General features: G+C 71.5%; 51 protein-coding genes (2 of these 51 only partly in view). 16 read left to right on the top strand and 35 right to left on the bottom strand.

The genetic code is table 11. The annotated features are described in order from the left end of the window. A protein-coding gene (locus AB4Z14_RS17085) for a hydroxymethylglutaryl-CoA lyase (RefSeq protein ID WP_442276242.1) crosses the window boundary here: on the bottom strand, window positions 1–195 show its beginning. It extends 738 nt beyond the left edge of the window; the window shows 195 of its 933 coding nt (coding positions 1–195); its start codon is at window positions 193–195; the stop codon falls past the left edge of the window. A gap of 103 nt (window positions 196–298) precedes the next feature. Between AB4Z14_RS17085 and AB4Z14_RS17080 the strand changes: the two genes are divergently transcribed. From AB4Z14_RS17080 to AB4Z14_RS17050, 7 genes are all read left to right on the top strand, one after another. Further along, the gene (locus AB4Z14_RS17080; protein WP_442276241.1) at window positions 299–1,951 is read left to right on the top strand and encodes a DNA repair helicase XPB; all 1,653 of its coding nucleotides are present in this window, start codon (window positions 299–301) and stop codon (window positions 1,949–1,951) included. Between the two features lie 69 nt (window positions 1,952–2,020). Then, entirely contained in the window at window positions 2,021–2,197 is a 177-nt protein-coding gene (locus AB4Z14_RS17075; RefSeq protein WP_442276240.1) for a hypothetical protein, read from the top strand. 98 nt (window positions 2,198–2,295) lie between these two features. Beyond that, a complete protein-coding gene (locus tag AB4Z14_RS17070; RefSeq protein ID WP_442276239.1) occupies window positions 2,296–3,018 on the top strand; it encodes a response regulator transcription factor in 723 nt (240 codons plus the stop codon). A gap of 4 nt (window positions 3,019–3,022) precedes the next feature. After that, window positions 3,023–4,555 carry an ATP-binding protein gene (locus AB4Z14_RS17065; protein ID WP_442276238.1) on the top strand — a complete coding sequence of 511 codons (1,533 nt, stop codon included), beginning with the start codon at window positions 3,023–3,025 and terminating at the stop codon, window positions 4,553–4,555. A 68-nt stretch (window positions 4,556–4,623) separates the two neighbouring features. Continuing rightward, window positions 4,624–5,910, top strand: coding sequence for a S1C family serine protease (locus AB4Z14_RS17060; RefSeq protein WP_442276237.1), 1,287 nt, complete (start codon window positions 4,624–4,626; stop codon window positions 5,908–5,910). A 220-nt stretch (window positions 5,911–6,130) separates the two neighbouring features. Further along, window positions 6,131–7,651, top strand: a complete 1,521-nt coding sequence (locus AB4Z14_RS17055; RefSeq protein ID WP_442276236.1) for an SDR family NAD(P)-dependent oxidoreductase — start codon at window positions 6,131–6,133, stop codon at window positions 7,649–7,651. Between the two features lie 174 nt (window positions 7,652–7,825). After that, window positions 7,826–8,224: a VOC family protein gene (locus tag AB4Z14_RS17050; RefSeq protein WP_442276235.1), complete on the top strand. Its 399-nt coding sequence runs from the start codon at window positions 7,826–7,828 to the stop codon at window positions 8,222–8,224. Window positions 8,225–8,302: 78 nt separating this feature from the next. Here the strand turns inward: AB4Z14_RS17050 and AB4Z14_RS17045 are convergent, their stop codons facing one another. The 4 genes from AB4Z14_RS17045 to htpX form a co-directional block, all read right to left on the bottom strand. Beyond that, window positions 8,303–8,818, bottom strand: a complete 516-nt coding sequence (locus AB4Z14_RS17045; protein WP_442276234.1) for a GNAT family N-acetyltransferase — start codon at window positions 8,816–8,818, stop codon at window positions 8,303–8,305. Beyond that, a complete protein-coding gene (locus AB4Z14_RS17040) occupies window positions 8,815–9,639 on the bottom strand; it encodes a hypothetical protein (RefSeq protein ID WP_442276233.1) in 825 nt (274 codons plus the stop codon). The genes AB4Z14_RS17045 and AB4Z14_RS17040 overlap by 4 nt, the downstream gene beginning before the upstream one ends. A gap of 5 nt (window positions 9,640–9,644) precedes the next feature. Further along, on the bottom strand, window positions 9,645–12,143 hold the full coding sequence (gene pepN, locus AB4Z14_RS17035; protein ID WP_442276232.1) for an aminopeptidase N: 2,499 nt from the start codon (window positions 12,141–12,143) through the stop codon (window positions 9,645–9,647). Between the two features lie 73 nt (window positions 12,144–12,216). Continuing rightward, window positions 12,217–13,092: a zinc metalloprotease HtpX gene (htpX, locus tag AB4Z14_RS17030; protein WP_442276231.1), complete on the bottom strand. Its 876-nt coding sequence runs from the start codon at window positions 13,090–13,092 to the stop codon at window positions 12,217–12,219. Window positions 13,093–13,286: 194 nt separating this feature from the next. Here htpX and AB4Z14_RS17025 point away from each other — a divergent pair, with 194 nt between their 5' ends. After that, on the top strand, window positions 13,287–13,904 hold the full coding sequence (locus AB4Z14_RS17025; protein ID WP_442276230.1) for a hypothetical protein: 618 nt from the start codon (window positions 13,287–13,289) through the stop codon (window positions 13,902–13,904). Between the two features lie 50 nt (window positions 13,905–13,954). On the opposite strand, the gene AB4Z14_RS17020 is transcribed toward AB4Z14_RS17025, so the two are convergent. The 10 genes from AB4Z14_RS17020 to AB4Z14_RS16975 are packed head-to-tail and all read right to left on the bottom strand — an operon-like array spanning window position 13,955 to window position 23,429. Further along, the gene (locus AB4Z14_RS17020) at window positions 13,955–15,550 is read right to left on the bottom strand and encodes an NADH-quinone oxidoreductase subunit N (RefSeq protein ID WP_442276229.1); all 1,596 of its coding nucleotides are present in this window, start codon (window positions 15,548–15,550) and stop codon (window positions 13,955–13,957) included. Next, window positions 15,547–17,052 carry a complex I subunit 4 family protein gene (locus tag AB4Z14_RS17015; RefSeq protein ID WP_442276228.1) on the bottom strand — a complete coding sequence of 502 codons (1,506 nt, stop codon included), beginning with the start codon at window positions 17,050–17,052 and terminating at the stop codon, window positions 15,547–15,549. Before AB4Z14_RS17015 ends, AB4Z14_RS17020 begins: the two co-directional genes overlap by 4 nt. Beyond that, window positions 17,043–18,956, bottom strand: a complete 1,914-nt coding sequence (locus tag AB4Z14_RS17010; RefSeq protein WP_442276227.1) for an NADH-quinone oxidoreductase subunit 5 family protein — start codon at window positions 18,954–18,956, stop codon at window positions 17,043–17,045. The genes AB4Z14_RS17015 and AB4Z14_RS17010 overlap by 10 nt, the downstream gene beginning before the upstream one ends. Continuing rightward, complete coding sequence (nuoK, locus tag AB4Z14_RS17005; protein WP_442276226.1) at window positions 18,953–19,438, bottom strand: NADH-quinone oxidoreductase subunit NuoK; 486 nt, start codon at window positions 19,436–19,438, stop codon at window positions 18,953–18,955. Before nuoK (AB4Z14_RS17005) ends, AB4Z14_RS17010 begins: the two co-directional genes overlap by 4 nt. Beyond that, entirely contained in the window at window positions 19,435–20,010 is a 576-nt protein-coding gene (locus tag AB4Z14_RS17000; protein WP_442276225.1) for an NADH-quinone oxidoreductase subunit J family protein, read from the bottom strand. Before AB4Z14_RS17000 ends, nuoK (AB4Z14_RS17005) begins: the two co-directional genes overlap by 4 nt. Beyond that, window positions 20,007–20,906 (bottom strand): NuoI/complex I 23 kDa subunit family protein, encoded by a 900-nt coding sequence (locus AB4Z14_RS16995; protein WP_442276224.1) that lies wholly within the window; start codon window positions 20,904–20,906, stop codon window positions 20,007–20,009. The genes AB4Z14_RS17000 and AB4Z14_RS16995 overlap by 4 nt, the downstream gene beginning before the upstream one ends. A gap of 27 nt (window positions 20,907–20,933) precedes the next feature. Next, window positions 20,934–21,902 carry an NADH-quinone oxidoreductase subunit NuoH gene (gene nuoH / locus AB4Z14_RS16990; RefSeq protein WP_442276223.1) on the bottom strand — a complete coding sequence of 323 codons (969 nt, stop codon included), beginning with the start codon at window positions 21,900–21,902 and terminating at the stop codon, window positions 20,934–20,936. After that, window positions 21,899–22,426 carry an NADH-quinone oxidoreductase subunit C gene (locus AB4Z14_RS16985; protein ID WP_442276222.1) on the bottom strand — a complete coding sequence of 176 codons (528 nt, stop codon included), beginning with the start codon at window positions 22,424–22,426 and terminating at the stop codon, window positions 21,899–21,901. Before AB4Z14_RS16985 ends, nuoH (AB4Z14_RS16990) begins: the two co-directional genes overlap by 4 nt. Beyond that, the gene (locus tag AB4Z14_RS16980) at window positions 22,423–23,070 is read right to left on the bottom strand and encodes an NADH-quinone oxidoreductase subunit B (RefSeq protein ID WP_442276221.1); all 648 of its coding nucleotides are present in this window, start codon (window positions 23,068–23,070) and stop codon (window positions 22,423–22,425) included. Before AB4Z14_RS16980 ends, AB4Z14_RS16985 begins: the two co-directional genes overlap by 4 nt. Continuing rightward, on the bottom strand, window positions 23,070–23,429 hold the full coding sequence (locus AB4Z14_RS16975) for an NADH-quinone oxidoreductase subunit A (RefSeq protein WP_056781480.1): 360 nt from the start codon (window positions 23,427–23,429) through the stop codon (window positions 23,070–23,072). Before AB4Z14_RS16975 ends, AB4Z14_RS16980 begins: the two co-directional genes overlap by 1 nt. 527 nt (window positions 23,430–23,956) lie before the next feature. Here AB4Z14_RS16975 and AB4Z14_RS16970 point away from each other — a divergent pair. The 5 genes from AB4Z14_RS16970 to AB4Z14_RS16950 all read left to right on the top strand — a co-directional run bounded on the left by AB4Z14_RS16970 (window position 23,957) and on the right by AB4Z14_RS16950 (window position 31,214). After that, window positions 23,957–25,855: a 2-oxoacid:acceptor oxidoreductase subunit alpha gene (locus tag AB4Z14_RS16970; RefSeq protein WP_442276220.1), complete on the top strand. Its 1,899-nt coding sequence runs from the start codon at window positions 23,957–23,959 to the stop codon at window positions 25,853–25,855. Beyond that, window positions 25,852–26,940 carry a 2-oxoacid:ferredoxin oxidoreductase subunit beta gene (locus AB4Z14_RS16965; RefSeq protein ID WP_442276219.1) on the top strand — a complete coding sequence of 363 codons (1,089 nt, stop codon included), beginning with the start codon at window positions 25,852–25,854 and terminating at the stop codon, window positions 26,938–26,940. The genes AB4Z14_RS16970 and AB4Z14_RS16965 overlap by 4 nt, the downstream gene beginning before the upstream one ends. Further along, window positions 26,937–27,938, top strand: coding sequence for an EamA family transporter RarD (rarD, locus tag AB4Z14_RS16960; protein ID WP_442276218.1), 1,002 nt, complete (start codon window positions 26,937–26,939; stop codon window positions 27,936–27,938). Before AB4Z14_RS16965 ends, rarD begins: the two co-directional genes overlap by 4 nt. 38 nt (window positions 27,939–27,976) lie before the next feature. Then, window positions 27,977–29,545 (top strand): MFS transporter, encoded by a 1,569-nt coding sequence (locus AB4Z14_RS16955; protein WP_442276217.1) that lies wholly within the window; start codon window positions 27,977–27,979, stop codon window positions 29,543–29,545. A 262-nt stretch (window positions 29,546–29,807) separates the two neighbouring features. Next, window positions 29,808–31,214, top strand: coding sequence for a class II fumarate hydratase (locus AB4Z14_RS16950; RefSeq protein WP_442276216.1), 1,407 nt, complete (start codon window positions 29,808–29,810; stop codon window positions 31,212–31,214). Between the two features lie 200 nt (window positions 31,215–31,414). Here AB4Z14_RS16950 and AB4Z14_RS16945 read toward each other — a convergent pair whose 3' ends face one another. Next, window positions 31,415–32,269, bottom strand: a complete 855-nt coding sequence (locus AB4Z14_RS16945) for a VOC family protein (protein WP_442276215.1) — start codon at window positions 32,267–32,269, stop codon at window positions 31,415–31,417. Window positions 32,270–32,412: 143 nt separating this feature from the next. Between AB4Z14_RS16945 and AB4Z14_RS16940 the strand changes: the two genes are divergently transcribed. After that, on the top strand, window positions 32,413–32,727 hold the full coding sequence (locus AB4Z14_RS16940; protein ID WP_442276214.1) for a hypothetical protein: 315 nt from the start codon (window positions 32,413–32,415) through the stop codon (window positions 32,725–32,727). A 44-nt stretch (window positions 32,728–32,771) separates the two neighbouring features. On the opposite strand, the gene AB4Z14_RS16935 is transcribed toward AB4Z14_RS16940, so the two are convergent. From AB4Z14_RS16935 to AB4Z14_RS16845, 19 genes are all read right to left on the bottom strand, one after another. Then, window positions 32,772–34,103 (bottom strand): D-arabinono-1,4-lactone oxidase, encoded by a 1,332-nt coding sequence (locus AB4Z14_RS16935; protein WP_442276213.1) that lies wholly within the window; start codon window positions 34,101–34,103, stop codon window positions 32,772–32,774. A gap of 4 nt (window positions 34,104–34,107) precedes the next feature. Continuing rightward, a complete protein-coding gene (locus AB4Z14_RS16930; protein WP_442276276.1) occupies window positions 34,108–35,289 on the bottom strand; it encodes an alanine racemase in 1,182 nt (393 codons plus the stop codon). 84 nt (window positions 35,290–35,373) lie between these two features. Further along, window positions 35,374–36,393 carry a polyprenyl synthetase family protein gene (locus AB4Z14_RS16925; protein ID WP_442276212.1) on the bottom strand — a complete coding sequence of 340 codons (1,020 nt, stop codon included), beginning with the start codon at window positions 36,391–36,393 and terminating at the stop codon, window positions 35,374–35,376. A 46-nt stretch (window positions 36,394–36,439) separates the two neighbouring features. Continuing rightward, window positions 36,440–38,053: an NADH-quinone oxidoreductase subunit NuoN gene (nuoN, locus tag AB4Z14_RS16920; protein WP_442276211.1), complete on the bottom strand. Its 1,614-nt coding sequence runs from the start codon at window positions 38,051–38,053 to the stop codon at window positions 36,440–36,442. Next, entirely contained in the window at window positions 38,050–39,651 is a 1,602-nt protein-coding gene (locus AB4Z14_RS16915) for an NADH-quinone oxidoreductase subunit M (protein ID WP_442276275.1), read from the bottom strand. Before AB4Z14_RS16915 ends, nuoN begins: the two co-directional genes overlap by 4 nt. Window positions 39,652–39,659: 8 nt before the next feature. Beyond that, complete coding sequence (gene nuoL / locus AB4Z14_RS16910; RefSeq protein ID WP_442276210.1) at window positions 39,660–41,645, bottom strand: NADH-quinone oxidoreductase subunit L; 1,986 nt, start codon at window positions 41,643–41,645, stop codon at window positions 39,660–39,662. A gap of 15 nt (window positions 41,646–41,660) precedes the next feature. Continuing rightward, window positions 41,661–41,960, bottom strand: a complete 300-nt coding sequence (nuoK, locus tag AB4Z14_RS16905) for an NADH-quinone oxidoreductase subunit NuoK (RefSeq protein WP_020145008.1) — start codon at window positions 41,958–41,960, stop codon at window positions 41,661–41,663. Then, on the bottom strand, window positions 41,957–42,745 hold the full coding sequence (locus tag AB4Z14_RS16900) for an NADH-quinone oxidoreductase subunit J (protein WP_442276209.1): 789 nt from the start codon (window positions 42,743–42,745) through the stop codon (window positions 41,957–41,959). The genes nuoK (AB4Z14_RS16905) and AB4Z14_RS16900 overlap by 4 nt, the downstream gene beginning before the upstream one ends. Next, window positions 42,742–43,551: an NADH-quinone oxidoreductase subunit NuoI gene (gene nuoI / locus AB4Z14_RS16895; RefSeq protein ID WP_442276208.1), complete on the bottom strand. Its 810-nt coding sequence runs from the start codon at window positions 43,549–43,551 to the stop codon at window positions 42,742–42,744. Before nuoI ends, AB4Z14_RS16900 begins: the two co-directional genes overlap by 4 nt. Further along, the gene (gene nuoH / locus AB4Z14_RS16890; protein ID WP_056781521.1) at window positions 43,544–44,965 is read right to left on the bottom strand and encodes an NADH-quinone oxidoreductase subunit NuoH; all 1,422 of its coding nucleotides are present in this window, start codon (window positions 44,963–44,965) and stop codon (window positions 43,544–43,546) included. Before nuoH (AB4Z14_RS16890) ends, nuoI begins: the two co-directional genes overlap by 8 nt. After that, window positions 44,962–47,427, bottom strand: coding sequence for an NADH-quinone oxidoreductase subunit G (locus AB4Z14_RS16885; RefSeq protein ID WP_442276207.1), 2,466 nt, complete (start codon window positions 47,425–47,427; stop codon window positions 44,962–44,964). The genes nuoH (AB4Z14_RS16890) and AB4Z14_RS16885 overlap by 4 nt, the downstream gene beginning before the upstream one ends. Beyond that, window positions 47,424–48,755, bottom strand: a complete 1,332-nt coding sequence (gene nuoF, locus AB4Z14_RS16880) for an NADH-quinone oxidoreductase subunit NuoF (RefSeq protein ID WP_442276206.1) — start codon at window positions 48,753–48,755, stop codon at window positions 47,424–47,426. The genes AB4Z14_RS16885 and nuoF overlap by 4 nt, the downstream gene beginning before the upstream one ends. Then, window positions 48,752–49,513, bottom strand: coding sequence for an NADH-quinone oxidoreductase subunit NuoE (nuoE, locus tag AB4Z14_RS16875; protein ID WP_056781529.1), 762 nt, complete (start codon window positions 49,511–49,513; stop codon window positions 48,752–48,754). Before nuoE ends, nuoF begins: the two co-directional genes overlap by 4 nt. Continuing rightward, window positions 49,510–50,898 (bottom strand): NADH-quinone oxidoreductase subunit D, encoded by a 1,389-nt coding sequence (locus tag AB4Z14_RS16870; protein ID WP_442276205.1) that lies wholly within the window; start codon window positions 50,896–50,898, stop codon window positions 49,510–49,512. The genes nuoE and AB4Z14_RS16870 overlap by 4 nt, the downstream gene beginning before the upstream one ends. Continuing rightward, entirely contained in the window at window positions 50,898–51,680 is a 783-nt protein-coding gene (locus AB4Z14_RS16865) for an NADH-quinone oxidoreductase subunit C (protein ID WP_442276204.1), read from the bottom strand. Before AB4Z14_RS16865 ends, AB4Z14_RS16870 begins: the two co-directional genes overlap by 1 nt. Beyond that, window positions 51,677–52,231, bottom strand: a complete 555-nt coding sequence (locus AB4Z14_RS16860) for a NuoB/complex I 20 kDa subunit family protein (RefSeq protein WP_056826380.1) — start codon at window positions 52,229–52,231, stop codon at window positions 51,677–51,679. The genes AB4Z14_RS16865 and AB4Z14_RS16860 overlap by 4 nt, the downstream gene beginning before the upstream one ends. Window positions 52,232–52,309: 78 nt before the next feature. After that, entirely contained in the window at window positions 52,310–52,669 is a 360-nt protein-coding gene (locus AB4Z14_RS16855) for an NADH-quinone oxidoreductase subunit A (RefSeq protein WP_020145018.1), read from the bottom strand. Window positions 52,670–52,796: 127 nt separating this feature from the next. Next, entirely contained in the window at window positions 52,797–54,116 is a 1,320-nt protein-coding gene (locus AB4Z14_RS16850; protein ID WP_442276203.1) for a geranylgeranyl reductase family protein, read from the bottom strand. 118 nt (window positions 54,117–54,234) lie between these two features. Continuing rightward, entirely contained in the window at window positions 54,235–54,927 is a 693-nt protein-coding gene (locus AB4Z14_RS16845; RefSeq protein ID WP_442276202.1) for a demethylmenaquinone methyltransferase, read from the bottom strand. A 94-nt stretch (window positions 54,928–55,021) separates the two neighbouring features. On the opposite strand from AB4Z14_RS16845, the gene AB4Z14_RS16840 reads away from it, so the two are divergent. Further along, a complete protein-coding gene (locus AB4Z14_RS16840) occupies window positions 55,022–56,317 on the top strand; it encodes an isochorismate synthase (RefSeq protein ID WP_442276201.1) in 1,296 nt (431 codons plus the stop codon). Between the two features lie 11 nt (window positions 56,318–56,328). Continuing rightward, window positions 56,329–57,255: the 5' end (the start) of a 2-succinyl-5-enolpyruvyl-6-hydroxy-3-cyclohexene-1-carboxylate synthase gene (menD, locus tag AB4Z14_RS16835; protein WP_442276200.1), read on the top strand. 948 nt of this gene lie beyond the right edge of the window; only the first 927 of its 1,875 coding nucleotides appear in the window; the start codon lies at window positions 56,329–56,331; its stop codon lies beyond the right edge, outside the window.

Here is a 57,255-nt window from a genome sequence, read left to right as displayed (position 1 = left end):
CACCCACCTCGCCGGGACGAACGAGGTCGTCTCGATGGTGCCGAGCCCGGCGGCCTCGAGACGGCGGATGAACTCGACCTTCGTCTCGGCCGGGACGATGGTCTTCTCGTTCTGCAGGCCGTCGCGCGGACCGACCTCGTAGATCGTCACCTTCGTGGGCAGCCCCGTCGCCGCCTCGACCTGTGGGGATCGCATGCGCCCATACTGTCACCAGCACGCCCCGCGCCCGGGCCGAGGTATCGGCTCACGGGGGCCCCGACGGAATACCTCGACCCACGCTCGGAGTTGTCCCCACACGATGAATGACGGACCCCTGATCGTCCAGAGCGACAAGACCCTCCTCCTCGAGGTCGACCACCCGAACGCCGAGGCCGCACGCCGCGCCATCGCCCCGTTCGCCGAGCTCGAGCGTGCCCCGGAGCACGTGCACACCTACCGCATCACGCCGCTCGGCCTGTGGAACGCCCGCGCGGCCGGCCACGACGCCGAGCAGGTCGTCGACGCCCTCATCACCCACAGCCGGTATGCCGTCCCCAACGCGCTGCTCGTCGACGTGGCCGACACGATGGATCGCTACGGCCGCCTCACCCTCACCAAGGAGGGTCTCGCCGACAGCCCCGAGGGCACCCGGCTCGTGCTGCGCACGACCGACCGGCCCGTCCTCGAGGAGGTGCTGCGGCACAAGAAGATCAAGCCGCTGACCGGCGAGCGCCTCGACGACCTCGCCGTCGTCGTGCACCCGAGCGAGCGCGGCACCCTCAAGCAGGAGCTGCTCAAGGTCGGCTGGCCCGCCGAGGACCTCGCCGGCTACGTCGACGGTGAGGCCCATCCCATCGACCTCGACCAGGCCGACTGGCACCTGCGCCCCTACCAGCAACACGCCGTCGACGGCTTCTGGCACGGTGGCTCCGGCGTCGTCGTCCTCCCCTGCGGCGCCGGCAAGACGCTCGTCGGCGCGGGCGCCATGGCCGCGGCCAAGGCGACGACCCTCATCCTCGTCACCAACACGGTCAGCGCGCGGCAGTGGAAGGACGAGCTCATCAAACGCACGACCCTGACCGAGGAGGAGATCGGCGAGTACTCCGGTGCGCGCAAGGAGATCCGCCCGGTCACGATCGCGACCTACCAGGTGCTGACGACGAAGCGGAAGGGTGCCTACGCGCACCTCGACCTGCTCGACGCCCGCGACTGGGGCCTCATCGTCTACGACGAGGTGCACCTGCTGCCGGCCCCGATCTTCCGGATGACCGCCGACCTCCAGGCGCGCCGCCGCCTCGGCCTCACCGCGACCCTCGTGCGCGAGGACGGCCGCGAGGCCGACGTGTTCAGCCTCATCGGCCCGAAGCGCTTCGACGCGCCGTGGAAGGACATCGAGGCCCAGGGCTACATCGCTCCCGCCGACTGCGTGGAGGTGCGCGTCACGCTGCCCGAGGGCCAACGCCTCGCGTATGCCGTGAGCGAGCCCGAGGACCGCTACCGCCTCGCGTCGTGCTCCGACGCCAAGCTCCCGGTCGTCGAGACGCTGGCCAAGCAGCACGCCGGCGAGCCGACGCTCGTCATCGGGCAGTACCTCGACCAGCTCCACGAGGTGGCCGAGCGGCTCGGCGCCGAGGTCATCACCGGAGAGACGACGGTCAAGGAGCGCCAGCGCCTCTACGACGCCTTCCGCACCGGCGAGATCACGACCCTCGTCGTCAGCAAGGTCGCCAACTTCTCCATCGACCTGCCCGAGGCGAGCGTCGCGATCCAGATCAGCGGCACCTTCGGCTCGCGCCAGGAGGAGGCCCAGCGCCTCGGACGCGTCCTGCGCCCCAAGGGTGACGGCCGCACCGCGCACTTCTACACGATCGTCAGCCGCGACACCGTCGACGCCGACTTCGCCGCGCACCGACAGCGCTTCCTGGCCGAGCAGGGGTACGCGTACCGCATCGTCGACGCCGACGACCTCTGAGCGCGGCCGACCGTCCCAGCCGGCGACTCACTGAGGTCAGACGCGCCATGCCTACTTACCATCGACGGCGTGGGCAAGCTCAAGGCCAAGGACGTGGCGAAGCTCAAGCCGAAGTCCACGTGCTGCAAGGACAGCCCGCGGTGCACGAGGTGCCCCGTGGTGATCAAGCGACTGGGCGCGCAGGACTGCGCCTCGATGTGCGGCAAGGACTTCAAGAAGGCTCTGGCCAAGGCTCGCAAGCGCTGACTCGCGGTCGGCCGGTCCCGTTCCGGGCGCTGAGCGGGCGCCGCGACCGGTTCCGTCGTTCCCAGCGAACTCCCAGCGAACACCCTGACACTGGGACCGTGGACACCCAGACAGCTGCGGCACCCGAGGCTCGCCTGCTCGTCGTCGAGGACGAGCCGAACATCCGCGAGCTCCTCGCGACCTCACTCCGCTTCGCCGGCTTCGAGGTCGAGACGGCCGGTGACGGCACGACCGCCCTCGCCATGGCCGCCGAGTCCGAGCCCGACCTCGTCGTGCTCGACGTCATGCTCCCCGACGTTGACGGCTTCGAGGTGACCCGTCGCCTGCGCGACCGCGGCCGACAGCAGCCGATCGTCTTCGTCACCGCTCGCGACGCGACTGGCGACAAGATCCAGGGCCTCACCGTGGGCGGGGACGACTACGTCACCAAGCCGTTCAGCCTCGAAGAGGTCATCGCCCGCATCCGGGCGGTCCTGCGCCGCACCCGCGGGCAGGCCGACGACGGCGCCACGCTCCGCTTCCACGACCTCGAGCTCAACGAGGACAGCCACGAGGTGCGCCGCGGTGGCCGCATCATCGACCTGTCCCCCACCGAGTTCAAGCTGCTGCGCTACCTGCTGCTCAACCCCAACCGGGTGCTCTCCAAGCTGCAGATCCTCGACCACGTCTGGGACTACGACTTCCGCGGCGAGTCCGGCATCGTCGAGTCCTACATCTCCTACCTCCGGCGCAAGATCGATGCCGACGGCCCCTCTCTCATCCACACCAAGCGCGGTGTGGGTTACGTTCTCCGGGTGCCCCCAGAACTGACCGTTTCCTGACCGGATGGCCGACCTGACCGCCCCGGCGGCCGACGCGACCGTCCCCAGCGCCGCGCTGCGCGAACGCTCGCTGACCCGGCGCCTGCGGGCCATGCCGCTGCGTTGGCGCCTGCTCGGGGTGACTCTGGGCCTCGTCGCGGCAGCCCTCACGGTGACCGCACTCGTCATCAGTGCCCTGCTGCGCGTCTACCTGCTCAACCAGGCCGAGCAGGAGCTGCACGTCTATGCCGCGAGCGTTGCCTCCTTCGAGGCGGCCGAGCTCAGCGAGACCCAGCCTCGGCTGCCGTCCGGGTTCACGCTTCGCACGATCGACCTCGACACCGGCAAGTCCCGCTCCCTCGGCGAGGCTGTCACCGAACCCGACCAGGCCGACATCCCGGCACTGCGCGCCAACGACCCGCGCGTCACCGATGCGGCGACCTTCCAGGTCGGCTCGGTCGGGGGCGACGGGCAGTGGATCGCGCTCGCGCAGGTCGACCAGGCCGGCACCGACATCTACGTCTTCGCCCTGCCCTTGCGTCCCCTCGACAGCACGGTCAACCGGTTCCTCTTCTTCGCGACCGGCATCGGCGCGTTCGCCCTCCTGCTGACGGCGCTGGTCGGTTGGTACCTCATCCGACGCACCTTCCGGCCGCTGACGCGCATCGAGGACACCGCCGCCCAGATCGCCGTGGGCGACCTGACCCAGCGCGTCGACGTGCCCGACACCGACGACGAGGTCGCGTCGCTCTCCCGGTCCCTCAACGCGATGCTCGCCCGGATCGAGCAGAGCTTCGCGGTGCGCGAGGCCAACGAGGAGAAGATGCGCCGCTTCATCGCCGACGCCTCCCACGAGCTGCGCACGCCGCTCGCAGCCGTCGGCGGCTACGCCGAGCTCTACCGACAGGGTGCCCTGCCCACGACCGACGCCGTGACCGGCGCCATGGGGCGCATCGAGTCCGAGGCGCACCGGATGAGCGGGCTCGTCGAGGACCTGCTCACCCTCGCGCGCCTCGACGGCGAGCGCCCCCTCGAGCTGCAGACCGTCGACCTCGCCGTCCTCGCGGCCGACGCGGCCCAGGACGCGCGCACCATCGCGCCGGGCCGGCACATCGTCGCGACCGGCATCAACGGACCGATCGAGCCGACGGAGCTGCGGGCCGACGAGCACCAGCTGCGGCAGGTCGTGACCAACCTCGTGACCAACGCGCGTGTGCACACGCCCGACGGCACCCCCATCGAGATCCTCGTCGGACGGGTCGACGCCCAGCACGTCGCCCTCCACGTGCGCGACCACGGACCCGGCATACCCGTCGACGCCCGCGCCGACGTCTTTGAGCGTTTCTACCGCGCCGACCGCAGCCGCAGCCGTGGCCAGGGCGGTGGCAACGGGCTCGGGCTGGCCATCGTCCACGCGATCATCGAGGCCCACGGCGGCACGGTCCGGGTCGACGAGACCCCGGGTGGCGGGGCCACCGTCGTCGTCGCACTGCCGGTCGCCCCCACCCAACGTGAGCCACGTCACCACCGGGCCACCCAAGGCACAGCGGATTCCTAGGAACACCACAACGTCATCCAAAGCTGGGTCGATGTCATGGAGACAACAGACCAGAGCGAGGAGGAGCCATGACCCTGGCACCTGAGGACCACACCCAGCAGATCCCGCAGGGCAGCTACTACAGCCAGTCCGCACCACCCGCGCCGCCGGCCCCGCCGATGCCGCCCCTGGGTGAGGGCAGCCGTCCGGCGCCCAAGCGCGAGAGCCGCGTCGGCCAGACCATCGGCGTCGCGCTGCTCGCGGCCGTCCTCGCGAGCGGTGGCACGTATGCCGCCACACAGCTCGGCGACCAGGGCACCGCCGCGGCGACGACGTCCACCACGTCGACGACGAACCAGAACCAGGGCTCCTCGCCGACGGTCGTGCAGGGCAACGCCACCGCTCCCGACTGGACCGCGGTCTCCGCCGCCGTGACGCCGAGCGTCGTCAGCATCAACGTCACGACCCAGCAGGGGTCGGGGGCCGGCTCCGGCGTCGTCTTCGACAAGAGCGGCCACATCCTCACCAACAACCACGTCGTCGGCGACGCGACCGGCAACGGCGCCATCACCGTGACGCTGAACGACGGGCGCACCTACGGCGCGACCATCGTCGGCACGGACCCCTCGACCGACCTCGCCGTCATCACGCTGACCAACGGACCGAGCGACCTGACCCCGATCACCCTCGGGGACTCCGAGGCCCTCAAGGTCGGCGACCCGGCGATGGCAGTCGGCAACCCGCTCGGCCTGTCGGGCACCGTCACCACGGGCATCGTGTCGGCGCTCAACCGTCCGGTCAGCACCGGGACGGCGAGCGAGTCGCCCCTCGGTCAGCAGCAGACGTCCGGCGACGAGGTCGTGACGAACGCCATCCAGACGTCGGCCGCGATCAACCCGGGCAACTCCGGTGGCGCGCTCGTCAACGCCAAGGGCGAGCTCATCGGCATCAACAGCTCGATCGCGTCGCTGGGCCAGAGCTCGAGCGGCAGCCAGAGCGGCAACATCGGCATCGGCTTCGCCATCCCCGTCAAGGAGGCCAAGTCGATCGCCGACCAGCTCATCAAGAGCGGCAAGGCCCAGCACGCGTTCCTCGGGGTCAGCACCCGCGACACGGTGGTCTCCGACGGCAGCGCCAAGCGTGCCGGCGCCCAGGTCGTAGCCGTCAACGGCGGGACGCCCGCCGCGAACGCCGGCATCAAGAACGGCGACGTCATCATCGCCGTCGACGGTCAGCGCATCGACTCCGCGACGGCCCTCGTCGCCCAGATCCGCGAGATGACGGCCGGCGACAAGACCACGCTCACGGTCATCCGGGGCGGCGCCCGCCAGGACGTCCCCGTGACGCTCGCGGTCAAGCCGGCCAGCTCGAACTGACCCCTCCACTTCGCGCCGGGTCACGGACAGGGTGACGACACGCTGGACGTGACCCGGGCGAGGCCACCCTCCCCGGTCTCGTATGCCGTCGGGCTCGCGCCCGTCCCCACCACCCTCCCGGTGGCTCGGACGGTCGCCGGCCCGGCGGCATACTCTGTCTCCGGGCCGGGCCGGGACCGTGGATTGGGGGCGGAGCGAGCTCCCCGCGTACCCTTGCGCGGTGAGTGAGACCGAGAACGAGCTGGACCCCGCTGCCGTCGTGCACCTCGACCCCGAGGACGTCGCGACCGCGGTGCGTGTGCTGGCCCTGGCGCCCTCGCTCGAGATCGACGACCCGGACTTCGAGACCCTGAAGCGGGCCGCTTCGCTGATGTACAAGCGGCTCAAGAAGGACCGGCGCAACGCGAAGACGTGGGCCGAGCGCAAGGCCGACCGGCAGGTCATCGAGTCGACGGCCACCGGATCGCCGATGCGGATCGACGACGAGACCAAGGGAATCCCCTTGGTCTCCAACGCAACCGGCGCCTTCGCCGGTGAGCTCGTCAACCCGCGCGGGTGCTACATCTGCAAGACCGACTACACGCTCGTCGACGCGTTCTACCACTGGCTCTGCCCGGACTGCGCGGCTCGCTCGCACGCGAAGCGTGACCAGCGCACCGACCTCACGGGCAAGCGTGCCCTGCTCACCGGGGGCCGCGCGAAGATCGGGATGTACATCGCGCTTCGCCTGCTGCGCGACGGCGCCCACACGACGATCACGACGCGTTTTCCCAAGGACGCGATGCGCCGCTTCTCCGCCATGGAGGACTCGGCCGACTGGATCCACCGGCTCAAGATCGTCGGCATCGACCTGCGCGACCCCACCCAGGTCGTGGCCCTGACCGACGAGGTCAGCGCGGCCGGCCCGCTCGACATCCTCATCAACAACGCCGCCCAGACCGTGCGCCGCTCCCCCGGCGCCTACAGCAACCTCGTCGAGCTCGAGTCGGCTCCGCTGCCCGACGGCGTGGCCCTGCCCGAGATGGTGACCTTCGACCGGATCAGCGAAGCGCACCCGGCCTCGATCGCCGGGGCACTCGGCACCCACGCGATCGCCCACCACGACGGCGAGTCGGTCGAGCACGCGATCGCGGCCCAGACGGCCGCGTCGATGACAGCTCTGGCCCTGACCGCCGGGCACGCGAGCCTCGAGGCGCACCGGGCCGGCACCGCCGTCGACGCCGGCGGTCTGCTGCCCGACCTCCAGCGCACCAACTCGTGGACGCAGAAGGTCGAGGAGGTCGACCCGCTCGAGCTGCTCGAGGTGCAGCTGTGCAACTCGACGGCGCCCTTCATCCTCGTCTCGCGTCTGCGGCCGGCGATGCGGGCCGCGGTCGCGGGTGGCGCGCGCAGGGCGTACGTCGTCAACGTGTCCGCCATGGAGGGCCAGTTCTCCCGCCGCTACAAGGGGCCGGGCCACCCGCACACGAACATGGCCAAGGCTGCGCTCAACATGATGACCCGCACGAGCGCGGGCGAGATGTTCGAGACCGACCGCATCCTCATGACGGCCGTCGACACCGGCTGGATCACCGACGAGCGCCCGCACGACGAGAAGCTGCGCATCGCCGCCGAGGGCTGGCACGCCCCGCTCGACCTCGTCGACGGCGCCGCCCGCGTCTTCGACCCGATCGTGCGCGGCGAGGCCGGCGAGGACCTCTACGGCTGCTTCGTCAAGGACTACGAGCCCAGCCCCTGGTGACGTCGCTCGCCGCCACCGGCCGATCGCGGTGGCTTGCCGGCACCTGGGGCGGGGAGTCAGTCCACCGCGGAGTGACAAGGGAGGCCCGTCACGGGCGGATGCACGAACGCGACCCTCGGCCCACCGCGGACACGGGTATGCCGTCGCGTGCCTCATCGGCGTAGCGTCCCGTCCATGATCACTGCCGTGCACAACCTCGTGTACTCCGACGACGCAGCGGCGACGCGCGCCTTCTTCCGCGACGTCCTCCAGTGGCCCTCCGTGACCGACGACGGCTCGGACGGCGCCGACGACACGAACGCCTGGCTCATCTTCGGGACCGGCCCGAGCGAGCTCGGGGTGCATCCGACGCGCGGGCCTGAGGGGTCGACGTGGTCGGCGCCGCGGCACCACGCGATCTCGCTCATGTGCGACGACCTGCGCTCGACGATGGACGAGCTCACCGCGCGCGGAGCGGTGTTCACGACCGAGCCCACGGACCACGGCTACGGCCTCGTCGTCATGATGGCCATCCCCGGAGCCGACGAGATCCAGCTCTACGAACCACACCACACGACGGCCTACGACCGCTGACCGGCCGGCCCTGGCATCGGGGCACCTGTTCGTGGAGATCCCTCGGCCTGGTGCTGGAAGATCTCCGCGAACCAGCGGTCAGCGGAGAGGCTTGGCGTACCAGACCTCGGCGTAGTCGCCGTCGTTGAACGCCGGCACCTCGACGTAGCCCTGCCGGCGATAGAGCGCGCGGGCCTCGACGAGGTCGAGACGGGTGTCCAGCCGGACCGTCGTCGCACCGAGGGCGCGAGCGGCCTCCTCCACCGCGGCCAGCAGCGCCCCCGCGAGGCCGGTCCCGCGCGCCTCCGGCCGGACGAACATCCGCTTCAGCTCCGCGACGTCGGACCGGTCCGGGACGAGGCGCACACCCACGCAGCCGACGAGCCGCTCCCCCGACCGCGCGACGACGAAGTCACCCATCGGCGGTGCGAGGTCGTCGCTCGGCATCTCGGCGAGGCTCTGCTCGATCTCCTCGGGCGTCGAGTCGCGGTCCTCGTGCAGCCGGAACCACCGGTCGCTGACGTCGACGAGGTAGTCGCGCAGCAAGGCCGCCGACTCGGCCGACGTGACGTCGGCCCGCTCGACGACCCACCCGCCCCGGGACACCCGGCTCACCGCTCGGCGGGCTCCGTGACCGCGACGCCGTCGGCGATGACCTCCGTCATGAACGCGATGAGGTCACGGCGACGACGACCGGGGTCGGTGGCATACGTCGACGGGTCGTCGGGACGCTCCCGCACCCGGAGGCCCTCCTCGACGATCTCGCGGTGGTGCGGGTACGCCTCACGTGCCCACCGACCCGCCCCCGACTTCGACGTGGGCTGTCCGGTGACGAGCAGGTGGACGAGCCGCGGCGCCCCCAGGGCACCCCACTCGGCGGCCTGGGGCAAGGACGCCTCCCGCGGGTGGTGCTCCATCGCCTCGAGCTGCGAGCGCCAGAAGGTGTCGAGGTTCTCGCGGGTGGAGTCGTGCAGCGCGGTGTCGTCACTCGCGATCGCAATGTCACGGATGTGCTTGCCGCGCAGCGTGATCCCGTGGTCACGCAGCTCGCGCCACGTGATCTCCTTGAGGTCGCAGTGGATGCCGACGTCGAACCACTGGTGCAGGACGCCGGGTCCTTCGGGCACGTCGCCCGGAGCGCCGGCCAGGTCGCTCTCGAGAACGTAGAAGCCGTCGTAGTCGGGCTCGGGCCAGCGCCGGGCCAGCTCGCCGTGGACCTCCCGGAGCACCTCGACGTCCGCCTCGGTGGGGCGGCGAGTGGTGACCGCGACGAAGTCGATGTCGCTGCCGCCGTGGAACTCGCCGTCGAACCCGATCGAGCCGTGGAGGTGGAGACCGTCGAGCAGCCCCGGCAGGCGCTCGTCGAGGAGCGCGAGATGAGAGCCGCACACGTCGCGGACGACGTCCGGGAGCTCGTCGCGGGTCGGGACGCCCACCGCGGTCAGACGGGCGCGCCGAACGTCGCCCGCGACGCGAGGGCCTCACGCAGCTCGGCGTCGGCGTCGACGAGAGAGCGGTGGACCGCGGGGGTGAGGTCGTCACGCGCGATGGCCGCGGCGCTGAGCCGTGCCGTCTCGTCGTCGAAGACCCGCGGGAAGGCGACGAGGACGACGCGCGACAGGGCGTCCTCCCCGACCCAGGCCGACATCGCCGGGACGTCGGTGAAGTAGCGCGGCACGTAGTCGGCGACGAGGGCCGCGTCGGGCGCGACCCAGAAGCCGCGCGCGAGGTGGACCATCTCGTAGTTGGAGCGGCCCTCGCGGCCGGTCAGCTGCTCCCACGCCCAGGCCTTGGCCTGCGCGTCGGGCAGGCTCGCCCGGCACATCAGCGCGTTGAGCCCGCCCTGCAGGGTGTCGTCCTTGGCGCGGAACGCCTCCACCTCCGAGACCCCGATGAGCCCGCGCGCCGCGAGGTTGCGCACGACGATCCAGCGGAAGTCACCGTCGTCCTCGAGTCCGGCCGGCAGACCCTGACCGTCGGCCCACGCGCGCAGCAGGGCCTCGTCGTCGCTCGTGCCGGCGACGAGGCGGGCCGCGGCGAGCGACTCGGTCGTGCCGGCCGTGGCCCGCTCGAGCAGCCCCACCGCAGCCCGGTTGAGACGGGCCATGGCCGCCTCCTGCGACTCGCGCGGCACGAAGTACGGCACGATCCGGTGCTCGGCGTAGGCCGCGACCCGGGTCAGGATCGAGGAGTTCGTCTCGAGCGGCCACGCGGCGTCGAAGACGTCGAGGAAGGCCTCGGGCGAGACCGTCGCGCCGTGCACGCCATCGATGAGCGCGGACCACACGACGGCGCGGGCCTGCTCGTCGGGGATCTGGCCGAGCTGGGACGGCAGCGCGGCCACGGTGGCGTCGGACAGGCGTACGCGAGCCCACGTCAGGTCGGACGCGTTGGGCACGACGACGGCGGGCTCCGGGGTCCCCTCGAGCTCGGCGAGGGTGGTCTCGGGTCCGGTGAGGGTGGCCATGACACGACCGAGCTCGCGTCCGTCGGTCCACCCCGCGACGTCGAAGGCGTGCGGGCGGTCGGCCGGCCGGTCCGCCGGCGCCTCGCGGCGCACGACGGCCGACTCGACGACGCCTGCCTGCTCCTCGACGTCGACCGAGATCGTGTCGCGGTCGGCGGTCAGCAGCCAGGCCCGCGACCAGGCCTCGAGGTCCTTGCCGCTCGCGGTCTCGATCGCGGCGAGGAAGTCGGCGAGCGTGCCGTTGCCGTAGGACTTGTCGTTCAGGTAGGCGCGGACGCCGGCGATGAACTGGTCGTCACCGACGTACGCGATGAGCTGGCGCAGCGTGGCCGCGCCCTTGGCGTACGAGATGCCGTCGAAGTTCTGCAGCGCGCTCTGCGCGTCGAGCGCCTCGACGCCGGCGACGGGGTGGGTCGACGGCGAGCGCTCGGCGCCGTAGCCCCACACCTTGCGCACGATCGAGGAGTCGACCCAGGCGTCGGTGTACTCGGTGGCGTCGACGAGGCACCGGTGCGACATGTACTCGGCGAACGACTCGTTGAGCCAGAGGTCGTCCCACCACTTCATCGTCACGATGTCGCCGAACCACATGTGCGACATCTCGTGGCTGACGGTGTTGGCCCGGGTCAGCAGCTCGTCGCGCGTCGCTGCACCGCGGTAGAGGTACTGGTCGCGGAAGGTCACGCAGCCGGGGTTCTCCATCGCGCCGGCGTTGAACTCCGGCACGAAGACCTGGTGGTACTCGCCGAACGGGTAGCGGATGCCGAAGAGCCCGTGGAAGTAGTCGAACGACCGCTTCGTCACGTCGAAGAGCTCGGCCGCGTGCCGCTCGAGTGGCTCGCGCAGCGAGGCCCGCGCGTGGAGGCCCAGGGGTATGCCGTCGTGCTCGTCGTGGACGGAGACGTACGGTCCCGCGCACACGGTCATGAAGTACGTCGCGAGCGGCTTCGTCGTGGCGAGGCTCCACGTGCCGGCGCCCACCTCGGAGGCAGCGCCGTTGCCGATGACCGTCCAGTCGAGGGGCGCGTGGACCGTGACGTCGTAGGGCGCCTTGAGGTCAGGCTGGTCGAAGCACGCGTAGACGCTCGGAGCGGCGTCGAGGAAGAGGTGGCCGTAGACGTAGTCGAGGTCGTCGGCGGGGTCGGTGGCCCGGTGCAGCCCCTGCCCGTCGTGGCTGTAGGCCATCGTCGCGGCCACGACGAGCTCGTTGTCGGCGGCCAGTCCCGCGAGTGGGAGGCGGCCGTCCACGACGTCGGCCGGGTCGAGCGACTCGCCGTTGAGTGAGATCGTCTCGACCGAGCGGGCCTTGAGGTCGATCCACGAGTCCGCGCCGAGCTCGGCGCACATGAACCGGACGCTGGTGCGCGAGCCGAAGACCTCCGACCCCTGGTCGAGGTCGAGCTCGACGGCATACGACGTGACGGTGATCAGCGAGGATCGCTCGCGGGCTTCGGCCAGGGTGAGACTGCGCATAGGGGCGAGCCTGCCAGATCGACGGGCCCGCCGTCGCCGGGGTGGCCCCCTCGTCGTGGTCGACCCCGCCCGGTCAGCGGTGGAGCGGACCGCCGGCCATGCTCTCGAGACGCGCGATGCGCTGGTCCATCGGCGGGTGCGTCGAGAGGAAGCGGGTGACGTCCTGCGCCCGGAAGGGGCTCGCGATCATCATGTGGCTCGCGTTGACGATGTCCTGGGAGGGTGCGAGCGGTGCGCGGGCGACGCCGGACTCGAGCTTGCGCAGGGCCGAGGCGAGAGCGAGCGGGTCACCGGTCAGCTTCGAGCCGTCCTCGTCGGCGTCGTACTCACGGGTGCGGCTGATCGCCATCTGGATCATCATCGCGGCCATCGGCGCGAGCAGGCTCATCGCCAGCAGCGCGAGCGGGTTGGGACGGTCCTCGTCGGAGCCACCGCCGCCGAAGATGCTCGAGAACATCAGCATCTGGCCGATCGAGGTGATGACGCCAGCGACCGCGGCGGCGACCGAGCTGGTGAGGATGTCGCGGTTGTAGACATGCATGAGCTCGTGACCGAGCACGCCGCGCAGCTCGCGCTCGTCGAGCAGGCCGAGGATGCCCTCGGTGCAGCAGACCGCGGCGTTCGACGGGTTGCGGCCCGTCGCGAAGGCGTTCGGCGCCTGGGTGGGGCTGATGTAGAGGCGCGGCATCGGCTTGCCGGCTGCCGTCGAGAGCTCGCGCACGATGCGGTACATCGCCGGCGCCTGCGCCTCGGAGACCGGGTAGGCGTGCATGGCCCGGATCGCGAGCTTGTCGCTGTTCCAGTAGCCGTAGAACGTCATCGCGACGCCGATCAGCGCGAAGAACCAGATGAAGCGCCCGCCACCGACGAGCGCGCCGATCCCGAGCAGCAGGGCCCAGATGCCGCCGAAGAGCGCAGCCGTCTTGAGCCCGTTGAAGTGGTTGTGCATGTCGGGTGAACGAGCGGCCTGGAGCGCGTGTTCCCACTGGGAATCTCCTGAGAGGTGACTGGGATCCACCTCGACGACCTCTGTGACCCAGATCTCGGTCAGACATCGTTGAACCGGCAACTCATCTACTACACGCGGTAGTAGTTTGGCGGTGTTGGGGAAACCGACATCCCATCCGATGAAAGAAGCACATGATGCGCAAGACACTCGACCGGCTGATCTCGTGGACGGGCCTCATCATGGCCGTCGTGCTGGCGGTGGCCGGCGCGCTCCTGATCTACGCGAGCAGCTTCGTCGCCAACAACGTCAAGGAGCAGCTGAGCCAGCAGAACATCACGATGCCGGCCGCCGCCGCGCTCGAGACCCAGGACCAGAAGGACGCCCTGCTGCAGTACGCCGGACAGAAGATGGAGAACGGAGCCCAGGCCAAGGCCTTCGCCGACCACTACATCCTCGTGCACATGAACACCCAGGCGAACAACAAGACGTACTCCGAGGTGTCTGCCGAGTACATGAAGGCCGTCAAGGACCCCAACGCGGACCCGGCCCAGGTCACGGCCCTCGGCGACCTGCGCCAGAGCCTCTTCATGGGCAACACGCTCCGGGGCCTGCTGCTCAACGCCTACGCCTTCGGCACCATGGGCACGATCGCCCTCTGGGCCGGCATCGCCTCCTTCGTCGGAGCGGCCCTGCTGCTCGTGCTCTCGCTGCTCGGCCTGCGCCACGCCAAGACCGTCGAGGACGAGGCGACCGGCCTCGCGAAGCCGACCGAGCCCACGGGTGACGCCCGGGCGGTGCCCCAGACCGCCTGACCGCTCCACCGCTGACGACGACCCCGAGGCCCACGGCCCCGGGGTCGTCGTCAGCCGAGGAGGCGCAGGAGCAGGTCGGGCTGGACGCTGACGACGACGAGGATGGCCGACGCGAGGACGAGCCCGGCGACCATGACCGGTCGCCGCCGCGCGACGGCGACCCGGGCGGGGCCCGGGCCTTCGGAGTCCGCGGCACCGGCCACCACGTCGGGGGCGGTGATCACGGCGCGCAGCCAGCGCAGGTAGACGGCGACGCCGATGACGGCGTTGACCGCGGCGACGACCGTGAGCCAGACCCAGCCCTCGGCGACGACCGGCCGCAGGGCCGTGATCTTGCCGACGAGGCCGATGATGCCGGGCGGCAGTCCCGCGAGCGAGGTCAACGCCAGGGCGAGCGCGCCGGCCCGCCACGGGCTGCGCTGCCACAGACCCTCGTAGGCCGCGATGGACCGGCTCTCCCCGGGCCGGTCGCGCAGGGTGACCGCGACGACGGCGAAGGCGACGAGCGTCGCGATGACGTAGGTGAGCAGGTAGGTGGCGCTGGCGCCGACGCCGAGCGCGGAGATGCTGACGAGCGGCAGCACGACCCATCCGGCCTGCGCGACCGTCGACCACGCGAGCAGGCGCACGACGTCGTCCTGGCGCAGCGCCATGACGTTGCCGAGCGTCATGCTCAGTGAGGCGAGCAGCGCGATCGACAGCAGGGCGGGCGTCCCGAGAGCGGCGACCGCGCGAAGCACGACGAGCAGGGCCGCGAGCGCCGCGATCTTGGAGACCGTCGCGAGGAAGGTCGCGACGGGCACCGACGAGCCGGCGTATGCCGTGGGCGTCCACGCGTGGAATGGCACGAGCGAGAGCTTGAAGCCGACCCCGGCGACGACGAGGACCGTCGCCAGCGCGACGACGCCTCCCGAGACCGACGGGAAGACGACGGACGTCGGGGCGCCCGACGCGGCCGAGAACGCGCCACCGGAGGACAGCGCGGCGTCCGGGGTCAGGAACGGGCTCCCCGTCGCGGCGAACCACAGGGCGACGCCGAGCACGAGCAGGGCGAAGGACACGAGGGAGGTCACGAGCAGCTGGGTGGCGCCGGCCACGGCCGACCGGCGGCCGGAGAGGGCGACGAGCGCGATGACGGGCAGGGTCGCGAGCTCGAGAGCGACGAGCCACGTGCCGACGTCGCGGCTGGCTGCCACCACGAGCGTGCCGGCGAGGGCCGCGAGGAGCAGCACGGCCTCGACCGGCTCACGGGTGCTGTCGGTCGGGCGCCGACGGCGGGTGCGGGGCCAGGCCAGGGCGATGCAGACGAGGGCGGAGACGGCGGCTGCGAGCTGGAGGGTGCTGCCGAGCGCGTCGGCCTGCCACAGGCAGACCTGCGGCAGGCCGTCGACGCCGGCCGCCGTGGCGCCACCCGTGGCCTGTCCGGTCCGACCGGTCAGGCAGAACGTCTCGCGCGTCGACCCGCCGCCGAGCGCGAGCCCGGGCACCGTGGCCACGGCGGACCCGAGCGCGGCCAGGGCGGCGACGGCGTAGGGCACCTGGCGCAGGCGCGGGTTGACGAGATCGAGCACGAGCACGAGCACGAGCCCGGCGACCGGCAGGATCGCCGGAAGCAGGATGCTGTAGTCGATGGCGAGGCCCTTCACGGCGAGACCCCCAGTCCGGAGAGCAGGCCGGACGTCGCGGCGTCCGAGAGGCCGAGCAGCAGGTGCGGGAGCAGGCCGAGCGTGACGATGACGACGACGAGCGTCATGACGACCGCCCAACGGGCGCCACGGGCGTCCGCCACGGGCTCGGCCGCAGCCCCCTGCGCGGCGTCGCTGCCCTCACCCGCCCAGACGATGCGGGCGACCCGGAGCGCGTAGGCCGCTGCGAGCGCGAGCCCCACGGCACCGAGCACGACGCAGACGCGCAGGAGCGCGACGGGCCGGTCGGGCGCGGGCGACCACGCGGCGTACAACGCGAGGAACTCACCCCAGAAGCTGACGAGGCCCGGGAGCCCGAGCGCGGCCGCGAGGCCGACGACGAGGGCGAGGCCGAAGCGGGGAGCCTTGTCACGCAGGGCGGCCCGGGCGACGTGGAGGTCGGAGGACCCCCATTGCTCCTTGAGGTCGCCGACGATGAAGAAGAGGAGGGCCGCGACGACGCCGTGGGCGATGTTGCCGAAGAGCGCCGCCTGCAGTCCCGTCTCGCTGCCCGACGCGATGGCGAGGGCGACGAAGCCCATGTGCGCGACCGAGCTGTAGGCGATGAGGCGCTTGAGGTCGCGCTCGACGAGGCAGGCGAGCCCTCCCCAGAGGATGCCGACGACGCCGAGGATCGCGAGGACCGGACTCAGCTGCGCGACTCCTGCGGGCACGGTGCCGACCGCGAGCCGGACGATGCCGTAGGTGCCCATCTTGAGCAGGACGGCGGCGAGGAGCACCGAGCCGGCGGTGGGGGCGATGGTGTGCGCCGAGGGCAGCCACGTGTGCAGCGGCCACAGGGGCACCTTGATGCCGAGCCCGAGGAGCAGGATCGCGGCGATCGCGACCTGGAGCGGCCGGGACAGCCCGGCGCCATGGCGCTCGGCGAGGACCGTGAGGTCGCTCGTGCCCTGGTGGTGGACGAGGAAGAGGATGCCGACGAGCATCAGCGTCGAGCCGAGCACCGTGAAGAGCACAAAGCGGCCGGCGGCGTCGGCGCGGGTCTCGTCGCGCACGTGGTCGTCGCCGAACCGGCGGACGAGCACCCACATCGGCACGAGGACGACCTCGAAGGCGATGAAGAAAAGGATCGCGTCGCGCGCCATGAACGTGGCGAGCGCCCCCGCCTCGACGAGCAGGATGCAGCCGAGGAAGGTCGACCCGGTGCCTCCCTTGGGGATCGGCCCGGACAGGGCGTGCGCGACGACGGCGACGGTGAGCAGCGCGGTCAGGAGCACGAGCGCCGCCGAGATCCCGTCGACGCCGAAGTGCCACCGGACGCCGAGCGAGCGGATCCACGGCACGTCCACCTCGTGACGGCCCCACACGACGACGACGGCGAGCACCGCCGTGACGACGGTGGATCCGAGCGCGATGCCGCGCTCGACGGTGGACTCACCGGGGATCGCGATGAGCGCGATCGCCGCGAGGAGCGGCAGCAGGAGCATGAGGGTCAGCGCCATGCGGCCACCCCCAGGACGGCGACGACCACGACGCCGACGAGCAGGCTGAGCAGCGACAGCGAGGGCACGGCGCGATGGCTCCGCTCCCCCGCCCGGCCGGCGGCCCGGGCGACGACGGCGGTCGCTCGCGGGTAGGCGTCGACGACGTCACGGTCGAGCGCCACGACGAGACGCGCGACCGCGGTGACCGCCCGGCCGAAGCCGACGTATGCCGTGTCGACGCCGAAGCCACGCACCGCCGGCTCCCGGACGCGGCTGGGGACCCGGTCGGCGACGTCGAGCCGGCCGCGGTCGCTGAGGGACCACACGGCATACGCGGCGCCGGCGACGAGCAGGACGGACAGCAGGGCGCTGAGCAGCCCGACGTGCACGCCACCGCGGAGGCCGACGAGGAAGAGGGTGCCGACGACGGTGAGGGCGGCCAGGACGGACACGACGAGCGCGGCCGGGAGCGTGATGGGGGCGTGGCCGTGGGCGTGGACGCGCTCGACCTCGGCGTCGTCGGCGCTGTCGGTGGTGGTCACGACGGCGACGTCCTCCTCGGCGACGACTGCGGGCTCGACGTCGGGCAGCCGGCCCGTCGCGGCGACGGGGGTGTCGAGCAGCAGCCAGGCGCGGGTGCAGTAGGCCGCCGTGAGGACGACGGTGACGAAGAGGGCGACGACGACGAGCCAGGCGCGGAAACCGCCACCACCCGTCGCGCCCTCGAGCGCGGCGTCGATGACGGTGTCCTTGGTGAAGAAGCCGATGAGCGGCGGCACGCCGGCGAGGGCGGCGAGGCCGATCCCCATCGACCAGCGCAGGGCGCCGGTCGGACGCAGTCGACCGCGCAGGGCGGCGACGGCGGTCGCGCCGGCGAGCACCGAGAGCCAGCCGGCCCCGAGGAAGAGCAGCGCCTTGAAGAAGGCGTGGCCGACGAGGTGCGCGATGCCGGCACCGGGCCCGAGCTCGGCCGGTGCCGCGGCGAGCGCCGAGAGCATGATCGCGATCTGGCTCAGGGTCGAGTAGGCGAGCATCCGCTTGAGGTCGGTCTGCACGAGCGCGAGCAGTGCGGCGTAGACCATGGTCACGGCTGTCAGGACGGCGAGCAGGGTGCGCGCGCCGTCGTGACCGGCGTAGAGCGAGAAGAGGCGGGCGATGACGTACGTGCCGGCCGCGACCATCGTCGCCGCGTGGATGAGGGCCGACGCCGGGGTCGGGCCCTCCATCGCGTCGGGGAGCCAGTCGTGGAACGGCACGAGACCGGACTTGCCGGCCACGCCGATGACGATGCCGACGAGACCGATCGTGAGCAGCGTGTCGTCCCCGCCGGCCGTGAGCACCGCCATGAGGTCGGTCGACCGGGCCCGCACCGACAACGCGACGATGCCCACGACCATGGCGATGTCGGCCACGCGGGTGACGATGAAGGCCTTGTAGGCCGCTCGCCTCGCCGCCGCGCGCTCGCTGTCGTGGCCGATGAGCAGCCACGAGCACCAGCCCATGACCTCCCAGCCGACGAGCATGAGCACGAGGTCGCCCGACTGGACGAGGAGCAGCATGCCGGCCGCGAAGAGCGAGACGGTCGCGGCGAACTGGCCGTAGCGGGGGTCGTCGCGGAGGTACCACGCGGTGAAGACCTGGATGCCGAGCACGACGAGGGCGACGACGAACGCCACGAGGCCCGAGACACGGTCGGAGAGCAGGTGCAGCGGCACGGAGAGGTCGCCGAGCGGGAGGCTGCCGATCGACTCGATGTCGGCCGTACGCGATGGTGCGATCCACTGGATGAGCCCGAGCACCGCCACGTAGGCCGACACGGACACGGCGACGGCCGCCGCGAGCCCGCGCCGGCGCCGCGTCAGCAGCCCCACGAGGGCGGCCAGCGCCGGGAGCACGATGATCATCCGCACGATCCAGCTCATGCGACGCCCTCCCCCGCTCCCGCCGGCTCACGCGTCGCGTCGTGCGGGTGGTCGTCCCGGTCGTCGGCGCGCGGGTCCTCGGCGTCGTCGGTGTCGTCGGTGTCATCGGTGTCGCTGGCATCGCCGGTGTCGTCGGCGTCGGTCCCATAGCCGTCGCCGGCGTCGTCCGGCTCGTCGTCGGTGAGTTCGGGAACCGCCGTGAGGTCGATGTGCCCCGTGCGGCGGAACATCACGAGGATGATCGCGAGCGCGACCGTGATCTCGGCGGCGGCGATCGTGATGACGAAGAGGGTGAGCACCGGACCGGCCGAGAGCGGCGCGCCAGGGCGGGAGCCGGCCGTGACGAGCAGCAGGTTCGCGGCGTTGAGGATGAGCTCGACACCGATGAGGACGAGGACGGCGTTGCGGCGTGCGAGGACGCCGTAGACGCCGATGCCGGCCAGGAGCGCGGACAGGGCGGCCGGCAGCGAGAGGTGAATCATCCGCGACCGTCCGCCCGTGCGCCCGACGGGACGGTGGCCGGCCGGCGCGCGCCGTGGCCGCCGTCGCGGTGCAGGACCAGGCGCGACACGGCGAAGGCGCCGATGAGCGCGACGAGGAGGAGCACCGAGAGCAGCTCGAAGGGCCACACCCACGTGCCGAAGACCGCCTGCGCCACCTGCGGCGTGGTCGTCGTCGGGGTGTCGAGGTCGGCGGTCGTGCCGGAGAAGAGCGGGAGCAGGAGCGAGGCGAGCAGTGCGGTCGTCGCGGCGCCGAGGAGGGCGCCGGCGAGCCGCTGCCACCACGGGGTGTCGATCTCGGCGTGGGGACCGATCGGCGCACGGGTCAGCATGAGCGCGAAGAGGACGAGGACGACGATGGCGCCGACGTAGACGAGCAGCTGGACGAGGCCGACGAGCTCCTGCCCGAGGACGAGGTAGGCACCCGCGAGCGAGCCGAGCGACACGAGCAGCCACAACGCGGCGTGGACGACCTGTTTCGTCGTCACCGACAGCAGCGCCGACAGCGCCGTCACGGCGCCGACCGCGGTGAAGACGATGTCGCGGGTCGTCACTCGCTCCCCTCCTCGTCGGTCGACACCGTCGGCAGGACCTGAGTCGAGTCTCCTTGTGCCGCAGCCTGGTCCGCTGCCCGCTCGGCCTCGGCGCCGTCGGCGGGCGGGAGGACCGAGGTCTGCTCGCCGGCCGGCATGCCCTCGGTGCGCCCAGCGGCGGTCTCGGCGGCGGGCTCAGCGGCGGTCTCGGCGGCGGGCTCAGCGGCGGGCAGCGCGGCCGTGCGCTCGACCGCCGGCATGACCCTGGTCTGCTCGGCCGCGGGCTGAGCCGCCGGCTCGGGCGCGGCAACCGACGGCGGGGTCGTGGTCTCCCGGCGCACCCGCGTCGGCCGGGCCGCGGCACCGGCCCCGCGCGTACCTCCACCGGCAGCGGCTGCTCCCGCGGACCCCCGGGCGGGCTTCGCCGCGGCCGTGACCTCGGCAGGGTCGGCACTGCCCGGGTCGAGGGCAGGCGGTGCCGGGACGGTGGCCATCCACGCGCCGAGGCGGTCCTTCTCGTGGAGCAGGTCGCGGATGTCGGTCTCGGCGTACTCGAACTCGGGGCTCCAGTGCAGGGCGTCGAAGGGGCAGACCTCGATGCAGATGCCGCAGTACATGCAGAGCGAGAAGTCGATGGCGAAACGGTCGAGGACGTTGCGCTGGCGGGCGCGGCCGCCGGGCGTCGTCGGCGGCAGCTCCTCCTTGTGCGAGTCGATGTAGATGCACCAGTCGGGGCACTCGCGCGCGCAGAGCATGCACGAGGTGCAGTTCTCCTCGGTCAGCGCGATGACGCCGCGTGACCGGGGCGGGAGCGCGGGTGAGACGTCGGGGTACTCGGCCGTGTGCGTGTGCCGGGTCAGCGACTTCGCCGTCGTCGCGAGTCCCTTGACGAGCCCCGGAATGATCCCGTCAGCCATGTCGCTCCACCCTCGATCGGTCGTCGGTCACGGGAAGACCACCACCCCGACGGCGGTCAGGGCGAGCTGGAAGAGTGCCATCGGCACGAGCCACACCCAGGCGAGGCGCTGGAGCTGGTCCTCGCGCATGCGCGGCCACGACACGCGGAGCCAGATGACGACGACCGCGACGAGGAAGCCCTTGAGCACGGTCCACAGCCAGCCGAGCCACTGCTCGATGGGCCCTGCCCAGCCGCCGAGGTAGAGCACGGCGAAGAGCAGCGACATGACGACGATGCCGGCGTACTCGGCGAGCAGGAAGAAGGCGAACCGCAGGCCGGTGTACTCGGTGAAGGCGCCGAAGACGATCTCGGAGTCGGCGAGCGGCATGTCGAACGGCGGGCGCTGCAGCTCGGCGAGGGCTGCGACGAGGAAGACGACAGCGCCGGGCAGCTGCCAGAGCAGCCACCACGGGTTCCACGCCTCGGCGATGGAGACGAGCGACAGGCTTCCGGCGGCGAGGGCGACCGAGGCGACCGCGAGGACCATCGGCAGCTCGTAGGACACGAGCTGGGCGGCGGCGCGCATCGCCCCGAGCAGGGAGTACTTGTTGGCCGAGGCCCACCCGGCCATGAGCGTGCCGATGACGCCGACCCCGATCACGGCGAGCACGAGCACGACGCTCGCGTCGACGTCGGCCCCGACGACCCGTGGCGAGAGGGGGATGACGGCGAGCGCCACGAGGTAGGGGATGAGCGCGACGAAGGGGGCGAGGCGGAAGACCCAGCGGTCGGCCCGGGCCGGAGTGATGTCCTCCTTCTGGACGAACTTCACCCCGTCGGCGACGAGCTGGGCCCACCCGTGGAAGCCACCGGCATACATCGGCCCGAGGCGGCCCTGCATGTGCGCCATGACCTTGTGCTCGGTCTGGCCGACGAGCAGCGGCAGCACGAGGAAGGCGGCGAGCACCGCGGCGGCGCGCAGCACGACCTCGACCCAGGGAGCGAGGTCGCTCATCGCGGCCCCCACTCGGGTCCGGGCACGCCGGGCGCCTGGACGCGCCGGCGGCCGGGTGCGCGGGCGGAGTCGTGGCCCTCTCCGGGCTCCTTGGCACCGGGCCACGCCTTGGAGGCGCGGGCGGCCAGGACGAAGGACTTGCGCAGCGGGGTGCCCTCGAAGCCGTCGGGGAGCAGGAGCGGGCGCAGGCCGAGGCCGCTGCCGTCGTCGAAGCCGTCGAAGTCGATGCCGAACATCTCGTGGGTCTCGCGCTCGTGCCACGCCGCGCCCCGGAAGATCCCGGTCAACGACGGGACCGGCAGACCCCCGGTGACGCGAGTGCGCAGCAGCACCGACCTCAGCGCGCCCGGCGTGCGTGTGTCGAGCAGGTGGCAGACGACGTCGAAGCCCGCGTCGTCGCCCTCGCGGTCTGTCTCGTCGACGGCCGTCAGCCAGTCGAAGTACGCGTAGCCCTCCTCACGGAGCGAGAGCACCGTGCGGGGCCACTCCCCGAAGGGCACGTCGCGCACGTCGGTGACCCTCACCGGCCGTCCTCCCCCGGCTTCGCGCCACGGCGCAGGAGGGGACGGCGGAGGTCGCCGGCGCTGCCGACGCGCGTGCCGGCATACCTGCCCTTGAGCTTCTGCGTCGACAGGCGCTCGGCGGCGATCTGCTCCTGGAGGCGGATGATGCCGTGCAGCAGCGCCTCGGGGCGCGGCGGGCAGCCGGGGACGTAGACGTCGACGGGCACGATCTGGTCGACGCCCTTCGTCACGGAGTAGGAGTCCCAGTAGGGGCCGCCGGAGTTGGAGCAGGCGCCGAAGGAGATGACGTACTTCGGCTCGGGCATCTGGTCGTAGAGGCGGCGGATCGCCGGGGCCATCTTGTCGGTGACGGTGCCCGAGACGACCATGAGGTCGGCCTGGCGCGGGCCCGGCGCGAAGGGAATGACGCCCAGGCGGATGAAGTCGTGGCGACCCATCGAGGCGGCGATGAACTCGATGGCGCAGCAGGCGAGCCCGAAGTTGAAGACCCACAGGGAGTAGCGGCGGCCCCAGTTGAGGACGACCTTGATCGGCTTGGGCGCGTGGGCGCCGAGGACGCCCATCGACGCCGGTCCGATGGTCGGCATCGGGAGGCTGACGGGCTGGGTCGCCGGCTGGCCGGGCTGGCTCGGCGGGTGATCCATCACACCCACCTCAGCAGACCGCGGCGGCCCGCGTGGGCCAGGCCGAGCACGATGACGCCGATGAAGATGCCCATCTCGACGAGGCTCGCGCGGCCGAGGTCGGCGTCGCGGATGACGGTCGCCCACGGGAAGAGGTAGACCGCGTCGACGGCGAAGACGACGTAGAGGAAGGAGAAGACGAAGTAGCGGACCTTCGTCTGCGCCCAGCCCTCGCCGACCGGGTCGACACCGGACTCGTACGTCGCCAGCTTGGCCGCGTGGGGTGCGCGCGGGGCGAGGAGCCGTCGCACGAGCATCGCCGCCGTGACGAGCAGGACGCCCGCCCCCAGCACCGCTGCGACGGCCACGTACCCGGACATGACGGCCAGCCTATCCATGCCGGTAGGCGAGTGGCACGGAGTGGTCAGCCGCATCCGGGCTACCCTCCAGCGCATGTCGACAGGGGTGGACAGGACCGGGTGGGCTCGCCGCACGAGGCGACGACCCAGGTGCCCGGCGACGTGCCCCACGACGGGCCGCTCGACGTGACGGACCCCGGACGTGGACCCGGGCGTGGACCCCGGCCTGGACCCGGGCGTCGACCCGGGCGTCGACCCGCTCGGCTGGGACGCCACCGCCCTGGTCGTGACGCACGTAGTCCTCGCCCTCTGCACCGGGGCGGCGGTCGGGGCGCCGTCGGGCGGCGCTACCTCCGCGGTCGGCACGTCCCGGTGGGCGCCTCCGTGCGGTGACCGCGGCTCGCCCTGTGTCGGCACCGCGTCGACCCGCGTCGTCCACGTTGTGGCAGGTGCACGATCTGAGGCCCGACGGGACATAGCATGGAAAGTGCCCGCCGCACAGGGCCCCGGGCGGTGAATCGTATGGAAGTTCGAGGACGTCGCAGAGCATGAGCGCCAAACTGGTCCAGAAGCTCGATCGCGTGGTCATCCGATTCGCCGGGGACTCCGGCGACGGCATGCAGCTCACCGGAGACCGCTTCACGTCGCAGACCGCACTGCTCGGCAACGACCTGTCGACGCTGCCGAACTTCCCCGCCGAGATCCGGGCGCCCCAGGGCACGCTGCCCGGCGTCTCGAGCTTCCAGCTGCACTTCGCCGACCACAACGTGCTGACGCCGGGTGACGCCCCCGACGTCCTCGTCGCGATGAACCCCGCCGCTCTCAAGGCCAACCTGCGCGACCTGCCGCGGGGCGCCGCGATCATCGTCAACACCGACGAGTTCACCAAGCGCAACCTCTCCAAGGTCGGCTACGCCGAGAGCCCGCTCGACGACGGCTCGCTCGACAGCTACGACGTGCACCCGGTTGCCCTGACCTCGATCGCCGTCGAGGCCCTCGCGTCCTTCACCGACCTGACCCGCAAGGAGAAGGAGCGCGCGAAGAACATGTTCGCGCTCGGCCTGCTCTCGTGGCTCTACACCCGACCCATGGACGGCACCGAGGCGTTCCTCAAGGCGAAGTTCGCCGACAAGCCCGAGATCCTCGAGGCCAACCTCGCCGCCCTGCGCGCGGGCTTCAACTACGGCGAGACCACCGAGGACTTCGCGGTCGCCTACGAGGTGGCCCCGGCCGCGATGCCGGCGGGCACCTACCGCAACGTCACCGGCAACGTCGCACTGTCGCTCGGCCTCGTGGCCGCTGCGCACCGCGCACACCTGCCGCTCTTCCTCGGCAGCTACCCGATCACGCCGGCCTCCGACATCCTCCACACGCTCGCCGGGCTCAAGCGCTACGGCGTCGCGACGATGCAGGCCGAGGACGAGATCGCCGGTGTCGGCGCCGCCCTCGGTGCCAGCTTCGGCGGCGCGCTCGGTGTGACGACGACGTCGGGGCCCGGCCTCGCGCTCAAGGCCGAGACGATCGGCCTCGCCGTGTCGCTCGAGCTGCCGCTCATCGTCTGCGACATCCAGCGCGGTGGCCCGTCGACCGGCCTGCCGACGAAGACCGAGCAGGCCGACCTGCTCCAGGCGCTCTTCGGCCGCAACGGCGAGTCGCCGGTGGCCGTCGTCGCACCCGCGACCCCGGCCGACTGCTTCGACGTCGCCGTCGAGGCCGTGCGCATCGCCACGACCTACCGCACGCCGGTCATCGTGCTGTCCGACGGCTACCTCGCCAACGGCTCCGAGCCCTGGCGGCTGCCCCGCACGGCCGAGCTGCCCGACATCGCCGTGGAGTTCGCGACCGAGCCCAACGCCGTGGACGACAAGGGTCAGCCGACCTTCCACCCCTACCTCCGAGACCCCGAGACGCTCGCCCGGCCGTGGGCGATCCCGGGCACGCCGGGCCTCGAGCACCGGGTCGGGGGCATCGAGAAGGCCGACGTCACGGGCAACATCTCCTACGACCCCGACAACCACGACCACATGACGCGCCTGCGTCAGGCCAAGATCGACGGGATCGCCGACACCATCGAGCCGCTCGTCGTCGACGACCCGACCGACGACGCCGACGTCCTCGTCCTCGGCTGGGGCTCGACCTTCGGCCCCATCGCCGCGGGCGTCCGCCTGGCGCGGGCCACCGGAGCCCGCGTCGCCCAGGCGCACCTGCGCCACCTCAACCCCTTCCCCGCCAACACCGGCGACGTGCTCCGCTCCTACCAGCGCGTCATCGTGCCCGAGATGAACCTCGGCCAGCTCGCGATGCTGCTGCGGGCGAAGTACCTCGTCGACATCGAGTCGCACACCTCGGTGCGCGGCCTGCCGTTCCAGGCGGGCGAGCTCGCCGACGTCATCGCCACCGCGGTGGCGTCCGTCTCGGACGTGCCCCTGAAGGAGGCCGCCAAGTGACCACCGACCTGGGTATGCCGTCCAGCGGGCCAGGCGCCCCCGGTGCCCACGGCACCGCCGGCGTCCCGCGCCTCACCGACGGCACCGCGCTGACGAAGAAGGACTTCACGTCCGACCAGGAGGTGCGCTGGTGCCCCGGATGCGGGGACTACGCGATCCTCGCGGCCGTGCAGGGCTTCCTCCCCGAGCTCGGGCTCAAGCGCGAGAACATCGTCTTCGTCTCGGGCATCGGGTGCAGCTCGCGCTTCCCCTACTACCTCGACACCTACGGCATGCACTCGATCCACGGCCGTGCCCCGGCCATCGCGACCGGCCTCGCGGCGACGCGCGAGGACCTCTCCGTCTGGGTCGTCACCGGCGACGGCGACGCCCTGTCGATCGGTGGCAACCACCTCATCCACGCCCTGCGCCGCAACGTCAACCTCAAGATCCTGCTCTTCAACAACGAGATCTACGGCCTGACCAAGGGGCAGTACTCCCCCACCTCGCACGTCGGCCAGGTGACGAAGTCGACGCCGCTGGGCTCGCTCGACACGCCCTTCAACCCCGTGTCGCTCGCGCTCGGCGCCGAGGCGAGCTTCGTGGCCCGCACGATGGACTCCGACCGCCAGCACCTGACCTCGGTGCTGCGTGCCGCCGCCGAGCACCGCGGGTCGGCGCTCGTCGAGATCTACCAGAACTGCCCGATCTTCAACGACGGCGTCTTCGACGTGCTCAAGGACCGCACCGAGGCGGCCGCCCGCATCCTGCACCTCGCCGACGGCGAGGAGGTCGGCACCGCCGAGACGGTCGTCGTGCGTGACGACCGTGGGTCGCTCGCCGTCGTGCCGCGCGCCGAGGCCGACCCGGCCCGCATCGTGCGCCACGACGTGTCGGCCCACGACCCGTCCGCGGCGTTCGCGCTCTCGCGGCTCGACAGCCCCGACCTCGGGCACGTCCCGATGGGGATCTTCCGCAACGTCCAGCGCCCGACCTACGACGACTCCCTGCGCGAGCAGATCGCCTCGGCCCGAACGGGTGAGGTCACCGACGCCGACATCGACGCCCTGCTCGCCGGTCGGGACACCTGGACCGTGGGGGCGTGACCGCGCGCGAGACTGCTCCGTCCCTCGCGCCGACCGAGTCCGGCACGCGCGGGACGGGGTCGACGGCACCCCACGGCGAGGTCGGGCGGGGCACCCTGCTCGGCTTCGCGGCCTACGGCCTCTGGGGGCTCTTCCCGCTCTACTTCGACGCGCTCAAGCCTGCCGGGCCGTGGGAGATCCTCGCCCACCGCATCCTCTGGACGCTCCTCTTCTGCGTCGTCGTGCTGCTCGTCGTGCGCGACCTCGGCTGGATCAGGCCGCTGCTGCGACGGCCGCGGCTGCTCGCCGGCACCGCGGTGGCTGCGGTGCTCATCGCGGTCAACTGGGTCGTCTACGTCGCGGCCGTGACCTCGGGCAACACGTCCGAGGCCGCGCTCGGCTACTTCCTCAACCCCCTCGTCACGGTCGCCCTCGGCGTCGTCGTACTCGGTGAGCGCCTCCGCGTCCTCCAGTGGGTGGCCGTCGGCATCGGTGTCGTCGCGGGCGTCTACCTCGGGGTCTCCGGCGGACGCGTGCCGTGGGTGGCCCTGACGCTGGCGGTGTCCTTCGCGCTCTACGGGCTGACGAAGAAGAAGGTCGGCGTCAGCCTCGACGCCATCCACGGCCTCACGGTCGAGACCGTCGTGCTCGCACCCGTCGCCGTCGTGCTGCTGCTCGTCGTCGGTGCGCAGGGCGGCCTCGAGTTCGGCCTTCACGGTGGCGTGCACACGTCGCTGCTCGTCCTTTCCGGGCTGGTCACGGCGGTGCCGCTGCTGTGTTTCGCCGCCGCGGCGCGCCGTATCCCGCTCGTGTCGATCGGGCTCATCCAGTTCATCACCCCGGTCATGCAGCTGCTCTGCGCGGTGGTCCTGCTCGACGAGCACATGCCGTCCGAGCGGTGGATCGGCTTCGGCATCGTCTGGCTCGCGCTCGTCGTCCTCACCGTCGACTCGCTCCTCAGCCTGCGTGGCGCCCGGGCCGCGCGACGCGACCTGCCCGTCGACGACTGCCCGCGCTGAGGAGCCATTCGTCGCACCCCCGGTGACAGACTGCCGGTGTGAGCGACGTCGTCCTGGGCTCCCGCACCGGTCGGTTCGTCATCGCCGCTGCCGTGCTCGGCTCGGGGATGGCCCTGCTCGACGGGACCGTCGTCAACGTCGCGCTCGTCCGGATCGGCGAGGAGCTCGGCGCGAGCCTCGCCGAGCTGCAGTGGATCACCAACGGCTACCTCCTCGCGCTCGCCTCGCTGATCCTCCTCGGCGGGTCACTCGGTGACCGCTTCGGCCGCCGACGCGTCTTCGTCATCGGGGTCGTGTGGTTCACGGTGGCCTCCGCCGCCTGCGGTCTCGCGCAGTCACCCGTCCAGCTCATCGTCGGCCGGGTGCTCCAGGGCGTGGGAGGTGCGCTGCTGACGCCGGGCAGCCTGTCGATGATCCAGGCCTCGTTCCGTCCCGACGACCGCGGCAAGGCCATCGGCACGTGGTCGGGACTCGGCGGCATCGCCTCCGCCCTCGGACCGTTCGTCGGCGGCTGGCTGGTGCAGTACGCCAGCTGGCGCTTGGCCTTCCTCGTCAACCTGCCGCTCGGCGCCGCGACGGTGTGGATCGCGCAGCTGCACGTCCCCGAGACGCGCGACGAGAAGGCCGACCACCGGTTCGACGTGGCCGGCGCCGTGCTCGCGACCCTCGCCCTGGGCACCACGACCTTCGCCCTGATCCAGCACGAGCCGCTGGGTGCGGTGGCCGCCACGGGCGTCGGCCTGCTCGGCCTCGCCATCGGCGCGGCCTTCGTCGTCGTCGAGCGTCGCACCTCGCACCCGATGGTGCCGCCGGCCCTCTTCGCCTCCCGGCAGTTCAGCGCGGCCAACGCGATGACCCTGCTCGTGTATGCCGCCCTCGGCGCAGTCTTCTTCTTCCTCACCCTCCAGCTCCAGACCGTCCTCGGTTACGGCCCGCTGCTCGCCGGCATGGCCTCGCTGCCGGTCACCGTGCTCATGCTGCTCTTCGCGGCGCGAGGAGGTGCGCTCGCCTCCCGCATCGGGCCACGCCTGCCGATGACGGTCGGCCCGGTCGTGTGCGCGGTCGGTGCCCTCCTGCTGTCGGGTGTCGGTGCCGGCTCGACCTACTGGACCGGCGTCCTGCCCGGCATCTCCGTCTTCGGCCTCGGGCTCACCCTGCTCGTCGCGCCGCTGACGGCGACGGTCCTCGCCGCGGCTCCCGACCGCTACGCCGGCGTCGCCAGCGGGGTCAACAACGCCGTCGCCCGCGCGGGCAGTCTCCTTGCCGTCGCCGCACTGCCGGCCGTCGTCGGGCTCAGCGGCTCGGACTACACCGTCCCCGAGGCCTTCTCGTCGGCGTACCGGACCGCGATGCTCCTGTGCGCCGGGATGCTCGCCGCCGGAGGTGTCGTGTCGTGGCTGCTCATCCGCAACCCCGCACCCGCGCCGTCCGGCACCGACGAGACGGGTGCCGGACGGCAGGGGCGCGCCGCCGCAGCGGGAGCGACACGGCATACGCGAGCGGTTCCGGCCGGCTGGTCGTGCGCCGGCTCCGAGGGGTGCCCGGGGACGGCGCACCACCACGACGAGGACCTGCCCGCGCTGGGCGGGGCGCCGACCGGGCGCTGACGGAACTCCGCCCGGCCAGGCCGACCACGCCGTCAGGGCGTCGGGTCGGCCCAGCTCCCACACGGATGTCGCTGTTGCCGAAGGTCGCCGGGCACGCCGCGAGGACGTCGGGCGGCGGGATCTGGCTCGCCGTGTAGAGCGAGGCGCGGTACGCGTCGATCGCCGGCCAGTCGGCGGCGTGCACCGTCCAGCGTGCGCCCGCGACGCGGCATCCGGCAAGGTCTACGGCGGATCTCGTCGGCGAGACGTGGATGATGGGGACATGAGCGACGTGTCAGCGCCAGGCTTCCGGACCGAGCACGACTCGATGGGCGAGGTGAAGGTGCCCGCCGACGCGTTGTGGGGCGCGCAGACGGCGCGGGCCGTCGAGAACTTCCCGATCAGCGGGCAGCCGGTGCCGCCGGGCGTCGTCCACGCCCTCGCCCGGCTCAAGGCCGCCGCCGCCGACGTCAACGCCGAGCTCGGGGTCCTCGACGCCGACCGGGCCCGAGCCATCGCGGCGGCAGCCGGTGAGGTCGCGGACGGCGACCACGACGACGAGTTCCCCATCGACGTCTTCCAGACCGGGTCCGGCACCTCGACGAACATGAACGTCAACGAGGTCGTGGCACGGATCGCACACCTCGCGAGCGACCTCGACGTGCACCCCAACGACCACGTCAACGCCGGCCAGTCGAGCAACGACACCTTCCCCAGCGCGCTGCGCATCGCGGCGACGACGGCGAGCGTCCTCGACCTCGTGCCGGCGCTCGAGCACCTCGCGCTCGCCCTGGGTCGCAAGGAGGTCGAGTTCGTCGACGTCGTCAAGGCTGGACGCACCCACCTCATGGACGCCGTACCGGTGACGCTCGGGCAGGAGTTCGGCGGCTACCGGCGCCAGGTCGAGCTCGGGGCCAGCCGGGTGCGCAGCGCCGCGGAGGCGACGAGCGAGCTGCCCCTCGGTGGCACGGCCGCCGGAACCGGGCTCAATGCGGCACCGGGCTTTGCCCGCAAGGTGATCGAGCGCGTGTCGGGGGTCACCGGCATCCCGTTCCGCGAGGCCGCGAACCACTTCGAGGCGCAGTCGGCGCAGGACGCCGTCGTCGAGCTGTCCGGGGCGCTCAAGGTCGTGGCCGTCAGCCTGACGAAGATCTGCAACGACCTGCGCTGGATGAGCTCCGGGCCCCGCACGGGCCTCGGCGAGATCCACCTGCCCGACCTCCAGCCCGGGTCGAGCATCATGCCCGGCAAGGTGAACCCCGTCGTGCCCGAGGCGACCCTCATGGCGTGCGCGCAGGTCATCGGCAACGACGTCGTCATCACGACGGCCGGCGCTGCCGGCAACTTCGAGCTCAACGTCATGCTGCCGGTCATGGCCAAGAACGTCCTCGAGTCGATCGGGCTGCTCGCCTCGACGAGCCGCCTGCTCGCCGACCGCTGCGTCGACGGCATCACGGCCGAGGTCGAGCACGCGCGGGCCCTCGCCGAGGGCTCGCCCTCGATCGTCACGCCACTCAACCGCTACCTCGGCTACGAGGCGGCGGCCGCGGTCGTCAAGCAGGCGGTCAAGGAGCGGCGCACGATCCGCGACGTCGTCATCGAGCAGGGTCACGTGGCCGACGGCAAGCTCACCGAGCAGCAGCTCGACGAGGCCCTCGACGTCCTCTCGATGACCCGCCCCGAGGACTGACGTCGAGGTCGCTGTGCGTTGAGTCATCCAGCGACCCAGCGTCCACCCGGCCACCGGTCGACCCGGCTGCGGGGGCGCTGAGTCACCTGACGGTGCAAGGCACAGGGCACACGGCGCAACCCGGCGACGTCGGCCGTGTGCCCCGTGGAGGTCCACGCCTGACGTGACCCCGCTCGCCGCGCAGCGGGAGGTCCCGCGGATCAGCCGAGGAACTGGCTGACCGTAAAGACGGCACCCTGCGGATCGCGCACGACGGCGGTGCGCGTCCAGTCGCTGTCGCCGGTGCGGACGACGGACCCGCCGAGCCGCACGACACGCTCGGCCGCCGCGTCGCGTTCGGCGACGGTGAACGTCACGTGCCACCCCGGCTCGGCGCCCGGTGCGACAGGCACGACCCAGCCGATCGCGTCGGCGAAGCCCGGTGGCACCCTGGCCCCGGACTGTCGCTCGTGGATGTCGGGGTCGACCGTCGAGGCGAGGTGGTCGCCGTAGCCGGGCACCCGGATCATCGTGGCGAAGCCGACGTCGGCGAACTCCCAGCCGAAGGCCCGGGCGTAGAACTGCTGCGCGGCGGCGGGCTCGTCGGTGTGCAGGTCGCTGAAGTTCCAGGCACCCGGGACATTGGTCACCTGCGAGCCCAGACGTCGCCTGGCCTCCCAGAGGCGCACCTCGAGTCCCTGCGGGTCGCGCACGACGGCCGACCGGCCACCCTCGCCGGCCACCGTCGGCGGTTGGACGACGGCTCCCCCGGCCTGCTCGACCCGGCCGGTCGCGGCCTCGGCGTCGTCGACCGCGACATAGGTGTGCCACCGGGCCGCTCCACCGCCAGCACCAACGGCGTCCTCAGCCGCGGGTGTCGCGGGGCCGCCGAGCCCACCGACGTCCTGGCCGTCGAGCTGGGCGATGAGATAGCGGAACGGCACCCCCGGCGGGGTGGCCTCGGTGAACGTCCAGCCGAAGAGCCCGGTGTAGAAGTCTGCGGCGGCATCGACGTCGTCCTGCTCGGTGTCGACCCACGAGGTCACGCCCTTGGGGTAGGTCCTCGGCTCGGTCATGGCATCCTCCTCGGCGTCGGTGTGCGTTCTCCACCGTAGGTGGGCCCGCCGACAGCCGTCGACGCACGCCGACGGTCGTCACCAGGTGCCGCCGAGGGGCGCGCTCGCCCCGCGGGCCGGCCCGTGCGGTCTACCGTCGGTGGATGACCCTGGACGACGTCGACGAATACCTCCGGACGCTCGACGGGGTCCGCGCCAGACGCGCCGACGGGCGCCGCGCGTGGTACGTCGACGGGCTGCTCGTGGCCCGAGCCGACGCTGCCGGCACGCTGCTCGTCCGACTCGGCGGCCGCGACCGCGAGCAGCTCGTCAGCGCCCACCCCGACACCTTCGGCGTGCCGCCCCGGTGGGAGGCGCACGCCAAGCTGCAGGCCGACCTCACGGGCGACGAGGGCGCGATCAGGCGCTCGCTGCGCCTCGCCTGGGAGCGACAGCGCTCGGTGCGCGCCGGCACCTGAGTGGCGGACACGGCATACGCCATCGCTCGCCGGGACGGCGGCGCTCAGGCGCCGAGGACCCGCTCGAGGTAGGGGTTGCCGAAGCGGCGCTCCGGGTCGACGCGGTTGCGGACCGCGAGGAAGTCGTCGAAGCGCGGGTAGACGCTGCGGAGGTAGTCGGCGTGCCGCGTGTGGAGCTTGCCCCAGTGCGGGCGACCGCCGTGGTTGACGGCGATGGCCTCGAACGCGTCGAAGTAGGCACCCCGCCCCTGCCGGTGGTACTTGTGGATCGCGATGTAGCAGCTCTGGCGCTCGTAGGCCGTCGAGAGCCACACGTCGTCGGCAGCGGCGACGCGGCACTCGACGGGGAAGGAGATGCGCTCGTCGTGGGTGTCGACCCACTCGCGCAGCTCGAGCAGCACCTCGGACAGGCTCGCGCGCGGGAAGGCCCACTCCGACTCCATGAAGCGCACCTCGCGCGCGGTGACGAAGACCTTGCGCGAGCTGTCGGTGAACTGGCGCTCGCTCAGGGCACGCGACGCGATGGCGTTGATGCTCCTCGTCGAGCGCGGCATCCGGGTGGCGACACGGTTGGTCAGCTCGAAGAAGCGGTTGCTCAGGAGGTCGTCGTCGAGCTTCTCGCGCCAGGCCGGCAGCGGGCGCCTCGCCGTGCCCTCGGGCACGCGGTTGTTGCGCTTGGTCAGGGCCCGGTCGGTGTGTGGGAACCAGTAGAACTCGAAGTGGTCGTTGGCCTCCGCCGAGACGTCTGCGTGGGCCAGCACATCGGTCAGGGACTCGGGACGCTCGACGGCGTGGAGCAGGAAGGCGGGCACGACGGCGACGGTGATCTCGGTGACGATGCCGAGAGCTCCGAGCCCGAGACGGGCAGCCTGGAAGAGCTCGGGCTCGTGCGTCGGGGAGCACTCGACGAGAGACCCGTCGGCGAGGACGATGCGCAGCGCCCGGATGCCCGCGGACAGGCCCGTCAGGCGCAGACCCGTGCCGTGCGTCCCGGTGCCGGTGGCGCCGGCCAGGCTCTGCCGGTCGATGTCGCCGAGGTTGGGCAGCGCGTAGCCGAACGCCTCGAGCTCCTCGTTGAGGACGTGCAGCGGGGTGCCGGCGCGCACCGTGGCCTCGCCGCGCGTCGAGTCGATCGAGGTGACGCCGCTCAGGGCGCCGAGGCGCAGCTGCACCCCGTCGGTCACGGCGACGCCGGTGAACGAGTGACCGGCGCCGATCGCCTTGACCCGCAGTCCCAGGTCGGCAGCTCGCACGACCTCCTCGACGACCTCCGCCTCGCTGCGCGGCGTCGCCACGCGCGCGAGCTTCGAGGACTCGGTGCCGGCCCAGTTGGACCAGTCGATGCTGCGTACGACGCGGCGCTTCACGCCACCCACGCTGTCAGCCAAAGCACTGCCCTTCCCCACGATAGGTCGCGGCCCGTCCGACGACCCGGTCGCCTCCGTCGCTGCTGACGAGCGCGAACTCCGTGAAGCGCTCGGCCAGCTCCCCTGCCTTGGCGTGCCGGAACCATATCCGATCACCCAGTGAGAGCCGGTCGGCGCCCGGACCCTCGAGAGGTGTCTGCACCTCGCCCGCCCCCTCCCGCCGGAGCAGCGCGACCTCGTGCTCGGGCAGCGGGCTCGGCACGCGGGACCACCCGGGCGGCCCGGACGCGACGTAACCGCCGCCGTATGCCGTCACCATCCCTGCGCCGGGCCGGCGCACCACCGGGGCGGCGAAGTAGGCGGCCGGACGCAGCGACAGCGCGTCGTAGCCGTCGAAGAGGGTCGGCGCGAAGAGGCCCGACCCCGCAGCGAGCTCGGTGAGCGACGGGTCGTGGTGCGTGACGTGCAGGCTGCCGGTCCCACCGCCGTTGACGAGCTCGAGGTCGGCGAGGGCGCGCGCGGCCGCGACGACCTCGGCCCGGCGGGTGCGCAGCTCGGCGTCGGACACCTTCTTCATTCGGCGCACGACGGGCGAGGAGTCGGGCAGACCGGCGATCTGGGCGTCGTAGAACATGAGGCCGGCGACGACGAGGCCCCGCTCCTGGGCCCGACGGATGACCGCCTCGACGTCGGCCGGCGTGCGGGTGGGTGACCGGCGGACCCCCATGTGTGCGGGGCCGACCCGGAGCGACGCGTCGACATCGATCGCCACGCGCAGGCCCTCGTGGCCGGGCACCTCGCGGGCGATGAAGTCGACGTGCTCGACGCTGTCGACCATGACGACGACGGCCCGGGTCAGGGCCGGGTCGGCAGCGAGCTCGGCCAGGGCGGGGACGTCGACGCTCGGGTAGGCGACGAGGAGGTTGTCGTGACCGTCCCGGGCCCACCAGAGGGCCTCGCGCACGGCGTAGCACATGAGGCCCTCGAAGCCGCGGCGCCCGAGGGCCCGCTCGATGAGGGGTCGGCTGCGCAGCGACTTCGTCGCGATGCGGATCGGCACGCCCGCGGCGAGGTCGACGAGGGTCGCGGCGTTGGCGTCGAAGGCGTCGAGGTCGACGACGGCGAGCGGGCCGGGCAGGTCGGCGGTCGCCGCCGAGAGGCGCGCCGCGACGGGCGGCGACAGGCGGCGATGCATGGTCTGCACCCTACCCAGCGTCACCCCACCCCGTGACCCCCCGATCTCACTCGAATTGGGGGTGAGGGTGGTCGCGAGGAAACGTCAGCCGACGCGGTCGACGACGCTCATCGCCAGAGCCTGCAGGGCGGCCTTCGCGTCGCTGTCGGGCAGCGGGTCGAGCAGGGCCTGCGCCTCGCGGGCGACGGCATACGTCTCGTCGCGCGCGACCGCGAGTGCCGGGTGGGCCCGGAGGAGCCCGAGGGCCTCCGCCAGGGTGGCGTCGTCGTCGGTGAGGTCACCGTCGAGGAGCTCGAGCAGACGTGCGTCCGACGCATCGGCGGGATCGGCCGTGGCGCGGAACCGCAGCACGGCCAGGGTGTCGACGCCCTCGCGCAGGTCGGTGCCCGGGATCTTGCCGCTGTCGTCGGCGTCGGACGCGATGTCGATGAGGTCGTCGGCGAGCTGGAAGGCGATGCCGAGCTTCTCGCCGTAGGAGCGCATGATCTCGACCGACCCGGGCGAGCCGCCGCTGAACATGACGCCGTAGCGTCCGGCCGTCGCGATGAGCACGCCGGTCTTGTCGGCGAGGACACCGAGGTAGTAGTCGACCGGGTCGACGCCCTCGGGGCAGGGACGGTCATCGCGGATCTGCCCGTTGCAGAGACGGACGAACGTCTGGGCCTGGATGAGGACGGCCTCGGCGCCGAGACCCGCGACGAGCTCGGACGCCTTGCCGAAGAGCAGGTCGCCCACGAGGATCGCCGTCGAGTTGTCGTAGGCCGCGTTGACCGACGCGACACCACGCCGCACGCTCGCCTCGTCCATGACGTCGTCGTGGTAGAGCGAGGCGAGGTGGGTCAGCTCGACACCTGCCGCAGCCGCGACGACGTCGTCGTTGATGCCCTCACCGAGCTCGGCCGCGAGGAGCGTCAGCAGCGGCCGGAACCGCTTGCCGCCCGCGGCGACGAGGTGCCCCGACGCGGCCGCGATGAACGGGTCGTCGTGGTCGACGACCTGCGTCAGCAGGGCGTCCACCCGGGCCAGGCCGTCACGCAGGCGTGCCGACAGGTCCGCAGTCGCCCCGGGGATCCCGAGGACCGGCGGGGTGGCGTGCGTCGTCATCGAGCCCCGTGACCGGAAGGACGACCCTGCAGCCGTGGCTGAGCCGTCATCGGACGAACTGCGAGGCGCGGTCGGCCAGGTCGAGCAGCGCCGACGGCAGGACGCCGAGGGCGAGCGTGGCCAGGGTGCCGATGGCGATCGAGAACGTCGTCGAGACCGACGGGATGACGACCTCGACGGCGTCGTCGGGGGCGTCGCTGAAGAACATCAGGACGATGACCCGGGCGTAGACGAAGACCGTGATCGCGCTGCACAGGACACCGACGATCGCCAGGACCGTGCCGGTCGCGCCACCCGTGCCGATCGCCGCCGAGAAGACGCCGAACTTCGAGACGAAGCCCGAGGTCAGCGGGATGCCGGCGAAGGCGAGCATGAGGAAGGCGAACGCGCCGGCCACGACCGGGTAGCGCCTGCCGAGCCCGGCCCACTGCGACAGGTGTGTGGCCTCGGCGCCGTTCTGGCGCACGAGCGAGACGATGGCGAAGGCCGCGATCGTCGAGAAGCCGTAGGCGACGATGTAGAAGAGCACCGCGCCGACGCCCTTGCGGTCGAAGGCGAGGACACCGACGAGGATGAAGCCCGCGTGCGCGATCGAGGAGTAGGCGAGCAGGCGCTTCATGTCGGTCTGCGTCACCGACAGCACCGAACCGACGACCATGGTGAGCAGGGCGACGAGGACGAGCGCGTTGGTCCACTCCCAGCGGCCGGTGTCGAGGCCGACGTAGCCGAGGCGCAGGATCGCGCCGAACGCGGCGGCCTTGGTGCACGCGGCCATGAAGCCGGTGACCGGCGTCGGGGCGCCCTGGTAGACGTCAGGCGTCCACGCGTGGAACGGTACCGCGCCGACCTTGAAGAGGAGGCCGACGAAGACGAGGAACGCACCGGGCACCAGCAGGCCGTTCATCGCGAGCGGTCCGGCCGCGATCGCCTTGGACAGGTCACCGAAGTAGACCGAACCGGCGTAGCCGTAGAGCAGGGCCGTGCCGAAGAGGAAGAAGGCCGAGCTGAAGGCACCGAGCAGGAAGTACTTCAGGGACGCCTCCTGCGAGAGGAGGCGGCGACGACGCGCCAGGCCCGAGAGGATGTAGAGCGGCAGCGAGAGCACCTCGAGGGCCACGAACATGCCGATGAGGTCGTTCGTCGTCGGGAAGAGCATCATGCCGAAGATCGCGAACATCGTCAGCGGGAAGACCTCGGACGTCAGCGCGCCCGCGCGGGCGGCCGCCGTCTCGGTGGCCGAGCCCGGCGTCGACGCACCGCTCGGGGTGAAGGCGTCGGGACCGACGCCGCCGAACCGCTCGGCCATCGTCAGGACGCCCAGGACACCCAGGAGCAGGATCGTGGCCTGCATGAAGAGGGCCGGTCCGTCGATGGCCAGGGCGAAGAGCTGGCGGTTGGTCGAGCCGTCCGTCAGACCCATCGTCAGGCCCTGGTGCTTGGCCGCGAGGATGATCGCCGCGGCGGCCGCGAGCAGGCCCGCGACGGCGAGCGTCACCTGGATGGCGTGGCGACGCTCCCGCGAGGCGAACGCCTCGACGAGGACGCCGATGAGCGCCGTGCCGAAGACGATGAGCAACGGCAGGATCGCGAGGTAGTCGACGTTCGACTGCTGGAACGCTGCGGGAAGCGTGGGCAGCGCCAGCGGAGCGACGGCGGTCACTTCGAGCTCCCTTCGGCCACGGTGCCGGCCGGGTTGAGGTTCGGAATGGCTTGCTGGACGTGCGACAAGGTCTTGTCGACGGCCGGGTTGATCACGTTCAACGCGAGGTTCGGCAGGAAGCCGAGCACGACGAAGGCGGCGATCAACGGGGCGGCGACGAGCTTCTCGCGCGTCGTCAGGTCACGCACGGCGGTGAGGCCGCGACGGCCGCGCTCGTCGAGCCGGTCGTGCTCGCGCTCGCCCACGAGGCCCTCGGGCTTCGGGCCGGTCATGACCTTCTTGTACATGAGCAGGATGTAGAGCGCGGCGAGGATGATGCCGGACGTCGCGATGACCGTGGCCACCGGCTGCGTGGAGAAGCTGCCGACGAGCACGAGGAACTCCGAGACGAAGCTCGACAGGCCCGGGAGGGCCAGCCCTGACAGGCCCGCGACGAGGAAGATGCCCGCGAGCGCAGGGGTGATGCGCTGCCACCCACCGAAGTCGGGGATGCGCTTGCTCCCCCTGCGCCGGACGAGCATCGCGGCGAAGAGGAACAGCGCCGCCGTCGAGAAGCCGTGGTTGACCATGTAGAGCGTCGATCCGCCCTGGCCCACCGACGTGAAGGCGAAGATCCCCAGCACGATGAAGCCGAAGTGGCTCACCGAGGTGTAGGACACGAGGCGCATCATGTCGGTCTGGCCGATCGCGAGGAGCGCACCGTAGATGACGGAGAGCACCGCGAGGGCCACGACGACGGGCGTCGCCCACGTGCTCGCCTCCGGGAAGAGCTGGAGGCAGAAGCGGATCATCCCGAACGTGCCGACCTTGTCGAGCACGCCGACGAGCAGCGTCGCCGTCGCGGGCGAGGACTCGGTGGCGGCGTCGGGCAGCCACGTGTGGAACGGCACCATCGGGGCCTTCACCGCGAAGGCGAAGAAGAAGCCGACGAAGAGCAGCCGCTCGGTGGTCGGGTCGAGCGAGAGACCCGTGAGGCGCTCGATGAGGAAGCCGTCGGTCCCGCCGGGGCCCTGCAGGTAGAGGGCGATGACGGCGACGAGCATGATGAGCCCGCCGGCCAGCGAGAAGAGGAGGAACTTCATCGCGGCGTACTGCCGGCGCGGCCCGCCGAAGCGGCCGATGAGGAAGTAGACCGGGATGAGCATGGCCTCGAAGAAGACGTAGAAGAGGAACACGTCGGTGGCGGCGAACACCCCGACCATGAACGTCTCGAGCACGAGGATGAGCGCGAAGTACGTCTTGACGCGCTGGCCGCCCCGGGGGCCGGCCTCCTCGGGCACGTCGTGCCAGGCGGCGAGCAGGCAGATCGGGGTCAGCACGAGCGCCATGAGGATGAGCACGAGCGCGATGCCGTCGACGCCGAGCGAGTAGCTGACGCCGAACTGCGGGATCCACGAGTGCTGCTCACCGAGCTGGAACTGCTTGCTCGAGGCACGGTCGAACTGCGTCGCGGCGATGATGCCGACGACGAGCGTGACGACGGAGAACCCGATCGCCATCCGCTTGGCGTTCTCGGCGCTCCCCGGTACGAAGGCGACGACGAGCGCGCCCACGAGGGGGATGAGGCCGAGGATCGTCAGCCAGGGGACGGTGGACATTGCGGTCATCAGGACATCACCCAAAGAGCACCGAGGATGGCGACGACACCAGCGAGCATCGTCAGGGCATAGGAGCGCGCGAAGCCGTTCTGCAGCTTGCGCAGGCGGGAGCTCGTCCCGCCGACGAGGGCGGCGAGGCCACCGGCCGCACCGTCCACGCCCTTGCTGTCGGCGAAGACGAGCGAGCGCGTGAGGTGGATGCCGGGCCGCATGAGGAGGGCCTCGTTGACCTGGTCCTGGTAGAGGTCCTTGCGGGCCGCCTGCGTGAGCAGCGAGCCCGCCGGGGCCGTGACCGGCACCTCGTCACGCCAGTAGCGCAGCCACGCCAAGGCGCCACCGGCGGCGACGAGGACGAGCGTCAGGGCCATGAGGACCGGCACCGGGATGACCGGGTGGGCGCCCTCGGGCTCGGCGCCGGTGACCGGCTCGAGCCAGGAGGTGAAGAGTCCCGTCGGGCCGAGGATCAGACCGAGGAAGGCCGAGCCCACCGCGAGGACGATCATCGGGACCGTCATGAGCTTGCCCGACTCGTGCGGGTGCACGTCGTCGGTCCAGCGCTTCTTGCCGTGGAAGGTCATGAAGAACAGGCGCGACATGTAGAAGGCCGTGATGCCGGCACCGAGGAGGGCGGCCAGACCGAAGACCCACGGGCGCCAGCCCTCGCCGATGAAGGCGGCCTCGATGATCTTGTCCTTGGACCAGAAGCCCGAGAACGGGGGCACGCCGAGGATGGCGAGCCAGCCGACGGCGAACGTCGCCCACGTGATCTTCATGGCGCCGGACAGGCCGCCGAAGCGGCGCATGTCGACCTGGTCGTTCATGCCGTGCATGACCGACCCGGCCCCGAGGAACATCCCGGCCTTGAAGAACCCGTGCATGAGCAGGTGGAAGATCGCGAACGCGTAGCCGACCGGGCCGAGGCCTGCGGCGAGCATCATGTAGCCGATCTGGCTCATCGTCGAGGCCGCGAGGGCCTTCTTGATGTCGTCCTTGGCGCAACCGACGATCGCACCGAAGAGCAGTGTGATCGCGCCGACGATGACGACGACGAGCTGGGCCGTGGGCGCCGCCTCGAAGATCGGCGCCGAGCGCACGACGAGGTAGACGCCGGCGGTGACCATGGTCGCGGCGTGGATGAGCGCCGAGACCGGCGTCGGGCCGGCCATGGCGTCACCGAGCCAGCTCTGGAGCGGGAACTGCGCCGACTTGCCGCAGGCGCCGAGCAGGAGCATCAGGCCGATGGCCGTCATGAAACCCTGGTTGGCGTTGCTGCCGGCCGCGCCGAGCACCGTCGCGAAGTCGACCGCACCGAAGTGGAAGAACATCACGATGATCGCGATGGACAGACCGAAGTCACCGACGCGGTTGGCGACGAACGCCTTGTTGGCCGCGGTCGCGTAGGCCGGGTTGTAGTTCCAGAAGCCGATGAGCAGGTAGCTCGCGAGGCCGACGCCCTCCCAGCCGACGTAGAGCAGCAGGTAGGAGTTGGCGAGGACGAGCAGCAGCATCGCCGCGACGAACAGGTTGAGGTAGGCGAAGAAGCGCCGCTTGTCGGCGTCGTGCTCCATGTACCCGATCGAGTAGACGTGGATGAGCGAGCCGACGAAGGTGATGAGCAGGACGAAGACCATGGACAGCTGGTCGACGAGCAGCCCCGCGCTCACCTTGAACGAGCCGGCGGCGATCCAGTCGAAGAGGTCGATGCCGACGGCGCGGTCCTCGGCACCACGGCCGAGCATCGCGAGGAAGACGAGTGCGCCGACGACGAACGCACCCCAGGAGAGGGCGGTCGCGAGCACGGGCCCGAACCTGTCGGTGCGGCGACCGCCGAGGAGGAGCACGGCGGCACCGAGCAGCGGCAGCGCGACGAGCAGCCACGCGTATGCCGTCACCCCGGTGGCGGCGTGCGCCTCACCTTCGTGCGTGGCGAGGCCCGCGGCATACGTGCTCAGCGTGCTCGACGAGCTCGCGAGCGTCTGGACGAGAGTTCCCATTCTGGCCGGCGCTCCTTACAGCTTCAGCAGGTTGGCGTCGTCGACCGAGGCCGAGCGGCGGGCGCGGAAGATCGCCATGATGATGGCGAGTCCCACGACGACCTCCGCGGCTGCGACGACCATGACGAACAGGGCCATGACCTGCCCGTCGAGGGCGCCGTGCATCCGGGAGAAGGTGACGAGGGCGAGGTTCGTCGCGTTGAGCATGAGCTCGACGCCCATGAAGACGATGATCGCGTTGCGTCGGACCAGCACTGCAGCCGCGCCGATGGCGAAGAGCAGCACCGAGAGGTAGACGTAGTGCATCGGGCTCACTTGGACCGACCCTCCTCGATCTCGCGCTCCATGTGGCGCTCGACGTCCTTGAAACCGTCGGTCGTCGCGACCTGGTCACGGGCCACGAGGACGCGCGAGACGGACAGGTCGCTCGGCGTGCCGTCGGGCAGCAGCGCCGGGGTGTCGACCGCGTTGTGGCGGGCGTAGACACCCGGCGCGGGCAGGCCCGCGACGTTCTTGTTGTCGCGGACGCGCTTGGCGGCCCACTCGGCCTGCGTGATGCGCGGCGTCAGGCGCTCGCGGTGCGCGAGCACCATGGCGCCGAGGGCGGCCGTGATGAGCAGGGCCGAGGTGACCTCGAAGATCCAGACGTACTGGCCGAAGATCAGTTCGGCGAGGCCCGTCACGTTGCCGGTCTCGGCGTTGGACGCGACGAGCTTGTCCATCCCGGCCTGCACCGTCTGCTCGTCCATGACGACGCGGCCCAGCGAGAAGACGAGGATGCCGGCGAGACCGATGACGAGCAGCAGCGAGGCCCAGCGCTGACCCTTGATCGTCTCGACGATCGAGTCGGACGAGTCGACGCCGACGAGCATGAGGACGAAGAGGAAGAGCATCATCACGGCGCCGGTGTAGACGAAGATCTGCACGATCCCGAGGAAGTCGGCCTTCTGCATGATGTAGAAGACGCCGAGGATGCACATGACCAGGGCCATGCCGAGGGCGGCGTGGACGGCCTTCTTGGCGAAGAGCAGGCCCAGCGCGGCGAGGACCGCGATCGGGGCGAGCAGCCAGAAGCCGACGGCTTCGGCGGTGGAGGTCACGGGTTGGCCCCTTCCCTGGTCTCTGCTGCGGTCGGGTGGCTGGAGTGCACGATGTCGTGGGCCCCAGGCACCGCGGCCCCGACGTTGCCGGGCCCACCGGCATACGCGTCGTCCTCGTCGTCGGCCGCGTCGCGGGCGTCGACGTAGGCGCGCTGCGCGGCGGTCGGCTCGCTCACCTTGCCCTGGTAGTAGTCGCGCTCCTCGAGCCCGTCGGACATCGGGAACGGCGTCTGGAGCATGCCGCTCTGGAGCGGGGCGAGCAGCTGGTCCTTGGTGAAGATCAGCTTGCCGCGGTCGTTGTCGGCGAGCTCGTAGAAGTTCGTCATCGTCAGGGCGCGCGTCGGGCACGCCTCGATGCACAGGCCGCAGAAGATGCAGCGCAGGTAGTTGATCTGGTAGACGCGGCCGTAGCGCTCGCCCGGGCTGAAGCGGCCCTTGCCACCCTGGTCGAGCGGGGTGTCGTCGTTGTCGGCACCCTCGACGAGGATCGCGTCGGCCGGGCAGGCCCACGCGCACAGCTCGCAGCCGATGCACTTCTCGAGGCCGTCCGGGTAGCGGTTGAGCTGGTGGCGACCGTGGAAGCGCGGCGCCGTGGGGCGCGGCTTCTCGGGGTACTCCTCGGTCGCGACCTTGCGGAACATCGTGGAGAACGACACCCCGAAACCGGCCACCGGCGCGAAGAGCTCGGACAGGAAGCCCTTGCTGCGGTCGTCCTGGCCGGGTCGCTGGTCACGGGGCGCGCCGACCTCCGAGCCCCTGCCGGGGCTCTGGGGTGACACGTCCTTGCCGACGGTGTCGTCAGCCATGGTCCTCCTCCTTGACGGCGGTCGAGGTGCTCGAGGTGCCGGCGGTCGTCAGCACGGGCTCGCGGGACGCCGCCAGCTGGTGGCCCGACCGGGTCGGCTCGTTGAGGCGCTGACCCGGCAGCGGCGGGACGGGGTAGCCGTCCTCGAAGGGGTCGATCTCCTCCGGCGGGGTCACGTCCTCGGCGGCGGCACGGGCGGCGCGCTTGTCGTCCCAGATCCACGCCGCGGCGAGGGCGATGACGGCGACGATGCTGACGATGACGACGGTCGCGACGGACAGCTCGCGCCCGGCGAAGGTCAGCTTGCTGTCACCGAGGAAGCCGAGCTGCGCGCCGCGGATGAAGGCGACGGCCACGACCCAGGCCAGGGTGATCGGGATGAGGAACTTCCAGCCGAAGCGCATGAACTGGTCGTAGCGGACACGCGGCAGCGAGCCACGCAGCCAGACGAACATGAACATGAACAGCCACAGCTTGGCGGTGAACCACAGCAGGCCCCACCAGCCGCCGCCGAACATGTTGTCGTTGATCGCGGAGATGAACGGCGGGGCCTGCCAGCCACCGAGGAAGAGCGTGGTGGCCAGGGCCGAGACGGTGAACATGTTGACGTACTCGCCGAGGAAGAACATCGCGAAGCGCATCGAGGAGTACTCGGTGTGGAAGCCACCGGTCAGCTCGCCCTCGCCCTCGGCGAGGTCGAAGGGCAGGCGATTGGTCTCGCCGACCATGGTGATGACGTAGACGGCGAAGCTGAAGAACGCCGGAAGGATGTACCAGAGCGAGCTCTGCGCCGAGACGATCGCAGAGGTCGACATGGAACCGCTGTAGAGGAAGATCGCGACGAGCGAGAGTCCCATGGCGATCTCGTAGCTGATGACCTGGGCGGTCGAGCGCAGGCCACCGAGCAGCGGGTAGGTCGAGCCGGAGCTCCACCCGGCGAGGATGATGCCGTAGACGCCGACCGAGGCGACGGCGAGCACGAGCAGCACGGCGACGGGGACGTCGGTGACCTGCAGCGGCGTCTCGTGGCCGAACATCGAGACGGTGCCGCCGACCGGGATGATCGCGAACGACACGAAGGCCATCGTCGCGGCGAGCAGCGGCGCGAGGGTGTAGATGAGCTTCTCGGCGTTGGCCGGCGTGATGTCTTCCTTGAGCATCGACTTCATGCCGTCGGCGAGCGTCTGGAGCAGACCGAAGGGACCGTTGCGGTTCGGGCCCGGGCGCTGCTGCATGCGGCCGATGACGCGGCGCTCGAACCAGATGACGAGCAGCGTCGAGACGAGCAGGTAGACGAAGATGCCGACGGCCTTGATCAGGGCCACCCACCACGGGGTGTCGCTGAAGTCGGCCGTGGGGTTCTCGGACACGGGCAGCGTGGCTGCCACCCCGTATGCGGTCAGGCCGAGGCTCATGCCGCACCACCCTTCGTGACGTGGACGCGGCCACCGGCGTCGGTACCGAGGCCCGAGCGGATCGAGCAGTCCTGGTGGGTCGAGTCGCTGGTGGAACGCGAGTTGGTCGGGAGCCAGACGACGCCGTCGACCATCCCCTCGGTGACGACGGCGGGCAGCGTGACGCTGCCGGCCGGGCCGGAGACCGTGACGTGGTCGCCCTCGACGAGCCCGAGCCCGGCGGCCGAGGCCTCGGACAGACGGGCCACGGCGAGCGGTGCGGTGCCGGCGAGGAACGGCTCGCCGTCCTGCATGCGGCCGGCGTCGAGGAGCGTGGCCCAGCTCGACAGGACGAAGTCGCCGCTGCCGTCGGGGCCGGTCGCGACGCGCTGGCCGTCGGGGGCGCTCGTGGCACGGGCGCCACCCCACGGGCCGAGCGCCTCGAACTGGGCGTGGATCTCGCGCTGGGTGCGGGTCTCGAGGAAGACGCCCATCTCGCTCGCGAGCATGTCGAGGGCGCGGTGGTCGCTGACCGCGTTGGTCTCGAGGGCCTCCTCGAAGGCGCGGACGCGGCCTTCCCAGTTGACGTAGGTGCCGGTCTTCTCGGACTGCGAGGCGACGGGCAGCACGACGTCGGCGACGGCCGTGACCGGCGACTCGCGCAGCTCGAGCGAGACGACGAAGGCCTTCTCGAGCGCCGCGGTGGCGGCCGGGTCACCGAGGTCGGACGGGTCGACACCACCGACGACGAGGGCCGCGATGTCGCCGGCCGCAGCGGCCGCGACGATGCCGGCCGTGTCGCGGGCCGGGGTGGCCGGGACCTGGTCGACGTCCCACACGCGGGCGACCTCGGCGCGCGCCGAGGCGTCGGAGACCGGGCGTCCGCCGGGCAGGAGCGCACCGAGCGCACCGGCCTCGAGGGCACCGCGCTCCCCCGCCCGACGCGGCACCCACGCGAGGCGGGCACCGGTGGCGACGGCGAGGTCGGCCGCGGCGCGCAGGGCACCGGGCGAGGTGGCGAGGCGCTCACCGACGAGCACGACGCCGCCGGCACCGAGGGCCTCGCGAGCCTTCGCGCCGAGCTCGGTCGAGCCGAGGTCGGTCAGGGCCGAGGCCTCGTCGCCAGGGACGGTCGGCAGCAGCGTGCCGCCCACCTTGGTCAGGCCGCGCGTCGGGTGGGACGCGACGGCATACACCTGCGTCTGGTGCTTGCGGAACGCCTTGCGCAGGCGCAGGAACACGATGGGGCTCTCGTCCTCGGGCTCGAAGCCCACGAGCAGGACGGCCTTGGCCGCCTCGAGGTCGGCATACGTGACGGCGCCGCCATCGGGTCCCGTGGCGGCGACGTGCTCGGCGAGGAAGGCGACCTCCTCGGCCGAGTGCGGTCGCGCCCGGAAGTCGACGTCGTTGGTGCCGAGCACGACGCGCGCGAACTTGCCGTACGCGTAGGCGTCCTCGGCGGACACGCGTCCACCGACGAGCACGCCGGCCGTGGTGCCGGCGAGACCGGCCGCGGCTGCGGCGAGGGCCTCGGGCCAGCCGACCACCTGCAGCTCGCCGTCGGCGTCCCGGACCATGGGCAGCTCGACGCGGTCGGGCAGCGTGGCGTACGTGAACGCCCAGCGGCCCTTGTCGCAGTTCCACTCCTCGTTGACGGCCTGGTCCTCGGCCGCCATCCGGCGCAGCACGACGCCGCGGCGGTGGTCGGTGCGGGTCGCGCAGCCGCTCGCGCAGTGCTCGCAGACCGACGGCGTCGACACGAGGTCGAAGGGGCGGCTGCGGAAGCGGTAGGCCGCACCGGTCAGCGCGCCGACCGGGCAGATCTGGACGGTGTTGCCCGAGAAGTAGCTCTCGAACGGCTTCTCCTCGTAGATGCCGATCTGCTGGAGCGCACCACGCTCGACGAGCGCGATGAACGGGTCACCGGCGACCTGGTCGGAGAAGCGGGTGCAGCGGGCGCAGAGCACGCAGCGCTCGCGGTCGAGCAGGACCTGCGAGGAGATGTTGACCGGCTTGGGGTAGGTGCGCTTGACGTCGTCGAAGCGCGACACCGGACGCCCGGCGCTCATCGCCTGGTTCTGCAGGGGGCACTCGCCGCCCTTGTCGCAGACCGGGCAGTCGAGCGGGTGGTTGATGAGGAGCAGCTCCATGACGCCCTGCTGCGCCTTGTCGGCGACCTTGGACGTGGCCTGCGTGTTGACGACCATGCCCTCGGACACCGTCATCGTGCACGAGGCCTGCGGCTTCGGCATGGGGCGGACGTTGCCCTCGCGGTCAGGCATCGCGACGTCGACGAGGCACTGGCGGCACGCCCCGACGGGGTCGAGCAGCGGGTGGTCGCAGAAGCGCGGGATCTCGACGCCGATCGTCTCGGCGGCGCGGATGACGAGCGTGCCCTTGGGGACGCGGACGGGCACGCCGTCGATCGTCAGGCTGACGTGGTCGGGCGCCGTGGGCGCCTTCGTCTCCGTCGTGGCGGTCATGCGGACACCATCCCGCTGGACTCCTTGGTCTGGACGTCGAAGAGGACCGACTTCTCGGGCGGGAAGAGCTCGTGGGCCGGCGCGTGCATGCCGGCCTCGAACTCCTCGCGGAAGTACTGCACGGCCGAGGTGATCGGGCTCGTGGCCGCGTCACCGAGGGCGCAGAAGCTGCGGCCGAGGATGTTGTCGCAGATGTCGACGAGCTTGTCGATGTCGTCCTGCGTGCCCTGGCCGTTCTCGATGCGGTTCATGATCTGGCGCAGCCACCACGTGCCCTCACGGCACGGCGTGCACTTGCCGCAGGACTCGTGGGCGTAGAAGTCGGTCCAGCGCGCGACGGCGCGCACGACCGACACGGTCTCGTCGAAGACCTGCAGGGCACGCGTGCCGAGCATCGAGCCGGCCGCGGCGACCGAGTCGAAGTCGAGGGGCACGTCGAGGTGCTGGTCGGTGAAGATCGGCGTCGAGCTGCCACCCGGCGTCCAGAACTTCAGCTTCTTGCCGCCGCGCATGCCGCCGGCGAGGTCGATGAGCTCGCGCATCGTGATGCCGAGCGGGGCCTCGAACTGGCCCGGGTTGGCGACGTGGCCCGAGAGGCTGAAGATGCCGAAGCCCGTGGACTTCTCGGTGCCCATGCCCTTGAACCAGTCGGAGCCCTCGAGGATGATCCCGGGCACCGAGGCGATGGACTCGACGTTGTTGACCGACGTCGGGCGGGCGTAGAGACCGGCGGCACCGGGGAACGGCGGCTTGAGGCGCGGCTGGCCGCGGCGGCCCTCGAGCGAGTCGAGCAGCGCCGTCTCCTCGCCGCAGATGTAGGCGCCGGCGCCGGCGTGCACGGTGATGTCGACCTTGACGCCCTTGCCACCGACGTTGTCGCCGAGGTAGCCCGCGGCACGGGCCTCCTCGACGGCGCGCAGCAGGCGGCGGTAGACGTGGACGACCTCACCGCGGAGGTAGATGAACGCGTGCTCGCAGCCGATGGCGTACGAGGAGATGGCCACCCCCTCGATGAGCGCGTGCGGGTTGGCCATCATGAGCGGCACGTCCTTGCACGTGCCCGGCTCCGACTCGTCGGCGTTGACGACGAGGTAGCGCGGGCCGCCGTCGGGCGGCGCCATGAACGACCACTTCATGCCGGTCGGGAAGCCGGCACCACCACGACCACGGATGCTGGAGTCCTTGACGGCGTCGATGATCGCCTGCGGCTCCATGTCGAGCGCCTTGGTCAGGGCCTTGTAGCCGTCGTGGCGCTCGTAGGTCGCGAGGGTCCAGGACTGCGGGTCGTCCCAGAACTTCGTGAGGATCGGGGTCAGGGTGTCGGTCACTGCGATCCGTCCTTCCCGTCGGGCTGCGACGAGTGCGAGCCGTTGCTGCTGTTGGCACCAGGGGCGACCCAGCCGCGGTCGTTGGCGATCTTGAGACCGAGCAGGGACGCCGGACCGGCGCCCACGCCCTCGTCGGCGCGGCCGTCCTCGAAGCCCGCGAGGACCCGCGAGACCTCCTTGAACGTGCAGACCTTGGCGGCGCCGCGCGTCGGGGCGACGTCCTTGCCGGCGCGAAGGTCCTCGACGAGCCCGATCGTGCTCTCCGGCGTCTGGTTGTCGAAGAACTCCCAGTTGGCCATGACGACCGGCGCGTAGTCGCACGCGGCGTTGCACTCGACGCGCTCGAGGGTGATCCTGCCGTCGTCGGTCGTCTCGTCGTGGCCGATGCCGAGGTGCTCGGAGAGCCGGTCGAAGATGAGGTCGCCGCCCATGACCGCGCACAGCGTGTTGGTGCAGACGCCGACGGTGTAGTCACCGTTGGGGTGGCGCTTGTACTGCGTGTAGAAGGTGGCGACACCGCTCACCTCGGCCTCGGTGAGGTCGAGCACCTCCGCGCAGAAGCTCACGCCGCGGCCCGCGACGTAGCCGTCGACCGACTGCACGAGGTGCAGCAGCGGCAGCAGCGCCGAGCGCTTCTGCGGGTAGCGCGAGATGACCTCGGCGGCGTCGACGTGCAGCTTCTCGAGGACGTCGGCGGCATACGGCGCCTTGGACTCGGGGCTGACGTGCAGGTGGCCTGAAGCGTCGTGACCGCTCAACGGTCCACACCTCCCATGACGGGGTCGATCGAGGCCACGGCGACGATGACGTCGGCGATCTGGCTGCCTTCGCACATCGCGGCCACGGCCTGCAGGTTGTTGAAGCTCGGGTCGCGGAAGTGCGCGCGGTAGGGGCGGGTGCCCCCGTCGGAGACGACGTGGCAGCCGAGCTCGCCCTTCGGCGACTCGATGCCGACGTAGGCCTGTCCCGCCGGCACCCGGAAGCCCTCGGTGACGAGCTTGAAGTGGTGGATCAGGGACTCCATCGAGGTGCCCATGATCTCGCGGATGTGGTCGAGGCTGTTGCCGAGACCGTCGCTGCCGAGCGCGAGCTGCGCGGGCCACGCGATCTTCTTGTCGGCCACCATGACCGGGCCCTCGTTCGCCTGGAGGCGGTCGGTCGCCTGCTCGATGATCTTCAGCGACTCGTACATCTCGTCGATGCGGATCCGGAGACGGCCGTAGGCGTCCTGGCTCGTGCGGGTCTTGATCTCGAAGTCGTAGGTCTCGTAGCCGCAGTAGGGGTCGAGCTTGCGCAGGTCGTGCGGCAGGCCGGTCGAGCGGAGCACCGGGCCGGTGATGCCGAGCGCCATGCAGCCGGCGAGGTTGAGCACGCCGACGTCGACGGTGCGGCCCTTGAGGATGGGGTTCTCGTTGAGCAGCGCCTCGAGCTCGCCGAGACCACGGCGCACCTCGGGGACCATCTCGCGGAGCGCGTCGATGGCGCCGGGCGGCAGGTCCTGCGCCACACCGCCGGGGCGGATGTAGGCGTTGTTCATGCGCAGGCCCGTGATCATCTCGATGACGCGGAGCAGTCGCTCGCGCTCGCGGAAGGCGACGGTCATGACCGTCGTCGCGCCCATCTCCATGCCACCGGTGCCGAGGCAGATGAGGTGGCTGCTGATGCGCGTCATCTCCATCATGAGCACGCGGATGACGTTGGCCCGCTCGGGGATCTGGTCCGTGATGCCGAGGAGCTTCTCGATGGCGAGGCAGTAGGCCGCCTCCTGGAACATGGGCGTGAGGTAGTCCATGCGCGTGCAGAACGTGACGCCCTGCACCCAGGTGCGGTACTCCATGTTCTTCTCGATGCCGGTGTGGAGGTAGCCGATGCCCGCGCGGGCCTCGGTCACCGTCTCGCCGTCGATCTCGAGGATGAGGCGGAGCACGCCGTGCGTCGACGGGTGCTGCGGCCCCATGTTGACGACGATGCGCTCCTCGCCGAGCGAGGTGGCCTCGTCGACGAGGTCGTTCCAGTCGCCGCCGGCGGCGTTGAAGACGTGGGCGCCCTCGCTGGCCTGCTCGTCGGCCACCGACGTGGCGTAGACGTCGTTGGCGCCGGGCTCCGGCACCTCGGTCTGGGTGAACTCGGTGTGCGTGCTCATCAGTTGTACGACCTCCGCTGGTCCGGCGGCGGGACGGTGGCGCCCTTGTACTCGACGGGGATGCCGCCGAGGGGGTAGTCCTTCCGCTGCGGGTGGCCCGGCCAGTCGTCGGGCATGAGGATTCGGGTGAGGGCCGGGTGGCCGTCGAACTCGATGCCGAACATGTCCCACGTCTCGCGCTCGTGCCAGTCGTTGGCCGGGTAGACGGAGACGATCGACGGGATGTGGCGGTCGTCGTCGGGGCACGAGACCTCGACGCGGACCCGCCGGCCGCCGTGGGTGATCGACAGGAAGTGGTAGACCGCGTGCAGCTCCTCGCCGGTGCGGTTCGGGTAGTGCACGCCCGAGACGCCGGTGACGATCTCGAAGCGCAGCGACGCGTCGTCGCGCAGGACGCGGGCGACGGCCAGCAGGTGCTCGCGGCGGACGTGGATCGTCATCTCGCCCCGGTCCACGACGACGCGGTCGACGGCCTCGCCGTAGGAGGCCGTGCCGCCGACGAGGCCGCGCTCGAGGTTGTCGGCGATCTCGTCGAAGTACCCGCCGTAGGGGCGCTCCGAGGCGCCGGCGACGAGGATCGGGCGGACGAGGCCGGAGTAGCCGGTCGTGTCGGCGCCCTGGGTCGCCCCGAACATGCCGTGGCGGACGCCGACGACCTCGGGCTCGGCGGGCGTGCGCTGCTGCGCGAGCTCGATCTCGTGGGGTGTCAGGCCGGAGGCCTGGTCCTTCGTCGTGTCGGCGTTCACGGCGTTCGTGTCGTCCTTCTTCTCGCCGTCGCTCATGCGAGCAGACCCTTCATCTGGTGCGTCGGCGTCGCCGAGAGGGCCGCGACCTCGGCGGCCTTGGCCGCCTCCTCGCGGTTGACGCCGAGCGGCGAGGTCTCGATCTGGTGGTGCAGCTCGATGATCGCGTTGAGCAGCATCTGCGGGCGCGGCGGGCAGCCGGGCAGGTAGATGTCGACCGGGATGATGTGGTCGACGCCCTGGACGATCGCGTAGTTGTTGAACATGCCGCCCGAGCTGGCGCACACACCCATCGAGATGACCCACTTGGGGTTGGGCATCTGGTCGTAGACCTGGCGCACGACGGGAGCCATCTTCTGGCTGACGCGACCGGCGACGATCATGAGGTCGGCCTGGCGCGGGGTCGCCGAGAAGCGCTCCATGCCGAACCGGGCGATGTCGTAGTCGGGCGTGCCCACGGCCATCATCTCGATGGCGCAGCACGCGAGGCCGAACGTGGCCGGCCAGATCGAGGCCTTGCGCATGTAGCCGGCGAGACCCTCGACGGTCGAGAGCAGGAACCCGGCTGGGAGCTTCTCTTCGAGACCCATTGCTTACTCCTTAACCTTTCCTGACGAACCCGGTGGACGCGTTCCCGCTGGTGCGGGTGCTCACGTGTGCAACGGGCGTCAGTCCCACTCGAGGCCGCCGCGACGCCAGACGTAGGCGTACGCGACGAACACCGTGAGGATGAACAGGACCATCTCGACCAGCGCGAAGAGGCCGAGCTTGTTGAAGGCCACCGCGAACGGGTAGAGGAAGACGGACTCGATGTCGAAGATGATGAAGAGCATCGCCGTCAGGTAGTACTTGATCGGCACACGGCCACCGCCGGCCGCCTGGGGCGTCGGCTGGATGCCGCACTCGTACGCCTCGAGCTTGGCGCGGTTGTAGCGCTTGGGCCCGACGACGAGCGAGGTGAAGACCGACAGCGCGGCGAACGCGAAGCCGAGCCCCAGCATGAACAGGATCGGGACGTAGGAGTTCATCCGAGGTCACGTGCCTTTCGGTCGTGCTTGACGTGCGAAGCAGGGGCGCAGGTGCGCGGCGCACCCATCCTAGGGGCGTCGGCATCGATTGTGCTCGGCGTCACAATGGCGCCGACGGGCGGGTGGCTCATGCGCTCGGAGCCAGCCGCGAGAGGGTGGTGATGAGGCGGTCGCTCGCGCCCTTGCTCGTGGGGTCGGCGAGGTTGGCCATGATCTTGAGCAGGAGCGGCATGAGCTTCCTGCGGGGCAGGCCGTACTTCGTCGCGAGCCGCATGACCTCGGGGTTGCCGATGGCGTGGGCGAACCAGCGACCGAGCGTGAAGTAGCCGCCCAGCTCGTCCTTCATGACCTTGGGGTATGCCGCGAGCACCCGTTCGCGCGCAGCGTCGCTCGGGCGCGCCATGGCCTGGGCGACGAGCTCGGCGCCGAGGCGCGCGGCCTCGAGGGCGTAGTCGATGCCCTCGCCGTTGAAGGGGTTGACCATGCCACCGGAGTCGCCGACGAGGAGCAGGCCGTCGGCGTAGAGCGGGGTGCGGTTGAAGCCCATCGGCAGCGCGGCGCCGCGGATCGGACCGGCCGACTCGTCGTGCTCGAGCTGCCACTCGGGATTGATGTCCTCGACCCAGCGACGCATGACGTCCTTGTAGTCGGTCTTCTGGAAGGCCGAGGTGGTGTCGAGCGTGCCGAGGCCGACGTTGGTGCGGCCGTCCTCGAGCGGGAAGAGCCAGCCGTAGCCGGGCATGAGGATGCGGTTGCCGTCGTCGTCGCGGCTCCACAGCTCGAGGTGGCTCTCGAGGTAGTCGTCGCGTTTCGGCGTCGTGTAGTAGGCGCGGACGGCCACGCCCATGACGCGGTCCTCGCGCTTGGGTCGGCCGACGGCTGTGGCGAGGCGGCTCGAGACGCCGTCGCTCGCGACGACGACGGGCGCGCGGTAGGAGACGGTCTCGCCCGTCGCGCGGCCGGCGTCGTCGAGGCGCTTGGCCGTGACGCCGGTGACGCGACCCGAGGAGTCGCGGAGCGGGGTGGAGACGCTCGTGCGCTCGTGGAGGCGCGCGCCCCGTGCCTCGGCGTGGCGGGCCAGGGTCTCGTCGAGCTGGGTGCGGGTGCGGACCATGCCGTAGCCCGGGAAGGCGTCGGACTCGGGCCAGTCGAGCTGCAGCGTGTGGCCGCCACCCTTGATGCGCAGGCCCTTGGTGCGCTGCCACCCCGTCGTGTCGACGCCCAGGGAGATGAGCTCCTTGGTCGCGCGGGGGGTCAGGCCGTCGCCGCAGATCTTGTCGCGGGGGAAGGCCGACTTCTCGAGGAGCACGACGTCGAGACCGTGGTCGGCGAGGTAGGCCGCCGTCGCGCTGCCGCCCGGACCGGCACCGACGACGATGACGTCGGCCCGCTCGACGGGTGCAGCACCAGGCCCCGAGGGGCTGGGCGCGACGCTCGAACTGGTCATGTCTCCCTGCACGCTTCCGAACCGCTTGTGAAGATCTTCACGAACTAACTTCGGGAGTCTATTCCCGCGATTTCGCGCTTGTCAGATAAGGCATGCCTAACTCTCGACACGCGGGCGGTCAGCGCTTGGTGCCGTGGTGCAGCGCGACGATGCCGCCGGTCAGGTTGGTCCAGCCCACCTGCTGCCAGCCGGCCGCCTCGACGATGCTGGCGAGCTCGCCCTGCGGCGGCCAGGCGCGGATCGACTCGGCGAGGTAGACGTAGGAGTCGGGGTTGCTCGACGTGCGGCGGGCGACCGGCGGGAGCGCGCGCATGAGGTAGTTCGAGTAGACGGTGCGGAAGACCTTGTTGACCGGCTGGCTGAACTCGCAGACGAGGAGCCGGCCGCCCGGCTTGGTGACGCGGAGGAACTCGCGCAGCGCGGTCTCGGCATCGGCGACGTTGCGCAGCCCGAAGCTCATCGTCACGACGTCGAAGCTCTCGTCGGCGAACGGCAGCCTCATCGCGTCGGCGGCCGTGAAGGCCATGTCCGGGCGACGCCGGCGACCGACCCGCAGCATGCCGAGCGAGAAGTCGGCCGGGACGACCTCGATCTCCTCGTTGGCCCACGGCTCGCTCGACGTGCCCGTGCCCGCCGCGATGTCGAGGATGCGCTCCCCCGGCTTGGCGTCGACGGCCTTGACGACGGCCCGGCGCCACAGCCGGTCCTGCCCGAGCGAGAGCACGTCGTTGGTCACGTCGTACTTCTCGGCGACGGTGTCGAACATCGACGCGACGTCGACCGGCTTCTTGTCCAGCTGCGCACGGGTCATGCGCTCATCCTCGCACCCACGACGGGTGTGGGTCGGGTCGCACCGGCGACCACGCGAGCAGGGTGGCTCACGATCGGCCGTAGAGTTGCCACCGATGTCCACGCTTCCCGCCCCCGAAGCGCCGTCCCCCGCCGCGGGACCGACGGTCGTCGTCCGCACGGTGCCCCTCGAGGCCGCGGACCCCTTGCTGGCCTACCTCCCCGCCGACGTCCCGCACGACGAGCTGCTCTCGTGGGTGCGCCGAGGCGAGGGCCTCGTCGGCTGGGGGTCGGCACTGTCGTTCGAGGCCCACGGCGACAGCCGTTTCCGCGAGGCCGAGGCCTGGTGGCGCGAGGTCAGCCGGCACGCCGTCGTGCGCGACGAGGTGGGCCGCCCTGGCACGGGTCTCGTGTGCTTCGGCTCCTTCCCCTTCGCCTCCGACTCCGCCGAGGCGGCCCGGCTCGTCGTCCCCTCGACGATCGTCGGCCGTCGGGACGGGCAGACCTGGCTCACGACGGTCTCTCTCGAACCGCAGCTCACGCTGCTCGAGAAGCCCTCTGTCGCAAGCGATCCCGAGCCTCCTCGTGACGTCGCCTTCGCCGACGGCCAGGTGTCCCCCGCCGACTACGCCCATGCGGTCGCCGACGCCGTCCAGCGCATCGGGGCGGGTGAGGTCGACAAGGTCGTCCTCGCCCGCGACCTCGTCGCGACGGCCTCCGGCCCCATCGACCCGCGCTGGCTGCTGCGTCGCCTCGCCGAGCGCTACGAGAACACGTGGGTCTTCTCGGTGGCCGGTCTCGTCGGAGCCACCCCCGAGCTGCTCGTGCGCCGCGACCAGGGACTCATCACCTCGCGCGTGCTGGCCGGCACGATCCGCCGCACCGGCGACGACGCCAAGGACCTCGCGCTCGCGGCCTCGCTCGCCCGCTCGTCGAAGGACCTCGAGGAGCACGAGTACGCCGTGCGCTCCGTCGCCGAGGCCCTCGCCCCGCACTGCTCGTCGATGAACGTGCCCGAGGCACCGTTCGTGCTGCACCTGCCCAACGTCATGCACCTCGCGACCGACGTCGCCGCCGTGAGCGCCGACGAGGCCTCGGCCCTGACGCTCGCCGCGTCGCTGCACCCCTCCGCCGCCGTCGGCGGGACCCCCACGGCCCGCGCGGTCGAGCTGATCGGCGAGCTCGAGCACATGGACCGGGGGCGCTACGCCGGCCCGGTGGGCTGGATGGACGCGAGTGGCGACGGCGCGTGGGGCATCGCCCTGCGCAGCGGCGCCATCGATCCCGGCAACCCGTCGCAGATCACGCTGTATGCCGGGTGCGGCATCGTCGCGGGATCCGACCCCGAGTCCGAGGTGGCCGAGTCCAACGCCAAGCTCATCCCGATGCGCGACGCGCTCGCGAGCGACTGATCGGGGCGACGGTGACCGCTCGTCGGAGTGCGCCTGAGGTCGCGCTGCACGTGCTCCAGCAGCTGTGGCTCGGCGGGGTGCGCGACGTCGTGCTCGCCCCGGGGTCGCGATCGGCACCCTTCGCCCTCGCCCTCGACGCGGCCGACCGGGCCGGCGACCTGCGCCTGCACGTGCGCGTCGACGAGCGGTCCGCGGGCTTCCTCGCGCTCGGTCTCGCCACCGGGTCACGCCGACCGGTCGCCGTCGTCACGACGTCGGGCACTGCCGTCGGCAACCTGCTCCCGGCGGTCATGGAGGCGCACCACACGGGGCGCCGGGTCGTCGTCGTCAGTGCCGATCGGCCCGAACGCCTGCGCGGAACGGGCGCCAACCAGACGACCGACCAGGTCGGCATCTTCGGCACCTTTGCGCCGTGCCACGACCTGACGGCGGCCACGCCCGACGACGAGCTGGCTGGCCTCGTGGCACAGGCGTGCTCGCGGCCCGGACCGACCCAGCTCAACGTCCAGCTCGACGGCGACCTGCTGCCCTCGGACGCCGACCCCGACACGTGGTGGCAGCGCCCCGGGCACGACGCCGCTGCGCCCTCCCTCCTCGCCTCGACCGACCTCACCAACTCCGCCCCGGCGGACCTCCGACACGAAACCGCAGCCGAACCCCACCACAACCCCGCCCCGGCGGACCTCCGACACGAAACCGCAGCCGAACCCCGCCACAACCCCGCCCCGGCGGAGGGTGCGCGCGGGGACCGGGCCGGACGGGGCGTCGAGCCGTCGGTGTCGGCGCCGACCGACGGCGAGGTGCTGCCGCTCGGGCCGCGCACGGTCGTCGTCGCGGGTGACGACGCCGGACCGGCCGCACGCCTGCTCGCCGAGGCCGCGGGCTGGCCGCTCGTCGCGGAGCCCACCTCGGGGGCGCGCATCGGCCGGCAGGCCCTG

Source organism: Terrabacter sp. 2TAF16 (genome assembly GCF_052115065.1).
Taxonomy (GTDB): domain Bacteria; phylum Actinomycetota; class Actinomycetes; order Actinomycetales; family Dermatophilaceae; genus Terrabacter.
This window is presented reverse-complemented; position numbering and strand designations above follow the sequence as displayed.

Excerpts from the sequence above, each read along its gene's own strand:
- AB4Z14_RS17080 (WP_442276241.1), top strand. The coding sequence starts at position 299 with ATGAATGACGGACCCCTGATCGTCCAGAGCGACAAGACCCTCCTCCTC.
- AB4Z14_RS17065 (WP_442276238.1), top strand. The coding sequence starts at position 3,023 with ATGGCCGACCTGACCGCCCCGGCGGCCGACGCGACCGTCCCCAGCGCC.
- AB4Z14_RS17060 (WP_442276237.1), top strand. The coding sequence starts at position 4,624 with ATGACCCTGGCACCTGAGGACCACACCCAGCAGATCCCGCAGGGCAGC.
- AB4Z14_RS17050 (WP_442276235.1), top strand. The coding sequence starts at position 7,826 with ATGATCACTGCCGTGCACAACCTCGTGTACTCCGACGACGCAGCGGCG.
- pepN (WP_442276232.1), bottom strand. The coding sequence starts at position 12,143 with ATGCGCAGTCTCACCCTGGCCGAAGCCCGCGAGCGATCCTCGCTGATC.
- htpX (WP_442276231.1), bottom strand. The coding sequence starts at position 13,092 with ATGCACAACCACTTCAACGGGCTCAAGACGGCTGCGCTCTTCGGCGGC.
- AB4Z14_RS17025 (WP_442276230.1), top strand. The coding sequence starts at position 13,287 with ATGCGCAAGACACTCGACCGGCTGATCTCGTGGACGGGCCTCATCATG.
- AB4Z14_RS17015 (WP_442276228.1), bottom strand. The coding sequence starts at position 17,052 with ATGGCGCTGACCCTCATGCTCCTGCTGCCGCTCCTCGCGGCGATCGCG.
- AB4Z14_RS17010 (WP_442276227.1), bottom strand. The coding sequence starts at position 18,956 with ATGAGCTGGATCGTGCGGATGATCATCGTGCTCCCGGCGCTGGCCGCC.
- nuoK (WP_442276226.1), bottom strand. The coding sequence starts at position 19,438 with ATGATTCACCTCTCGCTGCCGGCCGCCCTGTCCGCGCTCCTGGCCGGC.
- AB4Z14_RS16995 (WP_442276224.1), bottom strand. The coding sequence starts at position 20,906 with ATGGCTGACGGGATCATTCCGGGGCTCGTCAAGGGACTCGCGACGACG.
- nuoH (WP_442276223.1), bottom strand. The coding sequence starts at position 21,902 with ATGAGCGACCTCGCTCCCTGGGTCGAGGTCGTGCTGCGCGCCGCCGCG.
- AB4Z14_RS16980 (WP_442276221.1), bottom strand. The coding sequence starts at position 23,070 with ATGGATCACCCGCCGAGCCAGCCCGGCCAGCCGGCGACCCAGCCCGTC.
- AB4Z14_RS16975 (WP_056781480.1), bottom strand. The coding sequence starts at position 23,429 with ATGTCCGGGTACGTGGCCGTCGCAGCGGTGCTGGGGGCGGGCGTCCTG.
- AB4Z14_RS16970 (WP_442276220.1), top strand. The coding sequence starts at position 23,957 with ATGAGCGCCAAACTGGTCCAGAAGCTCGATCGCGTGGTCATCCGATTC.
- AB4Z14_RS16950 (WP_442276216.1), top strand. The coding sequence starts at position 29,808 with ATGAGCGACGTGTCAGCGCCAGGCTTCCGGACCGAGCACGACTCGATG.
- AB4Z14_RS16945 (WP_442276215.1), bottom strand. The coding sequence starts at position 32,269 with ATGACCGAGCCGAGGACCTACCCCAAGGGCGTGACCTCGTGGGTCGAC.
- AB4Z14_RS16940 (WP_442276214.1), top strand. The coding sequence starts at position 32,413 with ATGACCCTGGACGACGTCGACGAATACCTCCGGACGCTCGACGGGGTC.
- AB4Z14_RS16930 (WP_442276276.1), bottom strand. The coding sequence starts at position 35,289 with ATGCATCGCCGCCTGTCGCCGCCCGTCGCGGCGCGCCTCTCGGCGGCG.
- AB4Z14_RS16925 (WP_442276212.1), bottom strand. The coding sequence starts at position 36,393 with ATGACGACGCACGCCACCCCGCCGGTCCTCGGGATCCCCGGGGCGACT.
- AB4Z14_RS16915 (WP_442276275.1), bottom strand. The coding sequence starts at position 39,651 with ATGTCCACCGTCCCCTGGCTGACGATCCTCGGCCTCATCCCCCTCGTG.
- nuoL (WP_442276210.1), bottom strand. The coding sequence starts at position 41,645 with ATGGGAACTCTCGTCCAGACGCTCGCGAGCTCGTCGAGCACGCTGAGC.
- nuoI (WP_442276208.1), bottom strand. The coding sequence starts at position 43,551 with ATGGCTGACGACACCGTCGGCAAGGACGTGTCACCCCAGAGCCCCGGC.
- nuoH (WP_056781521.1), bottom strand. The coding sequence starts at position 44,965 with ATGAGCCTCGGCCTGACCGCATACGGGGTGGCAGCCACGCTGCCCGTG.
- AB4Z14_RS16885 (WP_442276207.1), bottom strand. The coding sequence starts at position 47,427 with ATGACCGCCACGACGGAGACGAAGGCGCCCACGGCGCCCGACCACGTC.
- AB4Z14_RS16870 (WP_442276205.1), bottom strand. The coding sequence starts at position 50,898 with ATGAGCACGCACACCGAGTTCACCCAGACCGAGGTGCCGGAGCCCGGC.
- AB4Z14_RS16865 (WP_442276204.1), bottom strand. The coding sequence starts at position 51,680 with ATGAGCGACGGCGAGAAGAAGGACGACACGAACGCCGTGAACGCCGAC.
- AB4Z14_RS16860 (WP_056826380.1), bottom strand. The coding sequence starts at position 52,231 with ATGGGTCTCGAAGAGAAGCTCCCAGCCGGGTTCCTGCTCTCGACCGTC.
- AB4Z14_RS16855 (WP_020145018.1), bottom strand. The coding sequence starts at position 52,669 with ATGAACTCCTACGTCCCGATCCTGTTCATGCTGGGGCTCGGCTTCGCG.
- AB4Z14_RS16850 (WP_442276203.1), bottom strand. The coding sequence starts at position 54,116 with ATGACCAGTTCGAGCGTCGCGCCCAGCCCCTCGGGGCCTGGTGCTGCA.
- AB4Z14_RS16845 (WP_442276202.1), bottom strand. The coding sequence starts at position 54,927 with ATGACCCGTGCGCAGCTGGACAAGAAGCCGGTCGACGTCGCGTCGATG.
- AB4Z14_RS16840 (WP_442276201.1), top strand. The coding sequence starts at position 55,022 with ATGTCCACGCTTCCCGCCCCCGAAGCGCCGTCCCCCGCCGCGGGACCG.